The organism is Desulfocurvibacter africanus subsp. africanus DSM 2603, from assembly GCF_000422545.1.
In the GTDB taxonomy this organism is placed as follows: Bacteria; Desulfobacterota; Desulfovibrionia; order Desulfovibrionales; family Desulfovibrionaceae; genus Desulfocurvibacter; species Desulfocurvibacter africanus.
Genome location: NZ_AULZ01000014.1, coordinates 1 through 56973, shown reverse-complemented (window position 1 = coordinate 56973; position 56973 = coordinate 1). Strand labels below are relative to the sequence as shown.

The window sequence follows — 56973 nt, the reverse complement described above, 5'->3', positions numbered from 1 at the left end:
GCATGAAACGCTATCTTGAGCAAGTGCATAAGCTCAAGTCGGGCGTGGATGGCCTGAAGATCATCCTGATGTCCGAGATCCCAAACAATGCCATTCTTGTTAAGCAGTTCTTGGAGGAGTTCGACGGTTTCTCCATAGGGTCCAATGACATGACCCAGATGGTGCTCGGCACGGACCGCGATAATTCCCGCTTGCGCCATATCTATGACGAAGAGGACCCAGGTGTCGTTTGGGCTATCCTAGTGACCATTTTCGCCGGGCAAAAGGCAGCCAAGAAGGTTGGCTTCTGCGGGCAGGGTGTTTCCAATAGCGAGATCCTGCGCGGTCTGGTGTGCATTGCAGGAATTGTCAGTGCCTCAGTGGTGCCCGACACCTATCATAAGACCAAGCTGGAAATGGCTAAAGTCGAGAGTGAGGGTATCCCGGTCAGCAAACTGGGTGAGTGGCTGTCCGGCAAGCACCTGGAAAGGCTCAAGGGCACGCTTGTTCAGAAGAATTACGAGCATATCCTCAAGAAGTATAAGAGCTCAGCAGATCTCAAGGACTGGTACGAAGGCGAATTGGCCAGGCTCAACGAGCAGTTGCGTGAAAACCTGGACACCCCTAAAGAGTCTTTCTATCGGCAGGAGATGGAAGGCTTCCGCGAGACCTTCCATAAGCTGGTCATCTATGCCAGCTGGAACTGGTCTGAGACTGTTCAGGATGCCTTGCACCATGCGGGTTTCCAGAATTTCGAAGAGCAGGCCAAGGCCTTGGAGGCCCAGCGCGCCAGGAAATAGAGCCTTTTGCTTTTGAAAATGCTCTGCAAGCCATGCGTCGGCATGGCTTGCCGCCACGCAGGCGTAGGCGGAATGTAATTCCGCCGTCAACGCCGAAGGGAGCGTCTGAAATGCAAAATGCTTTAATGGATTGACCACAGGGCAATGAAAAAGAGGCGGTCTCTAACAAGAGACCGCCTCTTTCTTTCAGACGAATCAGGACCGCCCCTTCAATGGGCGGTTTGATTTTACGACGCTATTTTTCGCCCCGAAACTTCCCGGCGATATTGTTTTCGATCCAGCTCTTGTCCCACCACTCGATGGGGTTCACGGAGATGCCGGCCAGTGTGACTTCATAGTGCAGGTGGTCGCCGCCAGCCATGCCGGTAAGCCCCGATTGTCCGAGTATCTGTCCTTTGTTCACCTGATCGCCCTTGGCGGCATTGATAGTGTTCAGATGGGCATAGATGCTCTGCAAACCGAGCCCGTGGTCGACAATTACGCAGTTTCCATAAATGCCCAGATACCCGGCGTAAACGACGGTGCCGTTGTTGGCGGCCGGCACATTGGCATGCTGTACCGAAGCCAAGTCGATACCCAAGTGGCGTTGTTCGTCAATTTTCTTGCCTTGATAAACATAGCTGCGCTGGTCTCCAAAACCGGCCATGGGCGCCGCATTCTGCATACGCAGAAACTCGCCACTCCAAAGGGCCGTGGAGGCTGTTTGGGAGCCGATTACTCGCAACTCATCCAGATTTTGTTTGCGCAGCTCGGAGTTAACTCGCAGAAAGACTTTGAGATTGTCGCTTTCTTCAGGAAAAAAGCGCTGGAACTCAGGCACCTTAAGGCTCAAGAAGTTGTCGGAAATGTTGATGGTATCCTGTCGATATCGACGGGGATTGGCAAAGAATGAAAAACTTTGCCGTGCAGAGTTGCCAGCGATATCCACGGCCTCGATAGTCGGACGAAACTCATCCTTTTCCATGAAGTAAGGAAAGGCGAACAGGCAAAGCCAGCGACCATCCGGCTGCAGATGGGCTGGGAAAAGGATGTCCTTGACCATGACGCCCGTGCGGGACACCTCTTCGCTCAGTCGATAGACAATGGCTGTGATGCCGCCCTGATTGATATTGTGGGCCAAGCTTTGAACCATGACTCTGGGCGGTTCCGAATCCTTAAGAAAATCGCGCGAAAAAACACTCATGCCGCCTTTGCCGAGATTACTGAAAGAGGCATCGCGAACGGTGATCTCCAGGGTGAATGGTCCGTCTTGCATGCCTTTCTCTGGGATTGAAAATTGCTTTTCAATGTTCCCGGGCGCGCCGGCAAACTGCTCGCTGAAAAGGACGATGCTCTTCTGATTCTGCCTGAGGACGGCTTCGGCGCTTTTTAAACCGGAACCGGGATCGGACATCTTCAGGGTAAAAGTTGTCGCCGCACCTACAGGCCCATGGTCAGGAGAAACGATGACCTCAGGGGGCATTTTGTCGTGGAACAAAAAAAAGCCTCCAACCGCCAATGCCAGGGCAGCAATGACGATGACAGGCAAGACAAACGAAATCTTCTTGGTCTCCTGGCTCATAAATCCTCAAATTGGGTTTTGCTTAGGGGTAAGGCTGAAAGGTCGGAACCGCCGCGAGCACTGTACTTCAGTGAGTAAGACTTGCCAACCATAACCAGACATGTGGATTGACTGAATCAGGTAAACGGAAGCTACGTAACTGCTGGCCACGATACATGTTCGCGAAACAGAGGACCACTTGTGGCAATCTTGTTCAGTTGGAATTGTTGGATTTGTTTGTGGCTTCAATTGCCGGGGGAGCGGCATACCATCGTATGCGGCAGGCGCTCCGCAGGTGTTAAGATATTTCAAAATCTTGGGTGTTGGCAGTGCCGAAGTGAAAGCAAGGCGGTTAGACTAGCGGCAAGAACATTGTTCACTATAAAAATATAATGTTAAATCAGTAACTTAGTTTTAATGGCCATTATTGATATTTCCTATGATAAATAGGCTTTTATGTCGATTTTGTTGACAATATTAGTCAAGCGGATTATTGCACAAAGTCAAACAATTCTTGATTGTGGCCCAGCTCCGGGCAGGTTTTATTACTCATCAAGGAGAGCGGGATGAGCTTAGACAGACGCGATTTCCTCAAGCTGTGCACAGGCACGGTCGCGGGCCTTGGGGTTTCCCAGATGGTCCACCCGGCTATTGTCCGGGCACTGGAAAAGGCGACCTCTGGCAAGGCCCCGGTGTTCTGGTTACAGGGCTGCGGCTGCACCGGCTGCTCAGTATCCATTCTGAATTCGGTGCATCCCACAATCGCCGACGTACTGCTCAAAGTTATCAGCATGGATTTCCACCCGACACTCATGGGCGCCGAAGGCGAGATGGCTATGGAGCACATGTTCGAGGTGGCCAAAGCCAAGAAGGGCCAGTATTTCGTTGTCCTCGAAGGCGCTATTCCCACCGCCGACGAGCGCTATTGCATCATCGGCGATGTGCATCATAAAGAAATTTCGATCAACCAGGCTATGCTGGAGTTGGGCAAGGACGCCGCGGCTTGCATCGCGCTGGGTTCCTGCGGCGCCTACGGCGGCATCCCGGCAGCCAAGGGCAACCTGACCGGCTGCGTGGGCCTGCGCGACTTCTATCAATCAAAGAATATTTCCACCCCCGTGGTCAATATCCCGGGCTGCCCGCCGCATCCTGACTGGATAATTGGCTCCCTGGCTTTCGCCCTGGAGCACGGCGTGGAAGCTACGGCCAAAATTCTGGATGCAGAGGGCCGTCCCAGCGTGTTCTTCGGTGAGAACATCCACGACAACTGTCCTTATCTGGAACACTTCGAGAACGACAACTTCGCGGCTACCTTCACTCAGGCCGGCTGTAAGTACAACCTGGGCTGCAAGGGCCCTGCCTGCAATTCCGATTGCTTCAAGCGCAAGTGGAACTCGGGCATGAACTGGTGTGTAGAGAACGCGGTGTGCACCGGCTGCGCAGAGCCGGGCTGGCCTGATAATTTCTCGCCGTTCTACGAGTCCATGTAGTAGATCCAACGCCGCCATTACCTTGGAGGAAGTATGTCCGAGAAGAATGTCAAAATATCCATTGATCCGGTGACCAGAATCGAAGGTCACCTTAAGGCGGAAGTGAAGGTCGAGAACGGCGTTGTTACTGACGCCTGGATGAGCGGCGGCATGTTCCGCGGCTTCGAAAACATCCTCATCGGCCGGGATCCTCGTGACGCCACCCAGATCGTGCAACGCATCTGCGGCGTGTGCCCCACGGCGCATTCCACGGCTTCCTGCTTGGCCCTGGATGATGCCTTCGGCGTCAAACTGACCACCAACGGTCGTGTGACCCGCAACCTTATCTTCGGCGCCAACTATCTGCAGTCGCATATCCTGCACTTCTACCATTTGGCGGCCCTGGACTATGTAGCCGGTCCCGATGTGGCTCCGTTTGTTCCGCGCTACGAGAAGTCCGATCTGCGGTTGACTCCCGAGTTGAACAAGGTTGCCGTGGATCAATACCTTGAGGCGCTCAATGTTCGCCTGGTAGCGCATGAGATGGTCGCGCTGTTCGGCGGCAAAATGCCGCACGTCTCCGGTCAGGTCGTTGGCGGCACCACCGAAATTCCTAGCCAGCAAAAGCTGGACGAGTATACCAAGCGCTTCAAGTTGGTGCGCAAATTCATTGAGGAAACCTACGTCCCGACGGTCTACGTGATCGGCAAGGCTTACGCCGATCTGCTCAAGGTTGGCGACGGCTACAAGAACGTCATCAGCTTCGGTGTCTTTCCTATGGACGACAGTGGCAAGGAGACCCTGCTCAAGCCCGGCGTCTACATCAATGGCAAGGATGTGGCCTTCGATCCCGCCAAGATCAAGGAGTATGCCAAATACTCGTGGTTCGAGGACTCCTGTAGCAACCTGCATCCCAGCCAGGGCAAGACCCTGCCCAAATTGGGCAAACCCGGCGCATACAGCTTCATCAAGGCACCGCGTTACGACGGCCATCCCGTTGAAGTCGGCCCGTTGGCGCGCATGTGGGTGTCCAATCCCGAGCTCAGCCCCATGGGCAAGAAGCAGCTGAAGGATCTCTTCGGCATAAATGCCAACCGTTTCCGCGACCTGGGCGACCTGGCCTTCTCCATTATGGGCAGGCATGTGGCTCGCGCTGAGGAGACTTACCTCGTGGCCAAGGCTATCGAGGAACGTTGGCTTAAGGAAGTCAAGCCCGGCAAGGAAACCTTCGTGGCCGCGTCCATTCCCGACAGCGCTGAGGGCATTGGCTTCACCGAGGCTCCGCGTGGCTCCTTGCTGCACTACGTCAATATTAAGGACAAGAAGATCGCGAATTACCAGATTGTCTCCGCGACTCTCTGGAACGCCAATCCGCGCGACGATATGGGCAAGCGCGGTCCGATGGAGCAGGCGCTTATTGGAACACCGGTGCCTGACGCCAAGAATCCCGTGAACGTTGGGCGCGTCATACGCGCCTACGATCCGTGACTGGGCTGCGCCGTGCACGTGTTGCACGCTGAGACTGGCGAAAAGACCGTTGTCACTGTCGAGTAGTTCCGGGCGTTTCGCCCGCTAGCCGAAGCCGGGCCGCAAGGCCCGGCTTCTTCTTTTCGAGCGGACTTCAAAATGGCAGTTCGCTCTGCTACTTAAGCAATGCGCTTGTTGCCAGCGCAAATTGCAAGGAGGTCAAATGGAGACTGGGAAATACCTCCTGGTGCTCGGTGTCGGGAACATATTGCTCACCGATGAGGGCATCGGCGTGCATGCCGTTAATGACCTGAGCAAGGAAGACTGGCCCGAAGGCGTTGACTTCTTAGACGGTGGCACCTGCACTCAGGACATGTATTATCTCTTCAATGGTTACGAGCATTTACTCGTCCTGGACGTAGTTCATGGTGGAAAGGAGCCGGGGACGCTCTTTCTGCTGGATGAGCAAGATCTTATTCAGAATGAGAAGCAGCGTTTGTCGCTACATGACATTGATCTGCTGGATTCGTTGAAAATGGCCGACTTGACCGGCAAGCGCCCCTTGTTGCGTATTGTGGGCATTCAGCCCAAGGATATGACAACATGGTCCATGGATATGACCGATCAGCTTAAGGCAATATTTCCCAAATTCAAGGATCTGGCTAGACAAGAGATCGTCAGGATTCTCGCCTTGCGGTCGTAAAGTCCACTCGGGTTAAAGTGCAAGGGCGGAGCTCCAGTTGGAGTTCCGCCTTTGTCGTTTATAGAGCATTTTACTTTTGAAAATGCTCTGCAAGCCATGCGTCGGCATGGCTTGCCGCCGCGTAGGCGTAGGCGCAATTCACTTGCGCCGTCAACGCCGGAGCGGACGTCTTAAAAGCAATCTGCTCTAGTCGGTGTGTGGCTCGTGTAGGTATAAATTGGAATTTGCAAGAGTTGGAATACCGAGAAGCAGTAACTCTTTGATGCACCTTGTGAAGGAGCATTCAGGTTTTTAAGGATTGAGGACAACGCCTTTTCTATGAACTCAGCATGCAGCTTGTTATCAGAATTATGTATGCGATAGTATTTGTGGTGAGACTAATCCTAATTATCCTGAAAGGGTATTGACGTAAGCCCTGAAAAGTGCTCAAGAACGTAGTAGAATTAGCAAGAGGTGATATCAAGGAACGAAGAACCGAAAAGACATGTGCCGCCGGGCACGCAAGGTCAGAGAGAAGACAGAAGCCGTCGGCTGCCGGGGCGGGGGGTCCGTCATTGGCAAGGGTTACCGGTCGTCTTCTGATCGTCCTACAAGCTGGAGGTATCGTATGCGAGACTCTATTGGACACGGAAAGCTCAGGGCCATGGAGCGTCAAGCGGCCGGAGGCATTAGTCGCCGCGACTTCATGAAGTTCTGCGCCGCAGTATCCGCAGCTATGGGCGCAGGGACCATCATGAGCCCCGAAGCAATCGCCGCTGCCTTGACCGACAAGAAGCGGCCGTCTGTTGTCTATCTTCACAATGCCGAATGCACGGGCTGCTCCGAGGCTGTGCTCCGCACGGTGGAACCGTACATTGACGAGCTAATTTTGGATATCATCTCCCTGGACTATCATGAAACGCTCATGGCCGCGGCAGGGGAGCGCGCCGAGGAAGCGCTGCATGATGCTGTCAAAAACGGCGAGTATATCTGCGTGATCGAAGGGGCCATTCCAATGGCCCAAAACGGTATCTACGGCAAGATCGCCGGTCGTACCATGTACGACATCTGCAAAGGCATCGCACCCAAGGCCAAGGCCGTTATTGCCATCGGCAACTGTGCCACCTTCGGTAACATCCAGGCCGCTAAGCCGAACCCCACCGGCGCCCAAGGCGTCAACGAAGCGCTTGGCAACCTGGGCGTCAAGGCGATCAATATCGCCGGCTGCCCGCCGAACCCGATCAACTTCGTAGGCACCGTGGTACATCTGCTTCAGAAGGGGATGCCGGAATTGGACGAGCTGAACCGCCCGCTCATGTTCTACGGCAAGACCGTGCATGAGCAATGTCCGCGGCTCAAGTTTTTTGAAGAAGATAAGTTCGCTCCCTCCTTCGATTCCGAGGAAGCTCGCCAGGGTTACTGTCTGTACCAGTTGGGCTGCAAGGGACCCTACACCTACAATAATTGCCCGACGGCCAAGTTCAATCAGGTCAACTGGCCAGTGCAGGCAGGCCATCCATGTATCGGCTGCAGTGAGCCGGCCTTTTGGGATGAACTGAGTCCCTTCTACGAATCCATGTAGGATTTAGGATCGGTTGTCCGGAATAGGTCGTATGCGAACACAGTCTTCCCAAGGAGGAGAGCACATGTCTGGTTCCAAAGCAAAAGAAACTCCCGCGGCGGTCATGAAGACTCCGCAGAGCAACTATAGCGGCAGGGTGGTCGTGGACCCCGTGACGCGTATCGAGGGCCATCTGCGCATCGAATGCGAAGTGGAGAACGGCAAGGTCAAAAATGCCTGGTCGAGCGGTCAGCTTTTCCGCGGCCTAGAAATTATCCTCAAGGGCCGTGACCCGCGCGACGCCCAGCATTTCACCCAACGCGCCTGCGGCGTATGCACCTACGTGCATGCGTTGGCTTCCACGCGCTGTGTCGACCATGCCGTCAAGGTGAACATTCCGCATAATGCTACCATTATCCGCAACCTTGTAATGGGGTCCCAGTTCCTGCACGATCATATCGTGCACTTCTACCATCTGCACGCACTGGACTGGGTGGACGTAACCAGTGCGCTCAAGGCCGATCCCAAGAAGGCGGCCAAAATCGCCAACGACATCTCGCCGAGAAAAACGAAGGCCGGGGATCTCGAAGCAGTACAGAAGAAGCTTAAATCATTCGTGGACAGCGGCCAGCTTGGCATCTTCACCAACGCCTACTTCCTGGGCGGCCACGATGCATACTATCTGCCGCCCGAGGTCAACCTTATCGCCACGGCCCATTACCTCGAGGCTCTACACCTGCAAGTCAAGGCCGCTCGGGCGATGGCCATCTTCGGTGCCAAGAACCCGCACACGCAATTCACCATTGTGGGTGGCGTTACCTGCTATGACAGCCTCAAGCCGGAGAACGTCCAGGCCTTCATCGACCTGTGGCGTGAGACCAAGCAGTTCGTGGATGAGGTCTATATCCCGGACCTGCTGGCCGTAGCCAGCTACTACAAGGATTGGGCCGGCATTGGCGGTACCACAAACTTCCTGGCCTTTGGCGAGTTCCCAAAGCCTGGCGGGGAGTTCGACCTGAGCAGCCGCTATCTGCCGCCGGGCGTTATCCTCAAGCGCGATCTCGCCAACGTGAAGAACTTCGAGCCCAAGGAGATCATGGAGCACGTCAGCCACAGCTGGTATCAGGGCAACGAGGCTTTGCACCCCTACAAAGGCAAGACCGAGCCCAAGTACACCAGCCTGGAGGACAAGGATCGTTACTCATGGATGAAGGCTCCGCGCTATATGGGCGAATCCATGGAGGTCGGTCCTCTGGCCCAGATGCTCGTGGCTTACGGCAAGGGTCAGCCCGAAGTGAAGAAAACCGTGGATATGGTTCTGGAGCGGCTGGGCGTCGGCCCCGAAGCCCTGTTCTCGACTCTGGGCCGCACGGCTGCCCGCGGCATAGAAACAGCTGTTATCGCCGCGGAGATGGAGAACTGGGTTAACCAGTTGCAGGAAAATGTAAGCAAGGGCGATACCAAGATCGCCCAGGAATGGAAGATGCCCAAGAGCGCGCAGGGCGTAGGCTACGTCAATGCCCCTCGCGGAGCACTGAGCCATTGGATTGTCATAGAGGACGGCAAGATCAAGAACTTCCAGCTGGTAGTGCCCTCCACCTGGAACCTTGGCCCGCGTTGCGCCGGAGGCAAGCTGGGTCCAGTGGAAGAGGCCCTCATCGGTACGCCCGTGGCCGATCCCAAGCGACCGGTGGAGCTTCTGCGCACTGTGCACGCATTTGACCCGTGCATTGCTTGCGGCGTGCACGTGATCGATTCCAAAACGAATGAAGTGCACAAATTCAAGGTTCTCTAGGAGATTTTGGAGCTGAATAGTAGACAGGAACCTTGTTGTAAGGCAGGGTTCCTGTCTTTATTTGTGATTGCTCGAAAGGAATAAACATGGTTGAGATAGATAGAAATATTCTTGTCCTTGGTGTGGGCAATATTCTTTTTACCGACGAGGGTGTCGGCGTGCGGCTGGTAGAGCGGCTGCAAGCTAAATACGACTTTTCGGAGAATGTCACGCTCATGGATGGCGGAACACTTGGCACGCGGCTCATGGATCCCATCATGGCCTGTAAGTATCTCGTCGTCGTGGATGCAGTTCTTGGGGACGGTGCTCCGGGCAGCATATACCGGCTCACTGGCGACGACTTGCGCAAGAGTTTGGCTTTCAAAAACTCTTTGCACCAGACCGATCTGGTGGACACGCTCATCTATTGCGATATTCTGGGTAATAGGCCTGAGGCGGTGATTGTCGGAATCGAGCCGCATGATTATAAAACCATGGCCGTGGACCTCTCGGACACTATCCAGGCCCGCATGCCAGACCTCATGGCGGCTGTGCTGGCCGAAGTGGCTAAAGCGGGCGGGAGCTGCACCCTTAAGATGAAGGAGTAAGGCGTAAATGTGCCTGGCTATTCCAGCAAGGATTGAGGAGATCGAGCACGAGATTGCCAAATGCCGCGTGGGCGAGGGTGAAACCTTTATAAAGGCTTCGCTGACGCTATTAGCCGAGGAAGTGGCCGTGGGCGACTACCTCATAGTGCATGCGGGCTTTGCTCTACGCCGTCTCGATGCGAATGAGGCGGAGGAAACATTGCGCATCCTGCGCGACATAGTCCAGCTAATGGAGCCTGTTGATCCGTCCGGCTTGTCGGGATAGGGAGTTTCGCTGTGACAAACGGCAGGCCGCATCTCAAGCCGAGTTGTCCAGGGCGTCCAGCAGTTCAACGACAAGCTTTAGGAAATCTGCCTCAGTGAGGATGCCCACCAGCTTTTGCCCTTCGACTACCGGCAGGCAGCCGAGCTTGCGTGTGAGCATGACATCTGCGGCCTTGCGTATCGGGCAACCAGGCGAAACAACGACCACGTCGGTGATCATTATGCTCGCCAGCGGTATGCCTGCGTCAATCTCCTCCTGAATTGTCATATCAACATCCGCGAAACGAGAAAGGGCTGCGGCAAGAATGTCCCTTTGAGTAACCAATCCCTCAAGGTCGTTTTCGGAGGATACTATAGGGATATGTCGTATCCTCTGGCGCATCATGAGTTCCTTGGCCTGGAGTGCGGAGTCAGTTGCTTTTAATGTGGTCACGCTTTTGGCCATCAAGTCGACAACCTGCATTGATCCCTCCTCCGTATTCTAGTTTATTTTTGGGATTTTACCTGAGCGTTGTCAAGCTGAGGCCTTGCGGAGTACAGGTTGACTTCAGGGTAAAAATTTGCTCCTTCGCCATTGGCGATGAAAGCTGCGACATTCGCGAGCTTCCAATAACGGTTTGGGGGATGAGTTGGATGAGCATTCGAACATCGAGCGGCGCATGATCGACCCGAAATATCGGCGTGAGCGCATGGTCCGGGAACAGCTAGAGGCCAGAGGAATTCGGGATCAGGACGTCCTGCGCGCCATGCGCACCGTGCCCCGGCACCTCTTCGTTCAGGAAGCCTTGGCCTCCCAGGCCTATGATGACCGCCCACAACCCATTGGGCATGGGCAGACCATCTCCCAGCCGTACATTGTGGCCTTCATGACCGAACTCCTCCAAGTCAAACCAGGCATGAAGGTGCTGGAGATCGGCACAGGATCGGGATATCAGGCCGCTGTACTGTCTGAGATGGGTGCCACCGTTCATACCATAGAGCGGGTGCGCGAACTATATGATGCCGCCCGCAAGCTTCTTCTCCAGGACCTCAAGTATGGTCGTATTAAGTTGAGACTGGATGATGGTACACTTGGCTGGCCGCAGGATGCGCCTTTTGACCGCATTTTGGTAACAGCTGGCGGTCCCGAGGTTCCTAAGCCGCTTACCGAGCAGCTGGCCGAAGGAGGCCGCCTGCTTATCCCCGTGGGCGAGCGTCGTCGTAATCAGGAGTTGGTCTTGATCACCAAGGAGAAGGGTGAGTTGCGCGAGGAACGCAAGGGCGGAGTGCTGTTCGTGGATCTCGTGGGACAATACGGATGGTAATGCCTGGACATGCGGCGGCACCATTGTCGGATCGAATCGTGGTATAAACCGACGTTTGGCTTTACTGACTCGACCGGGACCGACCGTATCCGTGAAGCTCTGCTGCTCATGATTATCGACTTAATCACCGTAATGTTCATGGGCGCGGGGGCCTAGAAATCGCATATCACGACCGCTGGTCTGGGCAGCATTGCCACGTAAGCGCGAGTGCGATATGAGTTTCCCTGCTTAGGAAGACCTGTCAAGCCTCCTACGCTTGGGTTAACCGAGGAGTTTGTATGGGGCAGTGTATTGGCTGGCCTCAAGGCAACGAGGAGGGAAAGCCCCATCCCAGGCTTACCCTGCAGGATCAGCGCATCAGCAGCGTCCTGGAGAATATCCGTTACACGATTTTTGTCATGAGCGGCAAAGGCGGAGTGGGTAAGAGTTCCATTTCCGTTAATATTGCCGCGGCGCTTGCTGCCATGGGATATCGAGTCGGGCTTCTGGATGTGGATATCCATGGCCCCAGCGTGCCTAATCTCCTGGCCCTTAAGGGGCAGTTGGAAGTTGAGCATGGCTCCGTCATAAAGCCCAAGCGGTATAATGACAATTTGCACGTTGTTTCCATGGCCTCACTTTTGCGCGATCCGGATCAAGCTGTTCTTTGGCGCGGTCCCATGAAGACCTCGGCCATCAGGCAGTTCATTGCCGACGTGGATTGGGGGCATCTGGATTTCTTGGTGGTGGATTCTCCCCCCGGCACGGGTGACGAGCATATGACCATCCTGAAGCTTATCCCTAATGCGCTGTGCCTCATCGTGACCACTCCCCAGGAGATATCTTTGGCGGATGTGCGTAAGGCAATCAACTTTTTACAATATGCCCAGGCCAATATTTTGGGGGTCGTGGAAAATATGAGCGGGCTTATTTGCCCGCACTGCAACCAGGTGATTGATCTGTTTAAAAAAGGTGGCGGTCGGGAGCTTGCCGAGAGCTATGGGTTACCGTTCCTCGGATCAGTGCCGCTGGATCCTGCCACCGTTGTTGCTGGTGACTTGGGCAAACCCGTTGTCCTGCTTAGGGAGGACACTCCGGCCAAGCAGGCTTTGTTGGAACTGGGCGAGCGTATTGCTCTGGAAGCCGAAAGGAGCCTTGAGGCTGCGGCTATGGCGCCATCTGTCTGAACCAATATACTCCGGGCGAGGATATCTCCCGCGACGTCTACAATCATAATCTATGTTCAACTTACCGAATTCACTGAGTCTGGCGCGTATCGCCACGATACCTTTTATAGTTGTCCTGCTGTATTATCCGTCCAGAATCACTTGTCTGTTAGCCATGCTCGTATTCATGTTGGCCTCTCTGACGGACTTGGTGGATGGTTTCATCGCCCGCCGCTGGAACATCGTAACTACAGTGGGCAAGTTTCTTGATCCACTAGCGGACAAGCTGCTCATTGGCGCTATTCTGATAATGTTGGTCCATCTGGGTTGGATCGAGGCCTGGATATGCATAATCATCATTAGCAGAGAATTGGCAGTTACTGGCCTGCGCGCCATTGCTGCGGATTATGGAATGATCATTGCAGCTGATAGCTTCGGCAAGCTTAAAACGATATTGCAGATTGCGGCGCTTTGCCCGCTTACACTGCATTATCCATGGTTCGGTCTGGACCCGAAGCCAATCGGTATGGTCTGCCTGTATGCGGCACTGGTTTTAACAGTGTTTTCCGGCGGTAAGTATTTTTATGGCTTCTCACGAAATTGGATTAGCAAGGAAACAGCTTGAGCGGCGGATTCATGGCACGGGAACGAGAGGAGCACTCATGATCGACAGCGGCAAACCTCAGAACCTCATGTTTAGGATCACCAACTGCCTGCAAACTATCCTCGAGCTCGAGCCGGAACTCAAGCGGCTGGAGCTTGGTCACATGCTGCTCAAGGAGTTCGGCATACTCAAGGCCTTCTTGCTTAAGGTGGATAAGTTTGATCTTGAGGAGGCGGACGTGCAGCGTATCGAGAATGCCACAGCTAGCTTTCTTGATGAGTTACGTGTGCCGCTGGAGGAGCAGATTGAAGATCGCTCCACTTCCCGTCTTGTCCAATAACTACATGGGTCGCTGATGGTTCGCAAGTTGCTTATCGGCATCCTCTTGCTGGTCAATTGTCTGCTGTTCTATGGCGTTGTGCTTAGTGATAAGGGCCTTTTCTCTCTGCGCCGGATGCGTGTGGAGCGGGATGAATTGGCGGCCGTTACCGATGTGCTCAAGGAGAGCAGCCAGGATCTGAGCCAGGAGATTCTCTTGTTCAAGAAAGGCGGCGAGTACACGGAGCGGATCATCCGAGACAAAACCAATTTCATCAAGGATGATGAAGTGGTCTATATTATCGGTAGTGGAGGCAAGACAGTTGCCGCACCTGGACAGATCGAGCGAGGAATTGGTGGGCAATGACAGAGAAAAGTGAGTTCTATCGCGAGTTATTGCGGATCGACTCTTCATCCAAGGTCTTCTATCCATTGGCAGTGCTTCTCTTCGAGGCTCGCCATTTGGATGAGGCTGCTAAAATTCTTCGCCAGGGACTGACAGCACATGGGGATCACCTGGAGGCGAGACTCCTGCTGGTAGAAACATTGGAACAGCTTGGACTGAATACCGAAGCCGCTGCCGAAGCGGACAAGGCTATCAGCATTCTTTCCAGATTCCCCGCATTTTGGCGTATTTGGGCTTCCCAGGCCGGCAAAGGTTCAAAGGACCTTGCCTTGGCGTTGAATTTCTTGGCTAATCATTTCAAAGGTCAAACCCTGTCTTGGGCGGAACTCATACAGTCGGCTTTTGAAGTTCTCTCTCAAACTCAAGGTCCTTCTGGTAATTTGGAAAAAACTCATGGCAACTTGGCCACAGCTGCCAAGGAGAGTATTCGGACGGAAGCTGAAGTCCAGCCCCAAAAGGTCGAAGAACCACTTCAGGCATACGTTCAGCAGAGGATTAGCGTCGGTCCTTCTTTGGCTGACACGTCCCGCCGAATCATGGAACAGTTTGGCCATCCTGGCGAGAACGCCTCAGGCAATCAGCGAAAGCCAGAACGCAGGTTTGGTGGCTCTCTCCGCACCAGAACCATGGCTGATTTGCTGGCCGCGCAGGGTGATTTCGATGGAGCCGCCGAGATTTACGAGGAGCTTGTGCGGGATGTCGATGACGAGCGGCAAAAGCAGATGCTCGTTGAGACTATCGCTCGTGTCCGAGCCGAAGCAGCTCAAAAGAAGGGCCAGGCACCTTTTGTCAGTAGCCGAAGCATGGACGGACAGGTTCATGATACTTCCTTAAAAAACGTGCTGGATTCATCCGAGCGCCCTCAAGCTAATGACAAGCTCATAGCCCTGCTGGAAAAGTTGGCTCAAGGTCTGGAGGGACGCGCGCAGTCTTGATGCCTTTCCTTGACCCGCCCTGAAGCCGTGTGAGTCGCTGCACTCTTCCCTTGCCGGCTTAGCATTGCACGGCAGACAGAAACGTGACATACCCCGGTTCTGTTTCAATCTTTGCGCCAAGGCCGGCTGATCGGCTTGGCGATATCCTGTGGATAGGCCATGACCAGCATACGTTTGGCATTCGCCGCAAGCCTAATATGCCTCACTCTGGCACTCTCGGGCTGCGGCTGGTGGTACTCACTGACTGAAGGGGCCTCCTCTTTGGTCAATCCGAAGTTGGAGTACCAGGGATACGCACCCTCTGGAGATAAATGGCGTTTGGCGAATCTTTTTGCGCCCGTGGATCAACGCATCCAGGCTTTGACCCGCGAACTTTCCACGATCGAGAGCTTCCCGGCTCCCGAATGGTATGAACGGCTTTTGGCCCGCAACCCATGGCTCACAAGCATCGCGGCGGTGGATGCCCAAGGACAGGTGCTGGGCAGACTGCCCGAAGCGGCCATTATTCCGCTCGATGCAGGACAATTCCTGGAGTTCAAAGCGGATTGGGAACGCGCGACGTTCAAGTCGTTCTTTTTTCAAACCGATTTAGGACCGGAAGTCTGCCTCGTACAGCCTATGTTTCTGCGCAACAAGTGGGTGGGCCTAATAATCGCACAGTTTGACCCGCGAACCTTGCGGCAATTCAGCCCAGTTCCCGATGACTTGACTTTGCTGCATGCCGGTACGCTCCTTTGGCCCTCCACACCAGCCAACGAGGCGGAAATCCTGGTCGGAGTGGACTGGGAGACGACTCTTCGTGACAGGGTGTCAGGCACACTGGAGAAGGAAGGTCGATCCTATACTTGGCTGGCACGCTATATTGGTGATACCTACTTAATTTATGCGGTTCGAAACCGTGATGATGGCTAAATTGACTGCGGATAAGGAGGGGGCGCCTATGCCACAGGTAACGGTTACAGAGCATCTGCTCCTGCATCAAAAGCAATCTCCGTCGGCTACCGGACGATTCACCATGTTGCTCAACGAGCTTATTCTCGCCGGGAAGATCATTTCTCGTGATGTGAACAAAGCCGGGCTCGTGGACATCGTGGGCTTCACCGGCACTGAGAACATACAGGGTGAGAAGGTCAAAAAGCTGGACCGGTTCGCAAATGAGGTGCTCATCCACAGGATGGAGCGGGCTGGCGTGCTTTGCGGCATGGCTTCCGAGGAAAACGCTGACCTTATCCCCATCCGTGATAAATTCCCCAAGGGCGACTATATGCTTCTTTTCGATCCCTTGGACGGCTCGACCAACATCGATGTGAACATCAACGTTGGCACCATTTTCTCCATTCTGCGTAACAAGAATTTTGATGGCTCTGGCGCTTCCCTTAGCGATATGCTTCGACCGGGCGTGGAGCAGGTAGCCGCCGGCTATATCATGTACGGCTCTTCGACAATCCTGGTTTACACTACAGGCAACGGCGTGCATGGCTTCACTCTGGACCCCAGCGTGGGCGAGTTCCTTCTCTCACACCCGAATCTGACCATTCCCGAGAAGGGCAAAATTTACTCGGTCAATGAGGGGTACTGGAACTATTGGGACAAGCCTACACAAGAGATCGTCTCCTGGTTCAAGGACCCTGACGGCAAACGAGGGGCACCCTATAGTCTGCGATACATTGGCTCACTTGTGGCGGATTTTCACCGCACGCTCATCTATGGTGGCATCTTCATGTATCCGGCTGACAACAGGGATCCGGCCAAGTCCAAAGGCAAACTGCGTCTCATGTATGAGGCTTCTCCTCTGGCAATGCTCGCGGAGCAAGCTGGAGGCATGGCTTCCACTGGCAAGAGGCGCATTCTCGACATCGTACCCGAGGACCTGCATCAGCGCGTGCCCCTGTTTATTGGCTCGCGCGACGAGGTGCAGAAAATTCAGGAAACCTACTCCAAGTACGCTGGATGCGCTGTTTAGGCATCGAGACATCCTGCGACGAGACGGCTGTGGCTGTGGTGCACGGTACCCGTCTGCTCGGCCAGAAACTCGCTTCCCAGGCAGACTTGCATGCTTTGTTCGGCGGAGTGGTGCCGGAGATCGCTTCGCGCGAGCACCTGCGGCTCATCCATCCTTTGACTCAGGCATTGTTCAAGGAGACGGGGCTTACCGCAGCTGATATTGACGTGGTAGCCGTGTCCAGAGGCCCAGGCTTGTTGGGTAGCTTATTGGTAGGGCTGGGCTATGCAAAGGGCTTCAGCCTCGCTGCGGGCAAGCCTTTGGTTGGCGTGGACCACTGCCTTGCACATCTTCTGGCTGCAAGCCTGGAGACCGACTTGGAGTTTCCAGCCTTGGGCCTACTGGTTTCGGGCGGGCACACCCAAATATATATTCTGCGTTCTCCTGTGGATTTCGAAATCTTAGGTCGGACCTTGGACGATGCTGCAGGCGAGGCTTTCGATAAAGTGGCTAAGCTGGTCAACTTGCCATATCCCGGTGGGCAGTACATAGACCGCCTCGCCATGTCGGCCGAGCCTGACCCAAAATTGTTTCCCAAGCCTTATCTGGATAATCAGAATCTCGATTTCAGCTTCAGCGGTTTGAAGACGGCCGTGGCGACCCGAGTAGCAGCCAATCCGCATTTGCGCCTCGACCGCATGTCAGGCACCAGTCAGATAGAGGCTAATGCTGAGCTGGCGGTTATGCTGGCTTCCTTCAACTTGGCAGTTGCCGAGACGCTACGTATTAAGCTCCAACGTGCTTTGAACAGTGTCGGCAAGGTGCGGTCGGTCATCGTGGCTGGTGGAGTAGCGGCCAACACTCTGGTCAGGCAGTTCATGACCGAAATGGCCCTGGCGAATGGGGTGAACTTACGGATGCCTAGCCCATGGCTATGCACGGATAATGCGGCCATGGTGGCTTCTGCTGGTCTACAGATTTATTGCCGAGGCTTTGTCCATGATCAGCGTTTGGAAGCCGTGCCGCGCGGAAAGGCCGTGCCCCGGGATTATATACAGTTATCCAGGTCCCTGTGCGAGAGCGGTCCGATGATTTGATGCTGCCGAGAATAGCGTTTTTTTGATCGTCGGGTTGACAGGAATAAGTTGTGATAATAACGTCTTATTGGGTAAAAGTCGTGTAGCTTGGTCCTTTTTTCCGGTGGATGCCATCAATTGCTTGAAGATGGCCGCTTCGGTATAGTGATTGAGTGAATGCCATTAGTTGCGATACGTCCAACTAAAAAGGAGTGAGATATGGCTGGTCAGGTTATGGACAGCAACTTCGAGTCTGAGGTTCTCAAGTGCGATTTACCAGTCCTCGTAGATTTTTGGGCCCCTTGGTGTGGTCCGTGTCGTGCTCTTGGACCCGTTATTGAGGAACTGGCCAACGAGTATACAGGCCAGGTCAAGATCGTAAAGATGAACGTGGACGAGAACCCCAATACACCTGGGAAATTTGGCATCCGCGCCATCCCGACTCTTATTCTTTTCAAGAATGGAGAAGTGCTCGATCAGGTTACTGGAGCCGTATCCAAGAGCAGCATCAAGGATATGATCAGCAAGAAGGTCTCCAAGTAAATGAAGAGGTTTGATGCCGTTGTCATTGGGGGCGGACCGGCGGGAATGACGGCCGCCCTATATTTTTTGCGCTCGGGAATTCAGGTGGCCTTCGTAGAGAAACTCTCTCATGGCGGCCAAATGCTCCTGACCGAGCGGATCGACAACTACCCAGCCTTCCCAGGCGGGGCGTTCTCTTTCGAGTTGGCCGACCGCATGTTGGAGCAGCTTAAAGAATATGCAAACGGCACGTATGCGTACCTCAATGATGAAGTAAGGGCTATTGAGCCGGGACAAGGCGAGCATCGCGTTCTCGTGGGAGAGGAATGGATAGCCGCGCGTAGCGTGGTCATCTGCACCGGTGCGCGTTATAAGAAATTAGGCTTGCCGAGTGAGAAACGGCTCATGGGCCGTGGTGTGTCTTATTGCGCTCTTTGTGACGGCAACTTCTTTCGCGATCAGGTTGTGGCAGTCATTGGCGGCGGCAATTCCGCACTTGAAGAAGCATTATATCTCACTCGTTTGGTGAAGAAACTATATCTTCTTCACCGCCGCGAAGATTTCCGCGGGGCCAAATGCTACCAAGACAAGTGCGTTATCAATCCCAAAATCGAAATCCTGCGTAGCTCCGTGGTCGAAGAGATACTCGGCGAAGACCGGGTTGATGGCATACGGATTCGCGATCTCAAGAAAGGTCAGACGCGAACCATCAATGTGGATGGAGTGTTCGTGTTCGTTGGTTTTGAACCTGTGCATGGTTTCCTGCCCCAAAGTATGGAACTGGACAGGGCGGAATTCATCGTTACCGATCAGGAATGCCGGACCAGCATTCCTGGAATCTTCGCTGCGGGCGATGTGCGCTCCAAACTTTGCCGGCAGGTGGCCACAGCCGTCGGAGACGGTGCCACGGCTGCTACGGCAGCCATGTCCTATCTGGAAGGCGAGCATGCTTCGTAGGTACTTTTTTATCTTTACTGCTTGCGCACTTATTGCGGCATCCTCCGGTTGTGGTGTCATCGATTATTTTTTTATACCCACTCCTGAGGAAACGGCCCTTGAACTCTTCCAGGCCGGCCAGGAAGAAATGGCCCAGGAGGATTGGGCTGACGCTGTGGAGTATTTTACTAAATTACGGGACCGGTTCCCATTTAGCCCTTATACCGTGCAGGCCGAGCTGCTCCTGGCCAACTCGCATTTCAATGACGGCAAGTATGCCGAGGCCCTACAAGCCTACAAGGAATTCGAGTCTCTGCACCCCAGTGATCCTCGTATACCGTATGTGCTCTTCCAAATCGGCATGGCCAACTACAAAAGCATGGGCTCCATCGACAAGCCACAGCACCAGGCAGCCGAAGCAGTCGAGTTTTTTAGGCGACTCATCCAAAGCTATCCCGATTCCGAGTTTGCGCCTAAGGCCAAAGATCATCTGTTGCTAGCCAGGCGTCGGCTTGCCGAGCATGAGCTGTTCGTTGCCGATTTCTATTGGCGCGCTGAGAGATTTGGCTCTGCCTGGGAGCGTTATTCTTTTGTAGTCGAGCAATACAAGGATATTGCCGATGTGGCGGCCTATGCTGAGAAGCGCTCGCAGTTGGCCTTCCTCGAACGCCAGCAAAGGTCAGCCGAACAGGCTCGTACTGAGAAGCACGGAAGTTGGAAAGATTGGTTTAATTGGCTCTGATGATCGGAGTGATGTAAACGAGGCGGCCTGCGGGCCGCTTTTTTAACATGTCCGTTAGGCCATTCATCGGGAACAGCTATGGATCATAAGAGCTGCCTGCCTGAAGAGCTCGAAGCGCATGCGATCGACGATGAGCGATTTGCCCAGGCATACGAGGCTGCAGGCGACAGACAACGTTCCGTGCTCAAATCTCTTATCGCAGCCCTATGGCATTTGCATGCTCCCAAGCGCGTGCGTTCGGAAATGCATGAGTTAGGCTGGGAGCAGGGGGGAGGGGTATTGCTCCTAACCCGGCCGCTTTCATGGACCATTCTTTGCGTCGATGCCTCGACAGCATCGCCGGGATTGGTTCTGTCCGCGCTCATGCCCGCCCTCACCTCGGGCGTATCGGAAATCGCGGTGATCGGCATAGGCATTGGCGCACTCACGCACCCTGTATTGACCGCCTTGGAATTGGCTGGTCAGGAGCGGGTATTCGAGCTGCAGGCACCCGAAGCGACCTTGTTGGCCAGGAGTGTAGCTCCTGCGCACTCCGGGATTATCATGTGCCTGGGACATGACGCGCAAGCTGCCTTCGCGAATGCACGATTGCCTATGTGGAGCCCCAAACCCAGGGCTGATGGACAAGATTGCCCGTCAGGTTTCTCGCTTGGGGTATTTCTGGAGGAAGAGCAAGAGTATACTAAACAATTTAAGCTCGATATCGACTATCTACTGCCGGGAGTGGCGATCGAGTGGTGGAGTCCCTCGGGCAAGCTTGGTCCAAGCAAAGCTCAGCGTCGGGCAGGGGATTTCCCCTGTTTTGGAAAAAATTGCTTTGACGCCGTGCTGGTTCCGCAGCGCTTCTGTCGTCTGGCGCTGGAGACCTTTCCGGTTGTGCTCGGCCTTGACCGCGCTGGACATTGGCTCTGGCCTGGTTTGACAGATGACCACTTCCGTCTGCGCCATTCGGCCATGTTTTGAGTCTATTTCGCATTCATTGCATTAGCCAGGAAGTATCATGAGTAAAAAGATTCCCAGCGGAAAGAGCGAATTGGAATCGCTGCGGAATATTGGCATTATCGCCCATATAGATGCGGGCAAGACGACTCTCACGGAGCGTATTCTTTTTTACACGCATAGAATACATCGCATGGGCGAGGTCCATGACGGCACAGCGACCATGGATTACATGCCCGAGGAGCAGGAACGCGGCATAACAATAACTTCTGCGTGCACAACATGCTTGTGGAAGGGTAAACGTATCAACATTATCGACACGCCGGGACATGTGGACTTCACTATTGAAGTAGAGCGGTCGCTACGTGTGTTGGATGGTGCTGTCGGCGTGTTCTGCGGCGTAGGCGGAGTCGAGCCCCAGTCCGAAACGGTCTGGCGCCAGTCCGAACGCTATGGTGTACCCAAGCTGGCCTTCATAAACAAGATGGATCGCTTAGGTGCGGATTTTCAGGGCGTGCTCGATCAGATGCGGCAAAAGCTCGGAGCCAAGCCCTTACCCCTAGTTATACCTGACGATGGAGGCGAAGATTTCAAGGCTTTGTTCGATGTGCTGCATATGAAACTGCTGCGCTTTGAAAATCAAAGTCAGGGCGAGCATTACGAAGTCCAGGAATTAGATGCGGAACAGATCGCTCGCGTTCAACCTTGGCGAGAGCGCTTGATCGAGGCTGTCGCTGATGAGGACGATGACATCCTACAGAGCTACCTCTCAGGCGAGGATCTATCCGAGGAGCGACTGGAGGCGGCAATTCGCGCTGCCACACTGAGCTTGCGGATCGTGCCAGTCTATGCTGGTTCGGCGTTGAAGAATATTGGCGTGCAACCATTGCTGGATGGTATATTAGCCTTCCTGCCGTCACCTTTGGATGTTCCGCCAGCCATAGGTGTGGATCCCCAAACTAAGGCTAAGAAGTATTTCCAGACTTCCGCATCAGAGCCGCTCTCTGCGTTGGCTTTCAAGGTAAGCATGGAGAGCGGCCGCAAGCTTGTGCTCATGCGCATCTACTCGGGCGTGCTAAATGAGGGGCAAGAGGTCTGGAACGCCACTCAAGGCCAAGTTGAGCGCGTTGCGCGCCTATTCCATCTTCATGCTGGCCGCAAAGAGAAGCTTGAGAGGGCTACTGCCGGAGATATCGTTGCCGCAGCAGGACTGCGTCTGACTAAGACCGGAGATACGCTATGCACCAAGGATGCTCCGCTGATTTTGGAAAGCATCGGCGAGTACAAGCCTGTTATTTCCCTAGCCATTGAGCCGCGTAATGCAGAAGAGGCCGAGCGGCTTGAACTGGCCCTAGACCATTATTTGCAGGAGGATCCCACGCTCCACCTCGAGAAGGATGAGGCCACGGAGCAACTTGTCCTTTCGGGTATGGGAGAGCTTCATCTGGAGGTCGTGCTGGATCGCTTGCGCCGAGAGTATAGTCTACAGCCGCGCAGCGGCAAGCCGCAAGTGGTCTACCAAGAGACAGTTACGATGCACGTCGAAACTGAAGCAGAATTCCGGCGTGAACTCGGCGATATCATTCACCACGGTTTTGTGCGTTTGGAGATCGAGCCCTTGCCGCGAGACAAGACCAACGAAGTTTTTTTAGCCTTTGATACCGCTCAATGGCACCAAACTGTCGCGGAATCTGTGTATGGAGGTGTCGCTGATGGTCTACAAAGCGGTGTGCTCAAGGGTCATCCCGTACAAAACGTAAAGATCAGGGTACTTGAGTTACGAAAGCGGGAAGGGGAATCCACGCCGGTAGGTTTCCGGATGGCTGCCTCCATGGCCTTACGCAAGGCCATGCAAATGGCCAAGCCTATGTTGCTGGAGCCCATCATGGATATCGAGATCACTGTGCCCGGCGACTTTGTAGGTGATGTTATGGGCCTGCTCGGTGCTAAGAACGCACGAATCGAAAACCTTTTTGACCGGGCCGGACAGAAGACGGTCAAGGCGCTAGCCCCATTGCGCAAGCTTTTTGGCTTCTCCACGGACTTGCGCTCGGCCACCCAGGGCCGAGCCGGTCTCATGATGAAATTCTCGCGCTTTGACGTGTTGACCTGATAGCTTGGCCGGACGTCCCATGAACGTAATTTTTAATCTTAAGCGCCTAGTAAGATATAATTATCTTAAAGTACTTAGGCTCAAGACATCCTCACACAGCATAGCCCTGGGCTTGGCGCTAGGTGTATATGGCGGGTGCTTGCCTGCTCTGCCCGGTCTACCGCTGCAGAGCATCATTGGCTTGCTGCTCGCGTTCATTTTTCGGGCCAGCAAAATCGCTGCACTGGTGGGAACTTGGATATCTAACCCTTTAAATTGGTTTGTTTTTTATTGGGCTGAGTATAAGATCGGTCGTCTGATCATTCCCGTGAATATAAGGATCGATCCCCTGTCGATGAACATTCAGGATTTTGTCTCCGTTGGCATGAAAGGCGTCCTGGTCCTGTTGATTGGAGGGGCCATTCTTGGTCTCCCGCTGGGGCTGCTGACTTATATTGTTTCCCTGCCTCTCATCCGCAACTATCGCAGGCGCCGAGCCTTGCGACTGTTGCGTAAGCGGACAAGTCTATCCTAACTAACGCTGCGAGCTGGTCCGAGCCAACCTCTACCCACATGCGTTCCTTGCGCTAAGCCCTCACAATCCGTAAACATGACGGAAGGTTTTTCAGCTTGCAGCAGGAGGCATGATGGAAGGCGGCTCCAAGCGATTAGTGGTGGTGTCCAACCGATTGCCCGTGGCCCTGAGCAATGAAGGCGGACGGTGGGTCATTAAGCCTGGTGGGGGCGGCTTGGTCACGGCTCTGGCTCCAGTGCTCAAGAATCGAGGCGGACTATGGATCGGCTGGTCCGGCGCCAAGGGTGAGGTGGACATTGTTGACCCTCTGGCAGAATTTTCCCGCGAGGCCGGTTATTCGTTGCATCCCGTATACCTTACGGAAGAAGAGGTCGCCGGCTATTATCATGGCTTTTCCAACGAGGTCATCTGGCCTCTTTTTCATGACTTTCAATCGCGGTGCAATTTCAATCCTACATATTGGCGCAGCTATCTTGATGCAAATCTAAAGTTTGCTGAAGTTGTTGTCCGCTTCAGCCGTGACTCCGACTACATATGGGTCCATGATTATCACCTGATGCATTTGGCTTTCATGCTGCGCAATATGGGAGTACCGCGAAGTTGTGGGTTTTTCCTTCACATTCCTTTCCCACCTCCGGATATCTTCCTTAAGCTGCCGTGGCGGGCCAAAATCGTGCGCTCGCTTCTGGAGTATGATTTAGTGGGATTCCAGACCGGGCGCGATCGTAGCAACTTCATCAGTTGCTTGAGGGCCTTATTGCCTGAAGCAAGCATTAGCGGGCGAGGCAACGAGGTGCGGGTTACGCTTTTGGGCCGTACGTCAAGGCTAGGGGCCTTTCCCATCAGTATCGATTTCAATGCCTTTGCGAACATGGCTTCGTCAGGCGAGGTAGCCCAGAAAACCAAGGACTTTCGTGACGCTTTGCGCCAACGCAAGATTCTTTTAGGCGTAGACAGGCTTGACTATACCAAGGGCATTCCCCAACGTATTGAGGCCATACGACAACTGCTCATCAAGTTTCCGGATCTACGGGAAAGGTTTTCGTTCGTTCAACTAGCTGTGCCCAGCCGTGAAGAGATCCCAGAATATAATGCCCTGAAAATAGAGATCGAACGCCTAGTGGGTGAGGTTAACGGACAGTTCGCTCAACCTGGATGGGTTCCTATTCAGTATTTATACCGATCCTTGCCGCGCGCAGACTTGGTAGCATATTACCGGGCGGCGGATATAGCCTTGGTTACACCTTTGCGTGATGGAATGAACTTGGTGGCCAAAGAGTATTGCGCAAGCAATGTCTCGGAGACTGGCGTACTCATACTAAGTGAGTTCGCCGGCGCCGCAGGTCAACTTCAAAAAAACGGGGCAAAACTGGTCAACCCGCATGATGTAGAAGGCGTGGCCAAGGTCATCCACAAAGCATTCCATACGGATATTGCCGATCACCGAAGGAATATGCACCGATTGCGCGATTCGATCCGCAAGGCAGACATCTTCTGGTGGGTAGATTCTTTCCTTCAGAATGCTTTTTCCCGTCATCTCAACGATTTTCCACCTCTGGAAGGCGTAAGCTTCCACTCTTAAAGGCGTAATTGAATGCGAGCAGCAGATGGCAAGCCTTTTGCCAAGCGTAGCCTTGGGCAGAATTTTTTGCAGGATGAGAACATCGCCCGTAAGATAGTCGCCGCCCTGGAGTTGCAGGAAGGCGATACCGTAGTGGAGATCGGCCCAGGGCGCGGAGCCCTCACGCGCTGGCTGGATGAGTCTCCGGCTCAGAGGGTATTGGCCCTTGAAAAGGACAAGGACTTGGCGCAGCAGCTTGGCATGGTTCATCCTCGAGTGGAAATAGTAGTTACGGACGCTTTGCGCTACTCCTGGGAGGAGTTGGCTGGCTTTGAGTCCCTAAAGTATATCGGAAATTTGCCGTATAATATTGCATCACCTTTGATGTGGGAGATCGTGAGCCGGTCACCACGTTACTCAAGAGCGGTTTTCATGGTCCAGCACGAAGTCGGGCTCCGGTTAACTGCATGCCCGGGAAACAAAAGTTACGGAGCCTTGAGCGCCTGGATCCAGAGTTTTGCTAATGTGCGCTATCTTTTTCGTGTGCCGCCGCAAGTCTTCCGTCCCAAGCCCAAGGTGGATTCGGCTGTTTTATGCTTTGAGCCTTTGACGAAGGAAATTCGGCCTACGCACCCAGCATTGCTGGCTAAATTATTGCATATTTGCTTTCAAAAACGGCGTAAGCAATTGCGCAACATTCTGCGGGATTGGTGGGGCGAAAGGGTAGGGACTAGTGCGGGCGAGTTTATAAAGTTGGCCGAAGCCAGGCCCGAGGAGTTGACTCCGAAGGAATTTCAGCGACTAGCTCTACTTATTTGGGGAGACGAGTGATCTATTTGTTGTAGACATATCCATTCTCCCCAAAAAAAGATTGATCTGTTAGAAGCCTTAATTTATGGGCATTTCGGCTGGACAGGGGAAAAGCATTAATTTAATGCTTTGTGGGTCGCAGGTTAGGATTGGTGATTTTGCCCTCTCCAAATTGACGCTGCTCAAGTATCGACAATCATGCTGAAGGGCTTTGGCCCAAGAATGAATTCTATACGCAAGGTTGTAACGATTGTGGAATTTGGACCGGAATATGGATGGTCCGTTGTGCTAAGCAAAAGAGGAGGAGAGGACTCATGACCAAGGCTGATCTGGTTGCCAAGATTTCTGAAAAGGCTGCAATTTCCAAGGCCGAAGCTGAGCGAGCTCTGAATGCATTTCTTGATGCCGTGGGGAGCACTCTTGTAGGCGAAGGCAAATTGACGCTGACCGGCTTTGGCACCTTCGCGGTGGAAGAACGCAAGGAGCGCACTGGTCGCAATCCGCGCACTGGCGAAGAAATCAAGATTCCCGCGACAAAGGTTGTTAAGTTCCGTCCCGGGAAACTGCTTAAAGACGCCGTCAAGTAAATCGGAGCGTTTCTATGTGGATGATACATGGTGAGACTGTTCAGAGTTCGCTTCCTCAGGATCTTCCCTGGTGGCAGCCGGACCATGCCATTTTCTTTGGTGTGCTTTACGCTGTCTTAGGCGTGATCGGCACTGGCATGGCCGTCGCCATTTTCAAATCTTGGTGGGATACGCTCCACCCCAGGCACTAGATAAGACATCGCGTGCTTGTTCACGGGGGAAGCATCAGACCTGTCCTTTAAAGTGAACTGCGCCTGGCAGCAATTATGAAAGCGGTTCAGTTTCGGGCGTGGATTCATCCCGGTGATACAAGCGTGCCCGTCAAGCATTGGAAAGCAGATTTTGTCTGCACGGCTGTCGGGTATAGTGATAGTCGCCTATAATTTTAGGCTGGTCAGTCGTGGGCGGACTCTCGATATGAGGGTCCGCCCACCCATCTAAGCAATGGGTCTTTTTCCCTTTTGGAAAAAGAACTTGCCTTTCATTTCATCTCTACTTATATTGCCTGTCTTGCCAAGTTGCGGTGCGACTGTAGCTTGGAGTTATATGAGAAGGGGGTGATGTTTTTGCCCGGAGTCATCCTTGAAGATGGTGATAACTTCGATATTTCCCTGCGTCGCTTCAAGAAGCAGGTAGAAAAGGCCGGCGTGCTCTCGGAGCTCAAGAAGCGCCAGCATTTTGAGAAGCCCAGCGTGCAGCTCAAGAAGAAGAAGGCGGCCGCGAGAAAGCGCCTGCTGAAAAAACTCAGAAAGATGAATATGTCCTAATGTCTATTGCAAAACAGATAGAACAGGACTTCGTTACGGCCTACAAGGCTAAAGAACAGCTCAGGGTGGCTGTCTTGAGAATGCTCAAGACAGCCATTAAGAATCGCCATGTGGAGCTAATGCGAGAGTTGTCTGATGATGAGATTCTCGATGTCATCATCAAACAGGTTAAGCAGCGCCAGGAAGCGGAAGAGCAGTTCAGAGCCGCGAACCGTGCCGAACTCGCCGATAAGGAGTCGGCTGAGGCTGACATCCTCAGGTCGTATCTCCCCGCACAACTCTCCAGGGAAGAATTGGCAGCCCTTGTGGATAAGATCGTCATTGACCTTGGTGCCTCCGGCTTGAAGGATATGGGCCGAGTCATGAAGGCGATCATGGACAGTCACAAAGGCAGAGTGGACGGCAAGGCCGTCAGCGAGCTGGTCAAGGCTCGTCTTTCCTGATCACCGCAACACAAGCGTTGCCCATGGAATCCAGAACCCTCCAGTTGCTGGAGTTCCCCAAGGTCCTCGACCATCTTGCCCGCTTTGCACATTCGGTGCCTGGCCAAAATGCCTGTTTGGCGATTGGTCCGGTTGCTGACGCGCAGAGCCAGGCAGAGCTTGCCGAACTGCTGGATCAATTTATTGCATTCCGGCGTGAGAGCGGCTTCGCACTAGCAGGTTTCGAGGATTTGGGGGGGCTGTTGGCCTTTGCCAAGGGGGCCGAGAGCATCCTTGATCTCGACGCCTGCTTCGCTCTGGCCGAAACTTTAGGGTTAGCTCGTTCTGCGCGCGAAGCCGTGCGGGGTTACTCCGAACGCCCTTGGGCGCAGCTTCTGGGGCTTGCCCTAGGATGTCCCTGGCCTGAGTTGACCTGGGCAGGCCTCAAGCGTTGCATGGGGGCGGACGGCCGCCTTAAAGACGAAAGTTCTCCCGAACTGTTCACCGTGCGTCAGGAAATCCGGCGCATCAATCAGACCTGTACCAAAAAAGTCAAGGACTTCCTGCAGAAGGAGAATCTCTCCGCATTTTTGCAGGACGACTTCATGACTGTATCCTCCGATCGCTACGTTCTTCCGCTCAAGACGAACTTCAAGGGCCGACTGCAAGGCATCATTCACGACTATTCCCAGACAGGTGAAACCTGCTACTTCGAGCCCATGTTTCTTGTGGACCTGAACAATGAACTTCAGGGACTGCGCCGCGAGGAACGAGAGGCCGAGCGGGCCGTGCTTCGAATGCTCACCGATTTGGTGCGTCGGGAGATGGATGCCGTGCAGGGCGTGTTCCGTTTCCTTGTTCAGTTTGACGTTCTGCAGGCCAAATATGCCTTGGCCGAGGCCTTGGGCGGCAGACCTTTGCGCGCGGATCAGGGGAAGGGATTGCATCTGCGCAATGCGCGCCATCCGCTGCTTGTCCTAGGCGGAGATCCTGTGGTGCCCATTGATATTGGTCTGACCGGGGACGAGTACGCGCTTATCGTCAGCGGCGGAAACGCCGGCGGCAAAACAGTCTGTCTTAAAACCTTGGGCCTTCTCTCAGCCATGGTTTTGGCCGGCCTGCCAGTTTCGGTCGATGAAGGCAGCGTCATGCCCTTTTGGGAGAAAATTTTTGCTTTTCTGGGCGACGAACAGAGCATTGAGGCCCATTTGAGCACCTTCACTGCCCAGATCCGTTCCCTGGCTTCGATCTGGGAGCGCATCGACGAGTGCACGCTGATCATCCTCGACGAGTTCGGTGCCGGCACTGATCCGGCACAAGGAGCGGCGCTGGCCCAGGCCGTGGTGGACAGCCTCATGGAGCGCAAGGCGCGTGTTGCCGTGGCGACGCACTTTCCTGCCCTCAAGATTTATGGCATGAGCCGCGAAGGTGTGCGCTCCGCCAGCGTACTTTTTGATCCCAAATCCAAAAAGCCTCTCTACAAACTTGCATACGACCAGGTGGGTACCTCCCTGGCGCTGGATGTGGCTCGCGAGCATGGCTTGCCTGCCGAGATCGTGAGCAGGGCGGAGCAATATCTGCTCTTGGAAGGGCAGGACACTTCGCGGCTCATGGATCGTCTGAACACCGTGGCCGTGGAGAAGGAAAAAGAGCTTGAGGCGCTCCGGCGTGAGAGACGCAGTTTGGTCGAGAAGGAATCCCGGCTCAAGGAGCGCTTCGAGCAGGAACGCCGCAAGCTCCTGCAGAACGTGCAAACCGAGTCACAGCGCATTGTTCGTGAATGGCAGGAAGGTAAGGTAAGTCGCAAGAAGGTCCAGCAGGACCTTACGGAACTGCGCAGGCAACTGGCCGCGCCTGAAACAGGGCTAGAAGAGCGCGAATTGACTTTTGAAGATATTCAGCCGGGCATGAGCGTGCATTATGCCGTTTGGAACAAGCGCGGCACGGTCCTGGAAAAAGATACGCGTCGTCGTCAGGTCAAAATAGACTTGAGTGGTGTCTCCTTATGGGCGGATGCCAAGGATATATCGGTAGCCGCACAGGCTGGCCGCGGCACATCTTCGCCTGTCCGTCAAACGCCCTCCGAGCTCGCTGCCGAGCCTGGCTTTACCTTGAGCCTTGATCTGCGGGGACAACGCAGTGATGTTGCCATTGGCGAGTTGTCGCGCTTCCTGGATCAGGCCATCCTGCGTGGAGCCAAGGGCGTGGAGGTCATCCACGGTCGCGGAACGGGAGCCCTGCGCAAAGAAGTGCACGAATTTCTGCGTCGTTTTCCCGTGGTGCAGTCCTTCAGGCTGGCCTCGGAAGAAGAAGGCGGCGACGGCAAGACCCTGGTGGAGATAAAATAAAGAGACTATCCCCGGCATGACCGTGAGGCCGACCTTGCCAACCCCGGGACCATGCTTAGTTTTTGCATCGTGCGAAAGCAGAGGCGAGTATGGGCATAGATCAGGGGATTATACAAAATATCAAGTCGCGCTTGGACATGGTAGAGATCGTCAGGCGTTACGTTGACCTGAAGCCCATGTCGGGCCGGTTTGTGGCTCCATGCCCATTTCATCAGGAAACCAAGCCGTCTTTCTCAGTCAATCCAGAGCTTGGGTTTTACTATTGCTTCGGTTGCCAAGCCTCGGGCGATGTTTTCGACTTCTACGCCCGCATGAATGGCCTGGAGTTCCGTGAGGCGCTGGAAGCACTGGCGGAGGAAGCTGGCGTTTCCCTGCGCGATGAAAAGCCCGACCCGCTGGCAGGGCGCAAGAAACAGCTCAAGAAGACATGCCTAGACATGCATGCCCTGGCTTGCGACTACTTCCGAGGCATGCTTGGATCGCCCGCAGGCAAGGACGCTCGCGAGTATTTGGCCCGGCGCACGCTTGCCGCCGAAATGGTCGATGGGTTCAGTTTGGGCTGTTCAGACGAGGATTGGCAAGGACTGCAGAACTTTCTGCAGAAAAAGGGCTTTTCGCCCGCCCAGGCTGTGGAAGCCGGCCTGCTTTCGCGAAATGACGCAGGCCGCACCTATGATCGTTTTCGTGGTCGTTTGATCTTTCCCATCCACGATCTTGCCGGCAGGATCATCGCTTTTGGCGGCCGTATCATCAAAGATGGCGAGCCTAAGTACCTGAACTCCAGCGACTCGCCCATCTACACCAAGGGCGAGCATCTGTATGGATTATATCAGGCGAGGCCCGCCATTTCCAAGAGTCGTCGGGTGCTTCTTACCGAAGGTTACGTGGATGTGCTCTCTCTGCACCAATACGGCTTCCGTGAAGCCGTGGGCGTTCTTGGTACAGCGCTGACCGCTGATCAGGTCAAACGTCTGGGTTCGTTATGCAGAGAAGTTGTGCTTGTTTTTGATGGCGATAACGCTGGACGCAAGGCAGCTTTGCGTAGCGCCGAGATGATTTTGGCGCAAGGGTTGACCTGTCGTGTGGTGCTCCTACCTGAAGGGCAGGATGCCGATGATCTGTTGCGCCAGTCCGGAGCCGAGGCGTTTGCAAAGCTTCTTGGGCAGGCAGGGGATGGTTTCACCTACTGCGCGGAATGCGTGCGTGCCACTGGATCGGCTCGCGAGGTCATGGACTTTGCGAGGCGTTTTTTGCGCGGGTTGCGTGATCCAGCCTGGAAGGCTTTCTATCTGCCGAAGTTGGCCGAGAATCTGGCGCTTGCGGAGAGTGAGTTGCGGCAGGCGATCGCCAGCGAGAGAGAGGAGCGCCCGAGCGGCAATAATCCTGTGGGGGTCAAGACACAGGTTAAGAATCTGCCGGGACTGCCGATAAAACGCCCAGTGGGGCAGGCTAGAAGTGTCGAGGAACAACGAGACGAGCAGATATTGCAGTTCGCGATCTGCTTTCCTCGCTATCGGCAGCTTCTGATTGAGAAAGAAATGCATCTTGGTTTGACGAATGAGTGGTCACGCCGGCTTTGGGGCACAATCGCCAGCCACTCTGATCAGGATGATGCATACCTGTATTCCGTACTAGATGAAAACGAGCGGCAAATCTGGGCCCGCTTGGCAGCAACTTCAAAGATAAAACCTGAAGAAGCTGAAGGGGAATTCAAGGAAGTGTGCCGCTTCCTTGAAGGCGCAAACTGGAACGAGAGACGAGCCAGTATGGTTGCGGCGATGAATGATGCCCGCAAACGTGGTGACACTGCAGAAGCCGACCGGCTATTCCATATCTTCCGGGAGCTCTTTTTAGGGAGGATCGATGAGCAATCTTAAGGAAATTCAGCAGATCAAGACCCTCATCGCCCAGGGTAAGCAGAAGGGGTTCCTGACCTTCAAGGAATTGAACAGCGCTTTGCCGTCGGAGGTCAACAATCCCGAGCAGATCGAAGAGATCATTTCCATATTCGATCAGCTCGAGATCGCCATTGTCGACTCGGAAAAAGAAGGCAAGAAGCTGCAGATCCTTTCCGCCGATTCCGAGTCGGAGGAGGTGGACGTCGATGCCGCCTCGGTCATTGAGATCGCCGGAAACGATGAAGATGCCGCGGACTACGCCTCGCGCAGCACCGATCCGGTGCGTATGTACCTGCGCGAGATGGGTTCCGTGCCGTTGTTGGATCGCGAGGGCGAGGTCGTTATTGCCAAGAAGATTGAGTCTGGCGAACTGGACGTTCTTTATGCCCTTGTGGAAGTTCCAGTGGCCGTGGAGGAGCTTGTCCAAGTTGGCAAGGACCTCAAGGACAGCCGCATCAAACTTAAGGATGTGGTCAAGACCATTGAGGAGGACGACCCGAGCGAGGATGAGATGAACCAGCGCCAGCGCGTCATCTTCCTCCTTGACGAAATCAAGGCCAGCTTCAAGAAGAAGCGCAAGATCTACACCAAGCTGGATCAGTGCGCCACGCTGGATCGCCGCGTATTCAGCCTGCAAATGGAAATAGTGAGCTTCAAGGAAGAGGTCGTCCAGAAGCTCCGCGAGATCAAGCTCGAAAAGACACTTATCGACCGGGTCATCGAAACCGTCGAAGACTACGTGCGTCAGATGCATAACTGCCAGCGCGACCTGGCGGCCTACATCATGTCCACGGGCAAGACCCAGAGTGAGATCCGTGATCTGTTCCGCAGGGTGGACGACCGCACGCTCAATCCCCTTAACGCGGCTGAGGCGTTGGGGCTGACCGTGGAGGAGTTCTTCTCCTATAAGGAGATGCTCGCCGGTAAGATGGAGATTCTTGTCCGTCTGCAGGAGAAGTGCTGCCACCAGGTCTCGGAGCTGGAGGAAGTACTTTGGCGTATAAGGCGCGGTAACGAGAATGCCTCCAGAGCCAAGAGAGAACTCATTCGCGCCAACCTCCGCCTCGTTGTGTCCATCGCCAAGAAGTACACCAACCGCGGCCTGCAGTTCCTGGATCTTATTCAAGAAGGCAACATCGGTTTGATGAAGGCCGTGGACAAATTTGAATACCAGCGCGGCTACAAGTTCTCCACCTATGCGACCTGGTGGATACGCCAAGCCATAACTCGCGCCATAGCCGACCAGGCTCGCACCATCCGCATCCCTGTGCATATGATCGAGACCATCAACAAGCTCATCCGCACCTCCCGCTACCTTGTTCAGGAGCTTGGCCGCGATCCTACGCCCGAGGAGATTGCCGAGCGCATGGACTATCCCATCGAGAAGGTCAAGAAAGTGCTCAAGATCGCCAAGGAACCAATATCCTTGGAGACTCCCATCGGCGACGAGGAGGACTCCAGCCTGGGTGATTTCATTGAGGACAAGAAGGCCGTGGCACCTGCCGAAGAAGTGGTCAACACCAAGCTTTCTGAACAGATCGGCAAGGTCCTCTCCGACTTGACTCCCCGAGAGGAGCAAGTGCTTCGCAAACGGTTTGGCATAGGCGAAAAGTCGGACCATACGTTGGAAGAAGTCGGCAAGCTTTTCAATGTCACCCGCGAGCGTATTCGTCAGATCGAGGCTAAAGCTCTACGCAAGCTTCGGCATCCCGTGCGTAGTCAGATATTGCGCTCCTATTATGAAAGCTGACATGTAGATCCTTCTGGTCTTATTTTTGAGTCTAGCAGAGAAAGGCGGCTTTGGCCGCCTTTCTCTTATTGAATTACAGCATCATTCGTAAGTCTATAGCAAATTGCCAGTGAACTGAGTCGTCCAGGGATATGCCGCTCCTCATGAAGCGTTGGTCAGGCAAATCCCATTTCTTATGCAAATTGCTTTAGAGCAGATTGCTTTTATGACGCCCGCTCCGGCGTTGACGGCGCAAGTGAATTGCGCCTACGCCTACGCGGCGGCAAGCCATGCCGACGCATGGCTTGCAGAGCATTTTCAAAAGCAAAATGCTCTAAAGAGAGGAGAGCCCGGCTGTAGTGCTCCCTAGAAATCAAGCCAAATATTGCAGCCTTGCGCCCGATACTCCGTTTGGTCCATTTGCAAGCTGCTTTGAAAATAATGAAAGCACCCGAAGGTGATTACCTTCGGGTGCTTTCCTAAGCCTCGCGTAATAGCGTGATCCGCTGCATGGCTTGGCAATTCTATAAATAATACGCTCGCTCGCATCTGGCCGTGAGGTGCTCAACCAGGTAGCGCGCATCTGGCTCCTGGCCGGTGACGCGCTGCACGAGGTCGCGGGCGAGCAGGGTCTTGCCGCGGGAATGGATCTCCCGGCGCAGCCAGCCCAGCAACGGCGCGAACTCGCCTCGCGCGAACATATCTCCCATGTCGCCCAGCTCTTGCTGCGCGGCGGCGAAGAACTGGGCTGCGTAGATGTTGCCAAGTGTATAAGTCGGAAAGTAGCCGAACAGGCCGCCGGACCAGTGCACGTCCTGCATGACGCCCTTGGCGTGGCAGGGCGGCTTGAGGCCGAGGTAGTCCTGCATTTTTCCGTCCCAGGCCTCGGGCAGGTCGGCCACGACGAGCTTGCCGCGCATGACCGCCAGCTCCAGATCGAAGCGCAGCATGACGTGCAGGTTGTAGGTCAGTTCGTCGGCCTGCACGCGGATGTAGCCGGGCTGCACACGGCTGACCCAGCGCTGGGCGTCATGAGCGGAAACATCGCGCAGGGCGGGAAATATCATCTGAAAGTACGGCTGGAAAAAAGCCCAGAAACCAGGTGAGCGGCCCACGAAGTTTTCCCACATGCGCGACTGGGATTCATGGACGCTCAGAGAGGCATATTCCCCGCGCGGCGTTCCGTGATGCTCCTTGGGCTGACCCTGACTGTACATGGCGTGACCGGCCTCATGTACGACCGAGAATAGGGCGTCGGTGAAGTCTTGTGGATCGTAGCTGGTGGTAATGCGCGCGTCGCCTGGGCCGATGCACGTGGAGAAGGGGTGCATGGTGGTGTCCAGTCTGCCGGCGTCGAGATCGTAGCCCAGCCTGGCGGCCACGGCCATGCAGGCGCGTTCCTGGTCGATAAGGGGATAGTCCTTGCCGACCACTACGGTTTTAGGCTGCTCCAGGTCGCGCAGGCGATCAAGAAGCTTCACCGTGGCTACGCGCAGGGCGCGAAAAACGGGCTCGATTTCGGCGGCCTTGGCGCCCGGCTCGTAATCGTCAAGCAGGGCGTCATAGGCTTCGTGCTCGTATCCCAGAACCTCGGCTTGCTCCTTGCGCAAGCCCACCAGTTCCACGAGGCTCGGCTGGAACGCGGCCCAATCACTCTGGGGTTTGGCCTTTTCCCAGGCCGACTGGCCGTGAGCCTGGGCCTTGGCCAAAGCCACGGCCAGGCTCTCGGGGATCTTGACGGCCTTATCGTAGGAACGCCTCCATTCACGCACGTTGACCGCTTCGGCCGATTCGGGTTCGGTCACAAGATCCGTGCCTTCCACGGCCGCCAGCCATTCGCCTGCGCGCGGATCGGTCTCGCGCTGATGGTGGATGCGCGCCAGAGTCGCGATCTGCTCGGCGCGGTTGTCGTGACCCTTGGGCGGGATGTGCGTGCGCTGATCCCAGTGCAAAAGCCCCATGGTCGTGCCCAAGTGGGCTAGTTCGCGGCTCCAGGCCAGCAGCTTGCCATAGGCTTCGCGCGACTGCATGGGCTATTTGCCCTCCTCCATGTCTTCGAGCCAGCTGAGCACCGCGGCTACGTTGGGGAAACCTATGGTCGGGATGGTCAGCAGCACGGCATGGCGGATTTCATCGAGTGTCGCGCCCGCGGCCATGGCCCGGCGTGCGTGGCTGTGCACTCCGCCTTCGGAGCGGATGGCCGCGCAGGCCGTGAGTTGCACGAGATGCCCTGTCTTCTCGTCCAGGGGGCCGGCCTTGAGGGCCTCGTCCCGAGCCTGGTCGAGGAGGGCGATGACTTTGCCGTAACGGTCCTTGATGCGTTGGAAATTCTTGGGCAGCTGTTCCATGATCGCCTCCGTGATACAAGTGAACCGGCAAAGGACCGGTATTTTTTCAAACTAGCGTGGTATGATGGGCAATTCAAGTCTTGAGGCGTGCTCGCCGCCCCAAAGCACGCGGATGATCGGCGCCTCGGCATCGGGCAGGCGCGCAAATTGGTCCGCATCGTGGCCGGCGATGGCCAGACGGATGCGGTGGCCCTGGCGCACCAGGGCCGAGAGAGGCAACATAGCGAAGCGCAGCCTGGCCGGCTTGCCGGGCGTGAGCTGTTCGCCGTCGGCACGCAGAAAGGTGTGGTACGGCCCGTTCAGGACATAGGGCGGCACGTCGTCCGAAATCTTGCGGTGCAGGGCGCGCAGCATGCCCTCGGACAGGTAGCGCACGGTTTCGTCGGGCGCCACGTCCTCCAGGTAGGCGAAGAAGTGGCCGTCCGTGGCCGTGCTCGTGATCCACAGATCCGCCACGGGAGTGCCCGTGATCTCCAGGTCGGCGGGCAGCGGGGCACTCTCGTAGACCAGCAGCTTGCGGTCGGCCTCGGCCCGGTCGGGATAGGCCACGTCGCTACGTGAAAGCTGCGTGCGCCAGCGATTGAGCGGGCCGCTGCCAGCCGTGAAGTCCACCACGTATTCGTCGACCCCGACGTGATTCGTATCATTCCAGGCGAGGCTATGGCCCGGACTCAGGCGGAGCGCGCGCATGACCGCGCCTTCCGGCGGCCAGACCGGGCTGCGTTTCCAGGTTTCCTCGCCCATGGTGTAGTAAACGATTTCCTGTGCCGGCATGTCGCCGTGGCCCTTGAGCCAGTAGTCCAGGAAACGGCGTTGTTCCATGAGCTGAACCAGTGGGCTTGGGTCCGTTTCCTTATTCTGGTCCTGGTAGGGGCTGACATGTTTGCCGCCGCCGTGATTCCATGGTCCAATGACAGCGCGCCTAGGGCTATCCAGGCTGGCGAAGCGATGCAGAAGCGAGGCCGCGTAGGCTCCGTCGAACCAGCCACCCCAGGCGTATACGGCCACATCGTTGCGCTGCGTCTCGCCAAGGAATGTGTGAGGGCTGAAACCATCCACATCCGTGCCGGCCTCGTCCGCCACGTCGTCACGATACGTCACGCCTCGGGACGCGGCGTAGATGTCCAGGTTGTCGGCGTGTCCGGCCACGGCCTGGGCAAGCAACTCGCGACCGGACGGCCCGTCCCCGTCGGGCTCCACCGGCGCCACGCCGAGCGCAGCCAGACGGGCCAGAAAGCTTGATTCCTCGGGCAGACGATTGGCATCCAGATCGTTGTTGAGCTCGCCCCAGCGCCGGACGAACCACTCGTTGAACACCCCGCCCGGAAAGGCAATATCCGTGTACACATCGTACAGGCTGAAGCGCGGAAGCACGGCCTTGAGCGCGGGGTGGCCCAGGATGGAACAGAATTCCGCCGCCGTGCCCACATAGGATGCGCCGCTGGCCGCAATGCGGCCATTGGACCAGGGCTGTGCCACGATCCAGTCCATGACTTCGCCATAGTCGAGCACCTCATCGGAAGACCACGGATGCAGCTGTAGACCAAAGGACGCGCCCGAACCGCGCACGTCGACGTCCACCACTGCGTATCCGCTGCCGCAAAAAAACTCTCGGAACAGGCTTGGTCCGCGCAACCGATTTAAAGGACCACGCAGGTCCACGGCCCGCCAGTAGCGGGTAGGCCGCAGGATGGCTGGCGCAAGCTCCTGAACTTGGCCTAAGGCGATCTTTTGGGGCAGATGCACGTCCACGGCAATGCGCACGCCGTCGCGCATGATAAGGTAGAAAGAGTTCGTGATTGGTGGGCCGTAGTCCGGCTCCTGTTCGTTTGTCTGGGCCCGTCCGCCGAAAACCTCTACCATATGTTGGTAATCCTGCTCGGTGGGGCGGGTGTCGTCACCGCAGGCCGAAGACAGCGACATCAGGAGCAGCGCAAGCCAGATCCGCAAGCCGGCCCTGGCCCGCCTTGATATTTCCATGCTCGACATACATGTTTTTCCTTGATGCTGGTCAAGAGCCGCCTACCATATGGACTAAAATGCAGGGCCGGGCAAGACCCGGCGCATGCGCGGAGGCTGGCATGGCCCGCAAACTCGTCCTGGTTGCTCTGGCACTGCTTGCGTCGGTTTTGGCCGCTCAAGCCGCAGGCGTCCATCCCAAGGGGCCGCAGCCGCAGGGGTTCACTCCCTTTGGCTGGGGGCAGCCCATCCCCTCAGGCCGCGATGTGGAAGTCGTGGAGAGCGACGGCCGCACCCTGTTCCTGCGCTTGCCCAATCGGCAGATACGCATCGGCGAGGCGGATATCATGGACGCGCTGTACGGCTTCCGCGACAATAAGTTCTACGCTGCAGTGCTGACCTTTCGGGGCTTTACCCAATACCGCCGGCTGCGTTTTGCCCTGGAGACCATGCACGGCAGCGCCGACGATGAGGATAACTATGCAAAGCACTACATATGGCGCTGGGAAGATGTGCAGGTGCGCCTGACATGGAATATGGGAACCGGGTACGGCAATGCAGTATATATTTTTCTGCCATTGGCGGAGGATGGCGAGAGGGACGGATGAGCGCTTTGTTGAGTTAGCGGTTGTCCGGTAGCTGCCAAGGCTGGTGACAAAGACTAAGAGTCTGCCGCTGATGATTTTTGTCTGGTCACGCGGTTACGGTCAGGCAAGAAACCTAGCGTCCAAGCGAAAATCAACTATTCGCAGACTAACAAGGATCTCATTCGGCTTTAGCTTCTTGCAATGTTGTTGATGACATGCATTAGCTGAATGTAAAATCCATGCAGCCTTTCTTTTCCAGGTACTTTTTAAAGGCTATTGCTTCAGCAAAATCTGGCTTCAAAGCGAGTGCCTTTTTAACGTACTCGGCGGCTTTTTCTAATTGGCCTTTCTCAAGGTAGGCTCTCGCTACATTCAGAAAAAGGTTTTCATCATTTTCTGCTAATTCCAAGGCCTTCTCGTAGTATTTGACTGCTTCATCCAACATGTTTTTCCTTCGCAACGCCATTCCAAACTCATTGAAAAGGTGCTTATGCTCCTGAGTCAAGCCGCGTTTAAGTTTTGAAAGCTTGTTGAAGATCAAATTGGACTCTTCGGCGCGTCCTACGGAGAGATACGTTATGCCAAGCCCGAAGGCCGCTCGAACATTCCGCTCATCTACAGCCAAGGCCTTTGCATAGCATGTTTCTGCGAGATCGTACTCACCGCTATCACGGTGTCGGTCTCCTTCTTCAACTTTCTTTAGCACCAGAAAATCCCAGAGTTCTACCTCTGGGGTAAATTTCTCGTAAAAAATTGCCATGCTGACGTTTTTGGGACTGCCCATGGGACGTAGATCTGAGCCGAGCAATCGCAAACTAACGCAGCCATCGCGTGTATCATCGGCAACCCAGTAGCATTTATTTTCGGTTTTACCTTTTGCAGGGCCAAAGCCGATGGACGTACGAGACGCCGTGGAAAAAATCCCCTGTACGAATTCCGCCTTCTTGTCATCCATGTAAGGATCCCTATCAGCGCGAAACACCATGCTACCTACTTAGCAGGATAGCCTTGAAATCAGCAGACGTCAGCCCATTCGATTAGCGCACCAATCGCTTTCGGATAATTGGAGCCGGACAGCGCGAGCGCGAACATGCATTGGATCTGAAGTTATTTCGGTAGATGGAGGCATATCGTTACTTTCACGACATGTAAATGAGTCAATAGACTTTGAGATAGCACAAAGAGCAGTTATTGTGGACAGGACTTGTTGGTAATAATCGAAGAGGATCGAGCAAAGAGGAAGGTTAATGATTACTTGCCGGTGCCTCCAGGGAAAGGTCTGGCAGATTGTTTGTTTGCTGCCCGCCGCAATCGTTGGGCATGCTGCTGCAAAAGAGAGCGTTCAACACCGTGTTCTTTGGGCTGATAGAAGCGTCTGCCAGTAAGGGTTTCGGGCAAATAAATCTGCTCTGCCCAGCCCTCTGGAAAATTGTGGGGGTACTTGTAATCCTTGCCGTAGCCCCATTCACGTTGCAAGCGAGTAGTGGCATTGCGCAAATGCAATGGCACGGGTTGCAAGCCGTTTTCACGAATTTCAGACTGGGCTGCGAGATAGGCCGCGTATGAGGAATTGCTCTTGGGAGCCAAGGCCAAGTATACGGCAGCTTCGGCCATAGGAATGAAGCCCTCGGGCATGCCGACCATTTCCACGGCCTGTTGGCAGGCTACGGCCAAAGACAGCGCCTGAGGATCGGCCAATCCAACGTCCTCGGATGCCGAAAGTATAAGCCTGCGGCAGATGAAGCGCGGGTCCTCTCCGCTCTCTAGCAGGCAGGCCATGTAGTATAGCGCGGCGTCCGGATCAGATCCCCGGATGGACTTGATCATGGCGGAAGCGAGCTCGTAATGGCTATCGCCACCGCGATCACCGCGTTGAATCACCTCGGGCAGAGCCGGCCGCAATGCCTGTGGCTCACGCTTTTCGGGCGGCAACTCAGCTACGTATTCCAAAAGATTGAGCAGCGTACGAGCATCCCCACCGGAGACTCCCGCCACCAGCCGTCGGCTTTCCTCTGGTATCTCCAAATTCAAGGCCCTAAGACCTCGATTTGTAATCTCCAGCAAATCTGGATCAGCCAGAGGCATGAGTCGCAGTACGTGTAATCTTGAAAGGAGCTGACGCGTAACCGAGAATGACGGGTTTTCAGTGGTCGTGGCGATGAGTGTGACTTCGCCATTTTCTAGTTGAGGCAGAAAGAAATCTTGTTGGGCCTTGCTGTAGCGGTGCACCTCGTCAAGAATCAGGAGGTCCACGCCTGAAAGTTGCTTGCGCAGTTCGGCCAAGCCGGTCTCGGGGGCGCTGACCCGGCGATATGGCCTACCCGTGGAACGGGCCAGAAGCAGAGCCAGTGTGGACTTTCCACTGCCTGGTGGACCGAAAAGGAGCAGGCTGGGCAGGCGTTTCGCCCGAAGCAGCGCTTCCAGTTTGCTCTTGAGGTGGCGCTGGCCAACGAATTCGTCAAGATCAGCCGGCCTGATGCGCTCGGCCAGCGGTGTGCGGCCAGTGCTGCTGTCCAGTACCTGTTTCTTCACGGCTGGGCCAGCTTGTCTGGCAACTGTTGCTTGGCCCAGAAAGCTAATCCCATGCCCAACAGTGCCGCCGTCTCCCAGCGCAATACACGGCTACCCAAGCTGCGCGTCATGAATCCCGCCGATATGAGCGTTTCGGCCTCGGCCCTCTCCAGGCCGCCTTCCGGTCCCAAGACCATGAGCACATTGCCCTTTCCACCCAGATCAAGAACAGGGTCGATGAGTTTCTCTCCTGGAGCTTCCCAGAGCAAAAAGCGTCGAGGATAGCGTTTGGATGCATCAACAAGAGATTTCAGATCACTTAACGTGGCCAATTCCGGCAGCCAAGGATTCGCGCATTGCTTGGCAGCCGCCACGAGCTTGGGCTGCCAGCTATCCTTGGGCTGCTCAGGCACATGGCCTTGACTCCGACCAGCCTGCCAGAACCAAAGACCGGCTACTTCCAACTCGACGGCCTTTTCCAGCAGCCAGTCACGACGGCCGGCTTTATTCCAACCCAGAGCCACGACAAGCTCGGTTTGGAGTCGGTCGTGAACTGTTACGGATTTTAATTCTAACAGCGCGCCTTTTCGATCCGCAGATATAAGCCGAAACAAGCCATCTCGACCTTGACCGTCGAAGAGTCGGACAGTTGCCCCGAGAGGAGTACGCAGCACCTTAATCAGGTGCTGCGTTTCGCCGCTGTCGAGAACAAACGGTTCATTCCAACGCTCGGGAGGGCAGTAGAAGGAATTGATTCGACCCATGTCTTTTACTAATCGATTTTCATGCGAGCTGTGCCGTTCTTATAGAAAGGCAGCTCGACCCTCGTGGCGCATAACTCGCTGCGCTGGGCCTGCACAAGATATTCTTTATTGTCGGCAGCAGATGCATCCACATAAGCCAAAGCAATGCAGTGGCCTAGAGATGGCGAGAATGAGCCACTCGTGACCACGCCAACGACTGTGCCGTCGCGGAGGGCGACTTTGTCGCCGTGGCGCGCGCTACGGCGACCAGGTATTTCCAGAGGTATGAGCTTCTCGCGCACTACATCCAGCTTGCCCTTGCCGATGAATTCCGCGGGAGAATTCATAAGGAACCCATAGCCGGCCTCTACTGGAGTATGCATGATGTCCAGGTCCTGCCCGTATAGAGGATAGCCCAACTCAAGTCGTAAGGTATCTCGGGCGCCAAGGCCTGCAGCTTTGACTTCGGGCAGACTTGCCAGCTTGTCCCAGGCCTCCAAGGCCTTGCTGACGTCCAGATAGAGCTCAAAGCCAAGCTCTCCCGTATAACCAGTGCGGCTGACGAGCACGGATGTGCCGGAGTAGGTGGTGCGCTCAAAGCTGAAGTATTTTAAGTGACTGCATTTCTTGCCAAGAAGAGCCTCAATGGCATGGATGGATAACGGACCTTGCACATCGATTTTAGCCACATTAGCCGACGCATTCTCTAGGGAAAGACCTGCAGGAAGATGTGATTTGATCCATTCGAAGTCCGAACGTTCGCAGGCGCCGTTGACCACGAGCATGTATTCATCTTGAGCAAGACAATAGATGATGAGATCATCCAGAACGCCCCCGTGCTCATTGAGCATAAAGCCGTAGCGGCATTTGCCGGGCTGCAGCGTATCAAGGTTGTGGGTTACGACCTGGCTCAGGGCTTTGGCTGCGCCCTGTCCACGCAAATAAAACTCGCCCATGTGGCATATGTCAAAAATCGAAACCTGCTGCCGAGTATGCTGGTGCTCCGCGAGAATGCCTGCATACTGCACGGGCATTTCCCAACCGGCGAAATCCACCATTTTGGCGCCATGCGCCTTATGCCAGGAGTTGAGCGGCGTGATCTTAAGCGTGTCCAAAGTAATCCTCCCGTATCAATTTTAATCGAGCTTCCGGCTCGGGCGTGTTCACATGGCCGTAGTCAATGCGGGGGCGGGGTTGCGTTCCCGACGGGATTTACGGATGGAGCGAAACTCGTCCAGCAAAGAAACCAAGCGACTGTATAGTTTCTTGGTTTTTTTGCCGTACTCGGTCAACTCATCATCTTCTTTTTCAAAATAATTTCTTAGCAGATAGCGGTCGCTGAGTATTTGTTCGCCGATGGCCAGTACGTTCCCAACTAATTCATCAAAATAGTTTACGATTTCGAATTTAAGGTCGTTGAGCACATCAGTCATGACCTGAAGCATCTCAAGATAAGAAACCTTCTTGCCTTTGTATTCTCGATCAAGGAGATCTTCCAGCAGCTTCACCTTTCTCGCCTGCTGGATATAGCTGTATTTAGCCCAGACCTCTTGGTAGAGGTCATGTAGATCATTAAAAGTGTCATAATTATCTGGATTTAGGAGGTAGCTGTCCAGGGCTTTCACCACTCCGGCATAGAACTCGTCCGAATAGCCTATGATGCGCCTTTGGTGCTTGGAAAGCCAAGAATATAGGAATTTTAGGCGCTTGTCATGTGTATCAGTATCCTTGACAATCTCCTGGCGTTTGAACGTGATGATCCCCATGTATTCGCCTCGGACAATGTCTGTCAGGCGCAATATCATATTGTAGGTGTCTTTTATTATATTTAAATCGCTGAGCACCTCGCCCGTGAGGGGATGGATAACTTCCTGGCGCAGCACTGACAATGCCCTGTCTTCCCGCACGTTGAAGGGGTTGAAGCGGTGCTGCTTATAAAGGATGCGCAGAATGATGACCCGCTTCTCCTCGTCCACGAAGAACCCGTCTCGCTTGAGTATGGCCAGAGCTTCCTTTTGTTCCTTATCCACGGATACCAAGGCGACCTTTTCTGCGCGAGGATAGTGTTTGGCTCGCGGATGGCTGTAAAGTGTGGTGATGGTTCTATCCGACTGACCTAGGACTCTGATTAGGAACCGTTCACCCATCCGGAAGAGCCTGCGAGAAAAAAGGGCGGAGGAAGTACGCCGTTCGGACACGATAGGGAAGCCGTAGAGTTCCATCAAGAACTGGTAAACGAACAGCCGGTTGCGTTCATAAAGGCAGTTGTCGCCTGGTCGAAATTTCTTGATCTTGAAGCCAAAGCGTTTGATCTCGGAATCCAGATCTGATGGGAAAGAAGCATAAACGCCTGAAAGGTAGAACTCGCCATTGCGGTCTGTAGACATGACCTGGCCGCGCTCCAACTGCAGCAGATACTCGAGAAGCACTGGATAGTGCTCCAGGTATGAAATGTCCTTGCCGCCAAATTGCTGCATAAACTTTTCGTGGCTTTTTCGGGGAAGGCGGCTACGAAAAGTTTGCAGATTTTGCGCACCAACCGTGTTCAACAATGGGCAAGCTACGCCACCACTTGTCTCTGGCAAGTCGAGGATATTGTGGACGCGATCAAACTGGAAAATCTCATGCAATGAATCGATAGGGCGTTCAAACGCCACCATACTAAAGCCTGGAAGCTCCTTGAATTCGAAGAGGTCCACTTCGAAGGAAGGCAAAAGCTCACGGGACTCGACCAGAGGATAATTCTCGTGCTCAAAATAAGGTTTCAGAAGGCAATATTTGATATGCACGACATCCAGGAAGCGCTTCAAAGCATCAAGGGTATTGATATGCAAAATCCCCTCAATGGCCTTGCCATTGTCCTTCCAGGCAATACCGGCGCTTCTGGTGAAAGCCTCTTCCCAGATCATGGCCATGAGAGTATTCTCTCCTCCAATGTGCGTGCCCGCTTCGACTACCGTGGCCTGCGTGTTGTCGTGATAAGTTCCTGTCGTGCCCCCGTGGGTCCCGCTTCGCGCGTTCGCCTCCAAGGCCCGTATTCTAGTCATCGAAGGCAGCAAATGACAATACTATCCTCGATCCATATCCAAGAACAAGTTAATCCCTTTATGCCGCGTGATGTCTTGCGTATTTGCATCTCCCATGGCGCACGATGGTAATGCTGTTCCATGAGTAGGTTTGGTAAGCCATTGGAAAAAAGCTCTTCCAGCAAACCAGAAAACATGGCATGAATCAGGAGGTGCTGATCAAAACTCGAATTTGATATATGGCACTTATGTTTCTGTATTGGGGTGTTGGTAATGCTACCTGGTTACCTATTCCTTTGAAACGTAAGCAGGCACTATATACCCCCGAGCACATCGTCCTGGGTGTGCTAGTAAAGCTAGAATAGCTAAAATGACAACTCTTATTTCACTGGACAAGCAAACTTATCTCGATCAGATACTACGCATTGTATGCAATGTCTTCGATGCACATTCAGCTGTATTGTTCCTGCAAGTTGGCGAAGATCAATATCGCATTAATTCTTTTTTCAGCCTGAGCGACTCCATTCGCCATGATGTCATCCTTACAACCGGCACAGGTCTGACAGGCTGGATCATACGTAATAACAAGCCCTTGCTCATTAACAACTTCGACCGGGCTAAGGGGCATCTCGGGTACTATGCAGCAGGTGAGGAATCCGAGATCAGAGCTTTTATGGGTTGTCCATTAGATCAAGGACTGGGCGTGCTGTGTCTCGACAGTAAGAGGACCTACTCGTTCAGCGACAAGGATCAAAAGATATTGCATCAGTTCGTCAGGCTAGTGGATACACTTATTGCCGAATTCAAGCATTTGACTGCTGAATGTACCGAGCAGCGTTTCTATCAAGGGTTGAAGCTCTTGTGCGAACTTCACGATAAATTTTCGAGTTGGCTGGCTTACCTGACCAATTTTTTAAGTCTTCTTTCAGGCGTCACCGGTTTTTCCCATTGCTTCCTTGCAGTCTGTGATGCGCAGGGAAAATTTTTTTCCGTGGAGAGCAGCAATAAGGAACTCGTGCTCGGAGTCGACGAATTGAATCAGCAGTTCACAATGGAGAACGGTCTGATAGGTTGGGTTTTTCGAAATGGCGCACCAATCTTCGCCAGTAAGAAGGATCTGTCCTCACCTTCGGCATCCTTGCTCGGCCCAGGTGTCCCGCTCCCGGACTTCGCTAGCGTTGCCTGCGTGCCGGTGGCAATCCATAAACGCACTAGAGGCGTCATCGTGCTCGCCAGTGTCACTCCCCAATCGACTGGCAGGGAACTGCGAGCATTTCTAAAGATTGTTGCGTCTAATTTATCTATATTTCTTGAGAACCTATACTTGAGAAACCGATTGACCTGTTCTGGCGGCTAACGATAGGAAATAGCGGTCTTACAACCTAGCGCCTCCCTGCGAAACCCCGCCATCGGGGTCACACTCTAGCCAGCGGAATCAGTGATATGCTCTTCGGTAGGCTTTTTGGTTTATTCGGCAAAGACTTGGCCATGGACCTGGGGACTGCCAATTCGCTCATCTATCTCCCGAGTGAGGGCATAGTGCTCAATGAGCCGTCGGTAGTGGCCATAGACAAGCGCGAGGGCAAAATCATCGCCGTAGGCCGTGAAGCCAAGGATTATCTTGGGCGAACGCCAGAGCGCATCCGGGCCATACGTCCTCTCAAGGATGGCGTTATCGCGGATTTTGAAGTCACAAGGCAGATGATTTCCTATTTCATCCGCAAGGTCACGCGTGGCTATCAAGCTATCAAGCCTCGTATTATTATTGCCGTGCCGACAGGCATTACCCAAGTCGAGAAGCGAGCGGTCATCGAATCGGCCCAGCTTGCCGGTGTGCGTGAGGTGCGCCTAATCGAGGAGCCAATGGCTGCAGCCATTGGTGCCGGACTGCCTATTGATAAGGCTATTGGCAACATGGTCGTGGATATCGGTGGCGGTACTACTGAGGTCGCAGTCATCAGTCTGTCGGCCGTTGCTTACTCTGAATCGGTGCGTGTGGCAGGTGATGAGCTCAACGAATCGATTCAGCGCTATATTCAAGACCGTTTCAAGCTGCTCATCGGTGAAAATATGTCTGAAAGGATTAAAATGCAGATCGGTTCGGCCATGCCGCTGCCGGAGCCGCTCAGCATGAGTATTTCCGGCAAAAACGTGGTCAATGGTACGCCGACAACGATCACCGTTACTGATGAGCACATCCGAGAGGCCATTGCCGATCCGGTTAATACTATCGTCTCTTCCGTGCGCAAGGCTCTGGAGAAGACGCCGGCAGAACTGGTCGCCGACATTGCCGATAATGGCCTTCTGCTGGCTGGTGGGGGAGCGTTACTCAAAGGGTTGGATCGACGTATTGCCGAGGCAACCGATCTCAACGTCCGTCTGGATACCGATCCCTTGACAACCGTTGTCCGGGGAACCGGTAGGACAATGGAGCAGATGAAAGCTTACAAGGCTGTTTTCATTAATTAGTCTGGCAGAATTCACACACGCCTACCTAAAGATTCCACAGGTCCTGTGCACGGAGACCCGGCATGACATCTAGTTCTCGAAGCAACCTGTTGCGTCAAGCTGAGGCGGTTGTTCGAGACGCCGGTGCCATCATTACCGCGGATTGGCGCAAGCCTAAGGAAGTGTACCATAAGGGGCGCATCGACCTTCTTACACGCACCGATATGGCTGTGGAGGCATTCCTCAAGGAACACCTGCAGCGTGTGCTTCCAGAGGCGAATATTCTGGCCGAAGAAACAGCCAATACCACCGTACCGGGCGAGTTGACCTGGATTATCGATCCCGTGGATGGAACCACCAATTTCGCTCACGGCTTTCCTTTTGTCGCGACCTCCGTGGCCTTATGGTGCAACGGCCGCGTCGTGCTCGGCATTGTTAATGCGCCGTTGCTCGGAGAGTGCTTCACAGCCGTGGAGGAGGAGGGCGCTTGTCTCAATGGACAACCATTCTCCGTCTCATGTCAAGATGATTTGGAGTTGTCGCTTATCGCTACTGGTTTTCCCTATGGCATTAAAGAGAAGATTAACTCCGTCATGACTAACTTGGAGCGTATGCTCTTGCAGACGCAGGGTGTGCGCAGAGCAGGGTCAGCAGCCCTCGATTTGGCCTTTACGGCCTGCGGTCGTTTCGATGGATTCTATGAGTCGGACTTAAAACCTTGGGATACTGCCGCTGGTTGGCTACTGGTCAAAGAAGCTGGTGGTCAGGTTTCCACCTATGACAGCAAGGTTGCATATACACTGGGCGCTCCGACTATCCTGGCCAGCAACGGACGAATCCATGAGGCTATGAGTGATCTGCTCAAGGACTGATGAATCAGATGATTGCATCTGTCTGGTCAGATTGGTCCGAAGTTTTGGCGACTGCTAAAAGGTACGAAAGGGAAAAATGAGCCCGTTTTCCCAAAAGTATGCCAGCCCAGGAGTCAGTAGGTCGCGAAAATTGACTACCAAGCTCTCAAGTTCTTGCTCATCCACGAAGTAACCACCGGCCAGTTCCAGGGGCGCGGGAGCGGGATGCTGATTAATTTTGCCCGCTGAGTAGAGCGAGACAAATTCCCAGCCTGTGTTGGGGCCAGCTCCCACACGCTGCTTGAGTTTCAATGAATCCAATTGGATGCCAAGCTCTTCCTGAAGTTCGCGCAGGGCTGCATCTTCGCAGGATTCGCCGGCCTGGACATGACCAGAGGCTGATATATCCCAGCGTCCAGGGTAGAGTGCTTTGGCTTGGCCGCGTTTTTGAAGAAAAATCTTGCCCTGAAGATTGTAGAGCAGGACCATCACTGAGCGATGCCGCAAACATTGTTTGTGCACTTCCTGGAGAGGCATCACAGCTATGGGCCGGTCCTTTTCGTCCACCACTTCCACGAGTTCGGAAGCAGGGGAGTGAAAAGACTTCAAATTTCTTTTTAATGATTTTGGGACAGTCATGATCAATTCGCTCAGTACCGTTGAGGATGGAAGCATGCCTAGGCATGAAGGTCAAGCGAAGACCGCACCCGCCAAGACGAGAGCTGCGCTGGCCGAAGCCATGGACCTGCGTAGACTTGGGCCGGAACACTCAGGTCTGGTGGCAGATCTGGAACGGCTTTGTTTTCCAACGCCCTGGAACGCGGAGCAGTTGCGCCAAGGCATGGAGCAAGGCAGCATCAGAGTGTACGGAGTCTTAGCTGCAGGAAAGCTATTGGGATACCTTTCCTATTATGCCGTCGGCGATGAAGCCGAAGTGGTCAATTTTGCCGTTGGTTCGGTTTGGCGCAGACAAGGCAAGGGTCGAGCGCTTTTGGGCCATGTATTGCAAAAATGGCGCGAAGAAGGCATACGTGTTGGGTTCCTGGAGGTGCGTGCCTCCAATGAGGCTGCCATTCACCTCTATACTTCGTGCGGTTTTCGCCAGATGGGAGTGCGGAGAGGCTACTATCCGGAAACCGGCGAGGATGCTCTGCTTTTAAAGTTGACCCTTGCGGACCTGCCCGGTCCGGTAGAGCGAACTGAAAGGAGATACCCGTGAGCATGCGCTTCCTCGATCAAATGAATATCAAGGGCAAGCGGCTTCTCATTCGCGTGGATTATAACGTGCCCATCAAAAACGGAACGGTTCAGGACGATACCCGCATCAAAGGCAGTCTGGAAACAATCCAATATTGCCTGGACAAGGGAGCGGTACTTGTCTTGTGCTCCCACCTTGGCAAGCCCAAGGGCAAACCGGACCAGGCCTTTTCGTTGAAACCGGCAGCCCAGCGCTTGTCGGAGCTCATCGGCCGCAAGGTTCAAATGGCTCCAGACTGCGTTGGTCCTGAAGTCGAGAAGATGGTTCAAGCCCTCAAGCCGGGCGATGTGCTTCTGCTTGAGAATTTGCGGTTCCATGAAGGCGAAACCAAAAATGATCCGCAGTTCAGCGCCGCTCTTGCAAAGATGGGCGAAATATTCGTCAATGATGCTTTTGGCACTGCCCATCGTGCACACGCTTCCATGGTCGGCGTGACAAAGCACATTTCCCAGTGCTGCGCAGGCTTCCTGCTCAAAAAAGAATGGGAGTACATTGGCGAAAACCTTGGCGAGCCCCAACGGCCATATGTTGCCATCTCTGGCGGCGCAAAAGTTTCCTCCAAGTTGGCTGTCCTGTACCGATTGCTGTCCCAGGTTGACGCCCTCGTTATCGGCGGGGCCATGGCCAATACCTTCCTCTTGGCTCAGGGCTATTCCGTGGGCAAGTCCCTGGTTGAATCGGATCTGCTGGATGAAGCCAGGAAGATCATGAATGAAGCCAAAACGCGCGGAGTTGAGCTGCATCTGCCTACGGATGTCGTGCTGGGACATGGTCTTGATGACAAGCATTCCACGGGGACGGCAGATGTCAACTCAATTCCTGGAGACGCCATGGTATTGGACATCGGACCCAAGACTCGCGAGCAGTATGCCAAGGCAGTAGCCAAAGCTAAGACGGTCATGTGGAATGGCCCCATGGGAGCCTTCGAGAATCCCGCCTTCGCCGAGGGTTCCATAGCCCTGGCCAAGGCGGTTGCCGGTCTCACGGATGCCCTGACCGTTGTGGGTGGGGGCGACACCGATGCTTTGGTGCACAAGACTGGTATGGCCGATAAGTTCAGCTTCATCTCTACTGGCGGCGGCTCCTTCATGGAATTTCTGGAAGGCAAGGAACTCCCGGCCTTTGCGGCCTTGCAGGAGTGTGGCCGATGATAAAACTGATGGCTGCCAACTGGAAGATGTACAAGACTAGGCCAGAAGCCTCAGATACCGCCAGGGATCTGGTTAAAAGTCTGGAAGCCATGCTGCCGGACGATCGTGAAGTTCTCGTTTTCCCTCCCTTCACTGCGCTTTATGCCGTGGGCGAGGCTTTCAAAGGGCGCAAGAACTTCTCCTGGGGCGCACAGAATTTCTATCCCAAGGAGGAGGGTGCCTACACGGGCGAGATCTCACCGCGTATGCTTGCCGAACTTGGCTGCACGTATCTCCTGACCGGACATTCCGAGCGCAGGCATGTTTTTGGGGAAGGCGATGGCTTGGTGGCGGATAAGACCACCTTGGGTCTTGCCCAAGGCTTCAGGGTGGTTATGTGCATTGGTGAGACCATTGAGGAGCGACGGGGCGGCAAAGTCGAAGAGATTCTCAAGAACCAACTTGACAAAGGTCTGTCAGGCGTGGATAAATCCCTCTCCCCCGAGCGGCTCTCCATTGCTTATGAGCCTGTTTGGGCCATCGGCACCGGAGAAGTGGCAAGGCTTGATGACATTGTCCAGGCCCACAGCTTCATCCGGCAACAGCTCGGAAAGGCCTTTGGTGAAAGAGGACAAGAGATGCGTATCCTCTACGGAGGTAGCGTCAAGCCAGACAATGCCTCTGAAATCCTCGGCCTTGACAATGTGGATGGAGTACTGGTAGGAGGCGCGAGCCTGAAGGCCGACAGCTTCAGCCGCATCGTCCTGGCCTAATTGAACCTTTCACGCAAGTGCAAGACAAGGAACGAACTTGACGGCTCTGGTTCTGACTCTCCATATCCTGGTATGCATCATCCTTATTTTGATGGTGCTTCTCCAGTCCGGCAAGGAAGGCATGGGCGTGATTTTTGGTGGCGGCAGCCAGTCCTTTTTCGGAAGCTCTGGCGCAGGCAGCTTACTGGCCAAAATCACTGCTGTGTGCGCCGCCATTTTTTTGCTCACATCCTTGGGCTACAATCTGTTGCTCAAGGAGCGTGTCCGGGAGGGAGATTCCCTCATGCGCGGTGTGACCACCGAGCAGCCGACGGCTGCTCCCGAACAAGAGAAGCCGGCTGTGACCTTTGAAGAGCCGAGCAGCTCCCCGACGACGCAGGGCGCTCAACAAGCTCCGGAAGCGAAACCCGCCCCGGAAGGACAGCAGGCACAGTAGTTTTATAGTTCGATGGCAAGCGGAAGTGGTGGAATTGGTAGACACGCTATCTTGAGGGGGTAGTGGCAATTGCCGTGGGGGTTCGAGTCCCCCCTTCCGCACCACATAGTATCTGCATGGCGACCTGCGGGTCGCCATGTTTATTGAAGCCCCTGCAATCTCCTCGTGCTGCAGGGCGTTGATCAAAAGTTCTTTCAAAGTGCTCCGCTCGCGGAAGTGGTGGAATTGGTAGACACGCTATCTTGAGGGGGTAGTGGCAATTGCCGTGGGGGTTCGAGTCCCCCCTTCCGCACCATTTTTTTTACCAGAATGCATTTGCATTGTTCGTTCATTCCACGGTCCTATTTATCCAGCAGAGTATCTTGCTTCCAGCAATCTCTCCCGCCCTTATCTATTTACTCATCTTTATACTCCTCGCTTGTATTTAGAGCATTTTGCTTTTGAAAATGCTCTGTAAGCCATGCGTCGGCATGGCTTGCCGCTAGCTTCGGCGTAGGCGCAATTCACTTGCGCCGTCAACGCCGGAGCGGGCGTCTTAAAAGCAATCTGCTCTAATTGCTGAGCAGTGAATCTGGCCAGCTTGTATTTAAGGCTCTCTTTTCCCTTTCTGAGTTTAAAGCAAGCTGCAAATAGCATGATCGTGACCAGCTCGTCGTATGGCAATAGCATCAAAAGATGTCAGGCGGTGAGCGCTGACCGCTTATCGAGCTGGCTAGCATCCGGAAACCAGAGCAGGGTGCTCTATTTATCGCTTAATCTTGCAAAATAAATCCGGATAAATTGGGCTAAGGCCAGTGGCCATAGGCCATGCGCCCTTAGGGCCATTAGTAAAACCTTTCTACAAACCTAGGCCTAATACGGCAGCAGCTATTTCTCAGCTTATTGAAAGTACTTTAAAGCTGCCGTGTACTCTCTGAAGGGAGTGGCTGAAGCCTTGGTAAGCAAAAGGCCTGGCAGAGGATTCTGCCAGGCCTTTTAATATGGACTCGTACTGACCGTAAGGAATGCGCCTGCATTCCATCCACAATGTGGGCCTTTAGGTACCCAGAAGCGCCTGGGCGAAGTCCTTACCGTTGAAGGGTCGCAGGTCCTCCATCTTCTCGCCCAGGCCCACGAAAGTGATGGGCAGGGCGTGCTCTAGGGCGATGGCCACAACGATGCCACCCTTGGCTGTGCCGTCGAGCTTGGTCAAGATGATCTCGTCCACGCCCACGGCTTCACCGAACAGCTTGGCCTGTTGCAGAGCGTTCTGGCCCGTGGTGGCATCCACCACGAGGATGGAGCGGTGCGGCGAGCCTGGATGCTTTTTGCCGCACACGCGCTGAATTTTCTTAAGTTCTTCCATAAGGTTTATCTTGGTATGCAACCGGCCAGCAGTATCCAGCAGCAACAGGTCGTAGCCCTCGCTCACAGCCTTGTCCACGGCCTCAAAGGCCACGGCTGCCGGGTCGGCACCAGCGCCCTTGGAGTAGAAACCCGCGCCCACGCGCTTGGCCCAGATTTCGAGCTGCTCGATGGCCGCGGCGCGGAAGGTGTCACCCGCAGCGATGAGCACCCGGCGACCCTGCATTTGGGCGCGATATGCAAGCTTGGCGATGGTCGTGGTCTTGCCCACGCCATTGACGCCGATCATCATGACCACTTCGGGCGGATTGATCGCTGTGATGCGCTTGGGGGCCTTGAAAATGGTCTCCAGCTCCTCGCGCAGGAATTCCTTGAAGCGCGCCGGATCGTCTGTGCCGGCCTTGCGCACACGATCCCGCAGGCGCTCGATAAGCTTCATGCTCGGCTCGAAGCCCACGTCGGCCATGATGAGGATCTCCTCCAGCTCTTCCCAGAACGACTCGTCGATCTTGGAGTGGCTGGCCATGAGCCCTTCGATGCGCTTGGATATCTGCTCCTTTGTCTTTTCAAGCCCTTCGGAGAGCTTAAGTAGCAGCCGGTTGCGCTCGTCTTCCTCGTCCTCCAGCTCCAGGGCCAGGGCCAGGCGGAATTGCAACTCGGAGCGGAATTCCGGCACGCGCACATATTCCATGTCGTCGAGCCACTTGCGGAAACGCTCCACGAAGTCCTTGGCCTCGGCTTCGGGTGCCTCCAGGGCCTTGAACAGAAAAAGGAGCCTTTCCCAAAGCTGAGGCCCAGCCTTGTCCACGCCTTCGAGCACGATACTCAACCAGATCGACAGGCGCGGCTCGGCCTTGCGCAGGGAAAGCAGCAGATCATTCTGCCAAGCCTCGGCCTTGGGGGGAACCTTCGCGGAAGGCGCGCCGACATCCGCCGGTTTGGGCGCGGTTGGCGCAGCCACGGCCGGGAGAACTGGCTTGACTTGCGCAGGAGGGGCTTTGACCGTAGCTTCGCCAGCCGGAGTTTCCTCCGGCATGCCGCGTTCGGTCTTGTATTCCTCTACGGCTTTGTCCAGCCGCTGGTCCACGTCCCAGAACTTCTTGATCTTGGAGAAAAATCCCATGGAACAATCCTTATCGCTATGGCAGTTGGCAATCGACCCAGATTAATCATATGACGGCTGTCATGCAACCGCCCGCCCTTTTAGCTTAGAAAACCACGGTCTTGTTACCGTCCACTATGATCCTGTCGTCCACATGGCAGCGCACCGCGCGGGCTAGCACCTGGCGTTCCAGGTCGCGGCCCAGGTCCTTGAGGGCCTCGATGTTGTAACGGTGGGAGACGCGCGCCACGTCCTGCTCGATGATGGGGCCGGCGTCCAGCTCCTCGGTGACATAGTGCGCTGTGGCTCCGATGATCTTCACTCCGCGCTCGTAGGCCTGGCGGTATGGGTCGGCGCCGATGAAGGCCGGTAGGAAGGAGTGGTGGATGTTGATGATGCGCCGGGAGTAGGGCGCCACGAACTCTTTAGGCAGAATCTGCATGTACCTGGCCAGCACCACGAAATCAGCCTGGCCGTCCAGCAGCTTGAGCATGGCCTGATCGGCTTCGTGTCTGTTCTCTTTTATAATAGGAATATGATGGAAAGGCACGCCGAAGGACTCCACAGCCTCGCGCAGATCCGGATGGTTGCTGATGACCATGCTGATGTCACAGTGCAATTCGCCGCGCGACCAGCGCCACAAGAGCTCCAGCAAGCAGTGGTCCCAACGCGAGACCAGGATGGCCATCTTCTTGCGTTCCCAGGCGTAATGAATGCGCCAGTGCATATCGAAGCGTGGGGCGACAACCTCGCCGAAGGCTTTTTCCAGCGCGGGTTTGGAGATGTCCAGGTGTGGGGTCTGGAACTCCAGGCGCATAAAAAAGTTGCCGCCCTCGGGATCGCTGGAGTGCTGGTCCAGCGTATTGATGTTCACGTTATGGGAATAGAGGAAACCGGTCACTGCGGCCACGATGCCGGGCTTATCCGGGCAGGTGATGAGCAGCCGGGCGGTGGTCTCAAGGCTCATTACTATGCGCTCCACATTATTATTGATATATGGTGGGGAAATGTCAGCGTCGTTATCGCAAGTGGCCCAGAAGCAACCATTCGTCAAGAAAAACCCTATGCTGAGCCTGGAAGGGGTCATCATCGCCTCGTTTTCGCCCGTTTGGCCTCCTGCGCGATCCTCTTCCCATTTCCCCCGGCTTCAACTAAATCCCGTCGGGACCGCAGTCATCAGCCAAGGAGAAAGACATGCACCGCACGAGCATCAATGAAGCCTTGAACGCCGAGGCTCCTAGAGATTCCATAACACTCATGGGTTGGGTGCGCACGCGCCGCGATGCCAAGGGCTTCTCGTTCCTGGAATTGAACGACGGCTCCTGCCTGGCCAATATCCAGGTCATCGTGGACGAGGGCGTTGCAGATGCCGCGACTCTGAAGATGCTCAATACCGGCAGCGCAGTGAAGGTTCAAGGCATGCTTGTGGAGTCTCCCGGCAAGGGACAGAAGTGGGAAGTGAAGGCCAAGGCCGTTTCGGTTTTCGGCGATGCCGATCCAGAGAGCTTCCCGTTGCAGAAAAAGCGCCACTCGGACGAATTCTTGCGCACAATCGCCCACTTGCGGCCGCGCACCAATAAGTTCGGCGCGCTTTTCCGCATCCGGTCCGAAGCGGCTTTCGCCGTGCATGAATACTTCCGGCGCAATGGCTACTTTTATGTGCAGACGCCTATCATCACCGGAGCGGACTGCGAAGGTGCGGGCGAAATGTTCCGTGTGACCACGCTCGACCCTTCCACGGGCAAACCCGCAGCGGAGAATCCCTTCGAAGGCGATTTTTTCGGGCGTGGAGCGCATCTTACCGTTTCGGGCCAGCTTTCGGCCGAGGTATTCGCCTGCTCCCTGGGCAAGGTATACACCTTCGGCCCGACCTTCCGGGCCGAGAATTCGAATACGCCGCGCCACGCTGCCGAGTTCTGGATGATCGAACCCGAGGTCGCCTTCGCTGATCTGGGCGACAACATGGATCTGGCCGAGAATTTTCTCAAGTCGCTCATCGACCATGTACGCACGCACTGCGCCGCCGACTTGGACCTGTTCGCCAAGTTCGTGGATAAAGACCTGACCGCCTCCCTGGACAACATCATGGCTAAGCCCTTTGTGCGTCTGCCGCACGGCGAATCCATCCAGATTCTTAAGAAATCGGGCAAGCAGTTCGATTTCCCGGTGCAGGACGGCATGGATCTGCAGACCGAGCACGAGCGCTACCTGACCGAGGAGCACTTCAAGCGACCGGTCATCGTTTATGATTATCCTAAGGAGATCAAGGCCTTCTACATGCGCCTCAACGACGACGGCAAGACCGTGGCGGCCATGGACGTGCTCCTGCCGCGCGTGGGAGAAATCATCGGCGGCAGTCAGCGCGAGGAGCGCCTGGACGTGCTTGAGCGCCGGATTGGCGAGCTTGGTCTCGATATGTCCTGCTACTGGTGGTATCTGGAATTGCGCAAGTTCGGCAGCGTGCCGCATGCGGGCTTCGGCATGGGTTTCGAACGCTTCCTGATGATGGTCACGGGTGTGACGAACATCCGCGATGTCATCCCCTTTCCGCGCACGCCCAAGCATTTGGAGTTTTAGCCAACAAAATAGAGCGACTGCCTTTCGAAGGCGATTTTTTCGGGCGTGGAGCGCATCTTACCGTTTCGGGCCAGCTTTCGGCCGAGGTATTCGCCTGCTCCCTGGGCAAGGTATACAC

At 54.8% G+C, this 56973-nt stretch carries 53 protein-coding genes and 2 tRNA genes (1 of these 55 only partly in view); 42 read left to right on the top strand and 13 right to left on the bottom strand.

Going from position 1 to position 56973, the window contains the following annotated elements:
• Positions 1-779, top strand: the final stretch of a protein-coding gene (locus tag H585_RS0110835; protein ID WP_027367825.1) for a PEP/pyruvate-binding domain-containing protein. It extends 2818 nt beyond the left edge of the window; 779 of the gene's 3597 nt are visible here — the last part of the coding sequence; its start codon lies off the left edge, out of view; the stop codon is at positions 777-779.
• Between the two features lie 235 nt (positions 780-1014).
• On the opposite strand, the gene H585_RS0110830 is transcribed toward H585_RS0110835, so the two are convergent.
• Entirely contained in the window at positions 1015-2340 is a 1326-nt protein-coding gene (locus H585_RS0110830) for a M23 family metallopeptidase (protein ID WP_027367824.1), read from the bottom strand.
• 545 nt (positions 2341-2885) lie between these two features.
• Here H585_RS0110830 and hysB point away from each other — a divergent pair.
• The 7 genes from hysB to H585_RS0110795 all read left to right on the top strand — a co-directional run bounded on the left by hysB (position 2886) and on the right by H585_RS0110795 (position 10145).
• Positions 2886-3809 (top strand): NiFeSe hydrogenase small subunit, encoded by a 924-nt coding sequence (hysB, locus tag H585_RS0110825; RefSeq protein WP_005983473.1) that lies wholly within the window; start codon positions 2886-2888, stop codon positions 3807-3809.
• Between the two features lie 33 nt (positions 3810-3842).
• Positions 3843-5342, top strand: coding sequence for a NiFeSe hydrogenase large subunit HysA (gene hysA, locus H585_RS0110820; RefSeq protein ID WP_081473847.1), 1500 nt, complete (start codon positions 3843-3845; stop codon positions 5340-5342).
• A 136-nt stretch (positions 5343-5478) separates the two neighbouring features.
• Positions 5479-5958, top strand: coding sequence for a NiFeSe hydrogenase maturation protease (gene hysD, locus H585_RS0110815; RefSeq protein ID WP_005983477.1), 480 nt, complete (start codon positions 5479-5481; stop codon positions 5956-5958).
• A gap of 607 nt (positions 5959-6565) precedes the next feature.
• A complete protein-coding gene (locus H585_RS0110810; protein WP_014261063.1) occupies positions 6566-7519 on the top strand; it encodes a hydrogenase small subunit in 954 nt (317 codons plus the stop codon).
• Between the two features lie 64 nt (positions 7520-7583).
• Positions 7584-9293, top strand: coding sequence for a nickel-dependent hydrogenase large subunit (locus H585_RS0110805; RefSeq protein WP_005983480.1), 1710 nt, complete (start codon positions 7584-7586; stop codon positions 9291-9293).
• Between the two features lie 86 nt (positions 9294-9379).
• On the top strand, positions 9380-9880 hold the full coding sequence (locus tag H585_RS0110800; protein WP_027367823.1) for a HyaD/HybD family hydrogenase maturation endopeptidase: 501 nt from the start codon (positions 9380-9382) through the stop codon (positions 9878-9880).
• 7 nt (positions 9881-9887) lie between these two features.
• On the top strand, positions 9888-10145 hold the full coding sequence (locus H585_RS0110795; RefSeq protein WP_014261060.1) for a HypC/HybG/HupF family hydrogenase formation chaperone: 258 nt from the start codon (positions 9888-9890) through the stop codon (positions 10143-10145).
• A 33-nt stretch (positions 10146-10178) separates the two neighbouring features.
• Here the strand turns inward: H585_RS0110795 and H585_RS0110790 are convergent, their stop codons facing one another.
• Positions 10179-10607, bottom strand: coding sequence for a CBS domain-containing protein (locus H585_RS0110790; protein ID WP_005983487.1), 429 nt, complete (start codon positions 10605-10607; stop codon positions 10179-10181).
• A gap of 196 nt (positions 10608-10803) precedes the next feature.
• Between H585_RS0110790 and H585_RS0110785 the strand changes: the two genes are divergently transcribed.
• The 23 genes from H585_RS0110785 (at position 10804) to rpoD (ending at position 33783) form a co-directional block, all read left to right on the top strand.
• Positions 10804-11448 (top strand): protein-L-isoaspartate(D-aspartate) O-methyltransferase, encoded by a 645-nt coding sequence (locus H585_RS0110785; protein ID WP_014261058.1) that lies wholly within the window; start codon positions 10804-10806, stop codon positions 11446-11448.
• Between the two features lie 278 nt (positions 11449-11726).
• On the top strand, positions 11727-12614 hold the full coding sequence (locus H585_RS0110775; RefSeq protein WP_027367822.1) for an Mrp/NBP35 family ATP-binding protein: 888 nt from the start codon (positions 11727-11729) through the stop codon (positions 12612-12614).
• 52 nt (positions 12615-12666) lie between these two features.
• Entirely contained in the window at positions 12667-13218 is a 552-nt protein-coding gene (gene pgsA, locus H585_RS0110770) for a CDP-diacylglycerol--glycerol-3-phosphate 3-phosphatidyltransferase (RefSeq protein WP_027367821.1), read from the top strand.
• Between the two features lie 37 nt (positions 13219-13255).
• A complete protein-coding gene (locus H585_RS0110765) occupies positions 13256-13537 on the top strand; it encodes a hypothetical protein (protein WP_005983494.1) in 282 nt (93 codons plus the stop codon).
• Positions 13538-13552: 15 nt separating this feature from the next.
• A complete protein-coding gene (locus H585_RS0110760) occupies positions 13553-13882 on the top strand; it encodes an FtsB family cell division protein (RefSeq protein ID WP_027367820.1) in 330 nt (109 codons plus the stop codon).
• Positions 13879-14856 (top strand): tetratricopeptide repeat protein, encoded by a 978-nt coding sequence (locus H585_RS0110755; RefSeq protein ID WP_027367819.1) that lies wholly within the window; start codon positions 13879-13881, stop codon positions 14854-14856. The genes H585_RS0110760 and H585_RS0110755 overlap by 4 nt, the downstream gene beginning before the upstream one ends.
• Positions 14857-15015: 159 nt before the next feature.
• The gene (locus H585_RS0110750) at positions 15016-15768 is read left to right on the top strand and encodes a PDC sensor domain-containing protein (RefSeq protein ID WP_027367818.1); all 753 of its coding nucleotides are present in this window, start codon (positions 15016-15018) and stop codon (positions 15766-15768) included.
• 28 nt (positions 15769-15796) lie between these two features.
• On the top strand, positions 15797-16819 hold the full coding sequence (fbp, locus tag H585_RS0110745) for a class 1 fructose-bisphosphatase (RefSeq protein WP_014261052.1): 1023 nt from the start codon (positions 15797-15799) through the stop codon (positions 16817-16819).
• Positions 16807-17895, top strand: a complete 1089-nt coding sequence (tsaD, locus tag H585_RS0110740; RefSeq protein ID WP_027367817.1) for a tRNA (adenosine(37)-N6)-threonylcarbamoyltransferase complex transferase subunit TsaD — start codon at positions 16807-16809, stop codon at positions 17893-17895. The genes fbp and tsaD overlap by 13 nt, the downstream gene beginning before the upstream one ends.
• 198 nt (positions 17896-18093) lie before the next feature.
• A complete protein-coding gene (gene trxA / locus H585_RS0110735) occupies positions 18094-18417 on the top strand; it encodes a thioredoxin (RefSeq protein ID WP_005983504.1) in 324 nt (107 codons plus the stop codon).
• Positions 18418-19353 (top strand): NAD(P)/FAD-dependent oxidoreductase, encoded by a 936-nt coding sequence (locus H585_RS0110730; RefSeq protein ID WP_014261050.1) that lies wholly within the window; start codon positions 18418-18420, stop codon positions 19351-19353.
• Positions 19343-20074, top strand: coding sequence for an outer membrane protein assembly factor BamD (locus tag H585_RS0110725; protein WP_034627843.1), 732 nt, complete (start codon positions 19343-19345; stop codon positions 20072-20074). The genes H585_RS0110730 and H585_RS0110725 overlap by 11 nt, the downstream gene beginning before the upstream one ends.
• A 78-nt stretch (positions 20075-20152) precedes the next feature.
• On the top strand, positions 20153-21037 hold the full coding sequence (locus tag H585_RS0110720) for a hypothetical protein (RefSeq protein ID WP_027367815.1): 885 nt from the start codon (positions 20153-20155) through the stop codon (positions 21035-21037).
• 37 nt (positions 21038-21074) lie between these two features.
• A complete protein-coding gene (gene fusA / locus H585_RS0110715; RefSeq protein ID WP_027367814.1) occupies positions 21075-23126 on the top strand; it encodes an elongation factor G in 2052 nt (683 codons plus the stop codon).
• Between the two features lie 19 nt (positions 23127-23145).
• Positions 23146-23640, top strand: coding sequence for a DUF2062 domain-containing protein (locus H585_RS0110710; RefSeq protein ID WP_027367813.1), 495 nt, complete (start codon positions 23146-23148; stop codon positions 23638-23640).
• Between the two features lie 112 nt (positions 23641-23752).
• Positions 23753-25222 carry an alpha,alpha-trehalose-phosphate synthase (UDP-forming) gene (locus H585_RS0110705; RefSeq protein WP_014261045.1) on the top strand — a complete coding sequence of 490 codons (1470 nt, stop codon included), beginning with the start codon at positions 23753-23755 and terminating at the stop codon, positions 25220-25222.
• A gap of 12 nt (positions 25223-25234) precedes the next feature.
• Positions 25235-26032 (top strand): 16S rRNA (adenine(1518)-N(6)/adenine(1519)-N(6))-dimethyltransferase RsmA, encoded by a 798-nt coding sequence (gene rsmA / locus H585_RS0110700; protein WP_027367811.1) that lies wholly within the window; start codon positions 25235-25237, stop codon positions 26030-26032.
• Between the two features lie 293 nt (positions 26033-26325).
• Positions 26326-26598: an HU family DNA-binding protein gene (locus H585_RS0110695; RefSeq protein WP_027367810.1), complete on the top strand. Its 273-nt coding sequence runs from the start codon at positions 26326-26328 to the stop codon at positions 26596-26598.
• Between the two features lie 566 nt (positions 26599-27164).
• On the top strand, positions 27165-27365 hold the full coding sequence (gene rpsU / locus H585_RS0110685) for a 30S ribosomal protein S21 (RefSeq protein ID WP_027367809.1): 201 nt from the start codon (positions 27165-27167) through the stop codon (positions 27363-27365).
• Positions 27365-27808 (top strand): GatB/YqeY domain-containing protein, encoded by a 444-nt coding sequence (locus H585_RS0110680; RefSeq protein ID WP_027367808.1) that lies wholly within the window; start codon positions 27365-27367, stop codon positions 27806-27808. Before rpsU ends, H585_RS0110680 begins: the two co-directional genes overlap by 1 nt.
• 23 nt (positions 27809-27831) lie before the next feature.
• Positions 27832-30135 carry an endonuclease MutS2 gene (locus H585_RS0110675; RefSeq protein WP_027367807.1) on the top strand — a complete coding sequence of 768 codons (2304 nt, stop codon included), beginning with the start codon at positions 27832-27834 and terminating at the stop codon, positions 30133-30135.
• Between the two features lie 89 nt (positions 30136-30224).
• Positions 30225-32012, top strand: a complete 1788-nt coding sequence (gene dnaG, locus H585_RS0110670) for a DNA primase (protein ID WP_027367806.1) — start codon at positions 30225-30227, stop codon at positions 32010-32012.
• A complete protein-coding gene (gene rpoD, locus H585_RS0110665; protein ID WP_005983532.1) occupies positions 31999-33783 on the top strand; it encodes an RNA polymerase sigma factor RpoD in 1785 nt (594 codons plus the stop codon). The genes dnaG and rpoD overlap by 14 nt, the downstream gene beginning before the upstream one ends.
• A 503-nt stretch (positions 33784-34286) precedes the next feature.
• Here the strand turns inward: rpoD and H585_RS0110660 are convergent.
• Genes H585_RS0110660 through H585_RS0110650 form a run of 3 tightly spaced genes read right to left on the bottom strand, consistent with a single transcriptional unit; the run spans position 34287 to position 38099 of the window.
• A complete protein-coding gene (locus tag H585_RS0110660) occupies positions 34287-35792 on the bottom strand; it encodes a carboxypeptidase M32 (RefSeq protein ID WP_027367805.1) in 1506 nt (501 codons plus the stop codon).
• Between the two features lie 3 nt (positions 35793-35795).
• Positions 35796-36110, bottom strand: coding sequence for a carboxymuconolactone decarboxylase family protein (locus H585_RS0110655; RefSeq protein ID WP_005983536.1), 315 nt, complete (start codon positions 36108-36110; stop codon positions 35796-35798).
• A gap of 51 nt (positions 36111-36161) precedes the next feature.
• On the bottom strand, positions 36162-38099 hold the full coding sequence (locus tag H585_RS0110650; protein WP_034627838.1) for a CocE/NonD family hydrolase: 1938 nt from the start codon (positions 38097-38099) through the stop codon (positions 36162-36164).
• Positions 38100-38191: 92 nt separating this feature from the next.
• On the opposite strand from H585_RS0110650, the gene H585_RS0110645 reads away from it, so the two are divergent.
• The gene (locus tag H585_RS0110645; RefSeq protein ID WP_027367803.1) at positions 38192-38677 is read left to right on the top strand and encodes a hypothetical protein; all 486 of its coding nucleotides are present in this window, start codon (positions 38192-38194) and stop codon (positions 38675-38677) included.
• 199 nt (positions 38678-38876) lie between these two features.
• Here the strand turns inward: H585_RS0110645 and H585_RS0110640 are convergent, their stop codons facing one another.
• The 5 genes from H585_RS0110640 to H585_RS0110620 all read right to left on the bottom strand — a co-directional run bounded on the left by H585_RS0110640 (position 38877) and on the right by H585_RS0110620 (position 44825).
• Entirely contained in the window at positions 38877-39611 is a 735-nt protein-coding gene (locus H585_RS0110640) for a tetratricopeptide repeat protein (protein ID WP_237707624.1), read from the bottom strand.
• A gap of 296 nt (positions 39612-39907) precedes the next feature.
• Positions 39908-41188, bottom strand: a complete 1281-nt coding sequence (locus tag H585_RS0110635; protein ID WP_027367802.1) for a replication-associated recombination protein A — start codon at positions 41186-41188, stop codon at positions 39908-39910.
• Positions 41185-41931 (bottom strand): 16S rRNA (uracil(1498)-N(3))-methyltransferase, encoded by a 747-nt coding sequence (locus H585_RS0110630; RefSeq protein WP_051183083.1) that lies wholly within the window; start codon positions 41929-41931, stop codon positions 41185-41187. Before H585_RS0110630 ends, H585_RS0110635 begins: the two co-directional genes overlap by 4 nt.
• Before the next feature lie 8 nt (positions 41932-41939).
• Positions 41940-43025, bottom strand: coding sequence for a glycine cleavage system aminomethyltransferase GcvT (gene gcvT / locus H585_RS0110625; protein WP_027367800.1), 1086 nt, complete (start codon positions 43023-43025; stop codon positions 41940-41942).
• A gap of 48 nt (positions 43026-43073) precedes the next feature.
• Positions 43074-44825: a hypothetical protein gene (locus tag H585_RS0110620; RefSeq protein WP_014261033.1), complete on the bottom strand. Its 1752-nt coding sequence runs from the start codon at positions 44823-44825 to the stop codon at positions 43074-43076.
• Between the two features lie 481 nt (positions 44826-45306).
• Between H585_RS0110620 and H585_RS0110615 the strand changes: the two genes are divergently transcribed.
• The 3 genes from H585_RS0110615 (at position 45307) to H585_RS0110605 (ending at position 48256) form a co-directional block, all read left to right on the top strand.
• Positions 45307-46293: a GAF domain-containing protein gene (locus tag H585_RS0110615; RefSeq protein WP_027367799.1), complete on the top strand. Its 987-nt coding sequence runs from the start codon at positions 45307-45309 to the stop codon at positions 46291-46293.
• A gap of 86 nt (positions 46294-46379) precedes the next feature.
• On the top strand, positions 46380-47405 hold the full coding sequence (gene mreB / locus H585_RS0110610; protein WP_014261031.1) for a rod shape-determining protein: 1026 nt from the start codon (positions 46380-46382) through the stop codon (positions 47403-47405).
• A 62-nt stretch (positions 47406-47467) separates the two neighbouring features.
• The gene (locus tag H585_RS0110605) at positions 47468-48256 is read left to right on the top strand and encodes an inositol monophosphatase family protein (RefSeq protein WP_027367798.1); all 789 of its coding nucleotides are present in this window, start codon (positions 47468-47470) and stop codon (positions 48254-48256) included.
• A 54-nt stretch (positions 48257-48310) separates the two neighbouring features.
• On the opposite strand, the gene H585_RS0110600 is transcribed toward H585_RS0110605, so the two are convergent.
• Complete coding sequence (locus H585_RS0110600; protein WP_034627835.1) at positions 48311-48874, bottom strand: NUDIX hydrolase; 564 nt, start codon at positions 48872-48874, stop codon at positions 48311-48313.
• Positions 48875-48908: 34 nt separating this feature from the next.
• Here H585_RS0110600 and rimI point away from each other — a divergent pair, with 34 nt between their 5' ends.
• The 6 genes from rimI to H585_RS0110570 all read left to right on the top strand — a co-directional run bounded on the left by rimI (position 48909) and on the right by H585_RS0110570 (position 52127).
• Positions 48909-49454: a ribosomal protein S18-alanine N-acetyltransferase gene (rimI, locus tag H585_RS0110595; protein WP_027367796.1), complete on the top strand. Its 546-nt coding sequence runs from the start codon at positions 48909-48911 to the stop codon at positions 49452-49454.
• Positions 49455-49456: 2 nt separating this feature from the next.
• Entirely contained in the window at positions 49457-50644 is a 1188-nt protein-coding gene (locus tag H585_RS0110590) for a phosphoglycerate kinase (RefSeq protein ID WP_420834584.1), read from the top strand.
• Positions 50641-51396: a triose-phosphate isomerase gene (gene tpiA, locus H585_RS0110585; protein ID WP_027367794.1), complete on the top strand. Its 756-nt coding sequence runs from the start codon at positions 50641-50643 to the stop codon at positions 51394-51396. Before H585_RS0110590 ends, tpiA begins: the two co-directional genes overlap by 4 nt.
• Positions 51397-51433: 37 nt before the next feature.
• The gene (secG, locus tag H585_RS0110580) at positions 51434-51832 is read left to right on the top strand and encodes a preprotein translocase subunit SecG (RefSeq protein ID WP_014261025.1); all 399 of its coding nucleotides are present in this window, start codon (positions 51434-51436) and stop codon (positions 51830-51832) included.
• Positions 51833-51851: 19 nt separating this feature from the next.
• Positions 51852-51936 (top strand) — tRNA-Leu (locus tag H585_RS0110575).
• Between the two features lie 106 nt (positions 51937-52042).
• Positions 52043-52127: transfer RNA gene (locus H585_RS0110570), tRNA-Leu, on the top strand.
• A 741-nt stretch (positions 52128-52868) separates the two neighbouring features.
• Here the strand turns inward: H585_RS0110570 and ftsY are convergent.
• Together ftsY and purU are read right to left on the bottom strand one after the other, a co-directional pair.
• The gene (gene ftsY / locus H585_RS0110565; RefSeq protein ID WP_027367793.1) at positions 52869-54299 is read right to left on the bottom strand and encodes a signal recognition particle-docking protein FtsY; all 1431 of its coding nucleotides are present in this window, start codon (positions 54297-54299) and stop codon (positions 52869-52871) included.
• Positions 54300-54384: 85 nt separating this feature from the next.
• Complete coding sequence (gene purU / locus H585_RS0110560) at positions 54385-55245, bottom strand: formyltetrahydrofolate deformylase (protein ID WP_014261023.1); 861 nt, start codon at positions 55243-55245, stop codon at positions 54385-54387.
• A 227-nt stretch (positions 55246-55472) separates the two neighbouring features.
• Here purU and asnS point away from each other — a divergent pair, with 227 nt between their 5' ends.
• Positions 55473-56855, top strand: a complete 1383-nt coding sequence (gene asnS / locus H585_RS0110555) for an asparagine--tRNA ligase (RefSeq protein ID WP_027367792.1) — start codon at positions 55473-55475, stop codon at positions 56853-56855.
• Positions 56856-56973 lie beyond the last annotated feature (118 nt).

What these genes read in the sequence shown, in the direction of transcription:
- H585_RS0110830 (WP_027367824.1), bottom strand. Translation starts at nt 2,340, where the DNA reads ATGAGCCAGGAGACCAAGAAGATTTCGTTTGTCTTGCCTGTCATCGTC.
- hysB (WP_005983473.1), top strand. Translation starts at nt 2,886, where the DNA reads ATGAGCTTAGACAGACGCGATTTCCTCAAGCTGTGCACAGGCACGGTC.
- hysD (WP_005983477.1), top strand. Translation starts at nt 5,479, where the DNA reads ATGGAGACTGGGAAATACCTCCTGGTGCTCGGTGTCGGGAACATATTG.
- H585_RS0110810 (WP_014261063.1), top strand. Translation starts at nt 6,566, where the DNA reads ATGCGAGACTCTATTGGACACGGAAAGCTCAGGGCCATGGAGCGTCAA.
- H585_RS0110805 (WP_005983480.1), top strand. Translation starts at nt 7,584, where the DNA reads ATGTCTGGTTCCAAAGCAAAAGAAACTCCCGCGGCGGTCATGAAGACT.
- H585_RS0110800 (WP_027367823.1), top strand. Translation starts at nt 9,380, where the DNA reads ATGGTTGAGATAGATAGAAATATTCTTGTCCTTGGTGTGGGCAATATT.
- H585_RS0110795 (WP_014261060.1), top strand. Translation starts at nt 9,888, where the DNA reads ATGTGCCTGGCTATTCCAGCAAGGATTGAGGAGATCGAGCACGAGATT.
- H585_RS0110790 (WP_005983487.1), bottom strand. Translation starts at nt 10,607, where the DNA reads ATGCAGGTTGTCGACTTGATGGCCAAAAGCGTGACCACATTAAAAGCA.
- H585_RS0110785 (WP_014261058.1), top strand. Translation starts at nt 10,804, where the DNA reads ATGATCGACCCGAAATATCGGCGTGAGCGCATGGTCCGGGAACAGCTA.
- H585_RS0110775 (WP_027367822.1), top strand. Translation starts at nt 11,727, where the DNA reads ATGGGGCAGTGTATTGGCTGGCCTCAAGGCAACGAGGAGGGAAAGCCC.
- pgsA (WP_027367821.1), top strand. Translation starts at nt 12,667, where the DNA reads ATGTTCAACTTACCGAATTCACTGAGTCTGGCGCGTATCGCCACGATA.
- H585_RS0110765 (WP_005983494.1), top strand. Translation starts at nt 13,256, where the DNA reads ATGATCGACAGCGGCAAACCTCAGAACCTCATGTTTAGGATCACCAAC.
- H585_RS0110760 (WP_027367820.1), top strand. Translation starts at nt 13,553, where the DNA reads ATGGTTCGCAAGTTGCTTATCGGCATCCTCTTGCTGGTCAATTGTCTG.
- H585_RS0110755 (WP_027367819.1), top strand. Translation starts at nt 13,879, where the DNA reads ATGACAGAGAAAAGTGAGTTCTATCGCGAGTTATTGCGGATCGACTCT.
- H585_RS0110750 (WP_027367818.1), top strand. Translation starts at nt 15,016, where the DNA reads ATGACCAGCATACGTTTGGCATTCGCCGCAAGCCTAATATGCCTCACT.
- fbp (WP_014261052.1), top strand. Translation starts at nt 15,797, where the DNA reads ATGCCACAGGTAACGGTTACAGAGCATCTGCTCCTGCATCAAAAGCAA.
- tsaD (WP_027367817.1), top strand. Translation starts at nt 16,807, where the DNA reads ATGCGCTGTTTAGGCATCGAGACATCCTGCGACGAGACGGCTGTGGCT.
- trxA (WP_005983504.1), top strand. Translation starts at nt 18,094, where the DNA reads ATGGCTGGTCAGGTTATGGACAGCAACTTCGAGTCTGAGGTTCTCAAG.
- H585_RS0110730 (WP_014261050.1), top strand. Translation starts at nt 18,418, where the DNA reads ATGAAGAGGTTTGATGCCGTTGTCATTGGGGGCGGACCGGCGGGAATG.
- H585_RS0110725 (WP_034627843.1), top strand. Translation starts at nt 19,343, where the DNA reads ATGCTTCGTAGGTACTTTTTTATCTTTACTGCTTGCGCACTTATTGCG.
- H585_RS0110720 (WP_027367815.1), top strand. Translation starts at nt 20,153, where the DNA reads ATGGATCATAAGAGCTGCCTGCCTGAAGAGCTCGAAGCGCATGCGATC.
- fusA (WP_027367814.1), top strand. Translation starts at nt 21,075, where the DNA reads ATGAGTAAAAAGATTCCCAGCGGAAAGAGCGAATTGGAATCGCTGCGG.
- H585_RS0110710 (WP_027367813.1), top strand. Translation starts at nt 23,146, where the DNA reads ATGAACGTAATTTTTAATCTTAAGCGCCTAGTAAGATATAATTATCTT.
- H585_RS0110705 (WP_014261045.1), top strand. Translation starts at nt 23,753, where the DNA reads ATGGAAGGCGGCTCCAAGCGATTAGTGGTGGTGTCCAACCGATTGCCC.
- rsmA (WP_027367811.1), top strand. Translation starts at nt 25,235, where the DNA reads ATGCGAGCAGCAGATGGCAAGCCTTTTGCCAAGCGTAGCCTTGGGCAG.
- H585_RS0110695 (WP_027367810.1), top strand. Translation starts at nt 26,326, where the DNA reads ATGACCAAGGCTGATCTGGTTGCCAAGATTTCTGAAAAGGCTGCAATT.
- H585_RS0110680 (WP_027367808.1), top strand. Translation starts at nt 27,365, where the DNA reads ATGTCTATTGCAAAACAGATAGAACAGGACTTCGTTACGGCCTACAAG.
- H585_RS0110675 (WP_027367807.1), top strand. Translation starts at nt 27,832, where the DNA reads ATGGAATCCAGAACCCTCCAGTTGCTGGAGTTCCCCAAGGTCCTCGAC.
- dnaG (WP_027367806.1), top strand. Translation starts at nt 30,225, where the DNA reads ATGGGCATAGATCAGGGGATTATACAAAATATCAAGTCGCGCTTGGAC.
- rpoD (WP_005983532.1), top strand. Translation starts at nt 31,999, where the DNA reads ATGAGCAATCTTAAGGAAATTCAGCAGATCAAGACCCTCATCGCCCAG.
- H585_RS0110660 (WP_027367805.1), bottom strand. Translation starts at nt 35,792, where the DNA reads ATGCAGTCGCGCGAAGCCTATGGCAAGCTGCTGGCCTGGAGCCGCGAA.
- H585_RS0110655 (WP_005983536.1), bottom strand. Translation starts at nt 36,110, where the DNA reads ATGGAACAGCTGCCCAAGAATTTCCAACGCATCAAGGACCGTTACGGC.
- H585_RS0110650 (WP_034627838.1), bottom strand. Translation starts at nt 38,099, where the DNA reads ATGTCGAGCATGGAAATATCAAGGCGGGCCAGGGCCGGCTTGCGGATC.
- H585_RS0110645 (WP_027367803.1), top strand. Translation starts at nt 38,192, where the DNA reads ATGGCCCGCAAACTCGTCCTGGTTGCTCTGGCACTGCTTGCGTCGGTT.
- H585_RS0110640 (WP_237707624.1), bottom strand. Translation starts at nt 39,611, where the DNA reads ATGGATGACAAGAAGGCGGAATTCGTACAGGGGATTTTTTCCACGGCG.
- H585_RS0110630 (WP_051183083.1), bottom strand. Translation starts at nt 41,931, where the DNA reads ATGGGTCGAATCAATTCCTTCTACTGCCCTCCCGAGCGTTGGAATGAA.
- H585_RS0110620 (WP_014261033.1), bottom strand. Translation starts at nt 44,825, where the DNA reads ATGGCCATGATCTGGGAAGAGGCTTTCACCAGAAGCGCCGGTATTGCC.
- H585_RS0110615 (WP_027367799.1), top strand. Translation starts at nt 45,307, where the DNA reads ATGACAACTCTTATTTCACTGGACAAGCAAACTTATCTCGATCAGATA.
- mreB (WP_014261031.1), top strand. Translation starts at nt 46,380, where the DNA reads ATGCTCTTCGGTAGGCTTTTTGGTTTATTCGGCAAAGACTTGGCCATG.
- H585_RS0110605 (WP_027367798.1), top strand. Translation starts at nt 47,468, where the DNA reads ATGACATCTAGTTCTCGAAGCAACCTGTTGCGTCAAGCTGAGGCGGTT.
- H585_RS0110600 (WP_034627835.1), bottom strand. Translation starts at nt 48,874, where the DNA reads ATGACTGTCCCAAAATCATTAAAAAGAAATTTGAAGTCTTTTCACTCC.
- rimI (WP_027367796.1), top strand. Translation starts at nt 48,909, where the DNA reads ATGCCTAGGCATGAAGGTCAAGCGAAGACCGCACCCGCCAAGACGAGA.
- H585_RS0110590 (WP_420834584.1), top strand. Translation starts at nt 49,457, where the DNA reads ATGCGCTTCCTCGATCAAATGAATATCAAGGGCAAGCGGCTTCTCATT.
- tpiA (WP_027367794.1), top strand. Translation starts at nt 50,641, where the DNA reads ATGATAAAACTGATGGCTGCCAACTGGAAGATGTACAAGACTAGGCCA.
- ftsY (WP_027367793.1), bottom strand. Translation starts at nt 54,299, where the DNA reads ATGGGATTTTTCTCCAAGATCAAGAAGTTCTGGGACGTGGACCAGCGG.
- purU (WP_014261023.1), bottom strand. Translation starts at nt 55,245, where the DNA reads ATGAGCCTTGAGACCACCGCCCGGCTGCTCATCACCTGCCCGGATAAG.
- asnS (WP_027367792.1), top strand. Translation starts at nt 55,473, where the DNA reads ATGCACCGCACGAGCATCAATGAAGCCTTGAACGCCGAGGCTCCTAGA.